We start from the raw sequence: 57,671 nt of genomic DNA on the forward strand, positions 1-57,671 counted from the left end.
CGCAAAGCAACGTAAATGAAAGGTGATGTGAGTGACAGAACGTATTAATACAATAGATGAGTTCGCAAAGCACGTAGACTATTCGCTGCTAGAAAGCTTAAATTGCGACCCTCAAGCAACCCAAGACGGTAACGACCACAACCCTCGTCAAGTTTTCTCTGGTCACTATGTGCCGGTTACTCCGACCCCATTAACTTCGCCCAAATATATTGCGCACAGCGAAACCCTGTTTGCCGAATTAGGGTTAGACGACAGTTTGGCAACATCTAAAGCGTTCACGCAGCTCTTTTCAGGGGATATTTCTGCAGTACCTGCACCTATGAAATCATTCGGCTGGGCAACCGGCTACGCACTGTCTATTTACGGTACTGAGTACACGCAGCAGTGCCCGTTTGGGACGGGTAATGGCTATGGTGACGGCCGAGCAATCTCTATCGTGGAAGGGGTCTTCAACGGCAAGCGTTGGGAGATGCAGTTAAAAGGTGCGGGACGCACGCCTTATTGTCGCGGCGCAGACGGTCGCGCCGTATTGCGCTCTAGCGTGCGTGAATTTTTAGTGCAAGAGCACATGCACGCCTTGGGAATCCCCACATCACGCTCGCTGAGCTTGTTTATGTCTGAATCAAACACGGTAGACCGCCCGTGGTATCGCGAAGGCTCTCACTCCTATGAACCGGAAGTAATGGTCGAAAATATCACAGCGATATCCACCCGCGTTGCACCGTCATTTTTACGCGTCGGGCAAATTGAGCTTTTTGCACGACGTGCTCGCTGTGATGAACATGAACATGCACGAGACGAATTAAAAACCATCGTGATGCACCTTATCGAGCGAGAGTACGCGAAAGAAATTGATACAACTGCTCCGCTAGAAGAGCAAGTGATTAGGCTTGCTGAGCTATTTCGAGACCGATTAACCAACCTTGTCTCACAGTGGGTGCGCGTGGGTTATTGCCAGGGCAATTTTAATAGCGATAACTGCGCAGCCGGAGGGTTTACGCTAGATTACGGGCCATTTGGTTTTTGTGAGTTTTTTGAAGCAGACTACCAACCTTGGACAGGCGGCGGCCGCCACTTCTCGTTTTTAAACCAGCCCATAGCGGCGCAAAAGAACTTTGATATGTTCTGTCGCTCACTAATGACGTTACTTGAAGGCAACGTTGAACAACTCGCTAAGCTTAACGATATTAACGACGGTTTTTCTGACGTTATGGAACGCGCTATGGAGAGCATGTGGGCAACAAAACTTGGCCTTGCGAGCTACGACCACGACTTGCTTATCAAGCTGCTGCAATTAATGTTGCGCACTGGCGTCGACTACACTCTGTTTTTTAGAGAGCTATCGTCGATACCTCGCGATATGTCAGGTTTAACCAAGAGCTTTTACTACCCGCCGAAAGCAGAGGTAATGACAGAATGGGAGGCCTGGCTACAAGCTTGGCGACAGCGCATTGAAAAGGAGGCTGAAGCACAAGATGATGTAGCAAACGCTATGGCTAATACTGCAGAAAACATGCGCAAAGCTAACCCTAAATTCACATGGCGAGAATGGCTTATTGTGCCTGCCTATAAAGCCGCAGAGAAAGATGACTTTACACAAATACACGAACTTCAGAACATCCTCACCGCGCCTTATGATGAGCAATCAGAAGAGGTAGAGAACAAGTATTACCAACTGCGCCCACTTGAATTTTTCAGTGCTGGCGGTGTTGCACACTACAGCTGCTCTTCGTAATAAAGAGCAGCTTTAATTTAGTTTACTTACAAAGAGTCGATAGATTCACTAGGCTCAGTAAACCATACTGGGCCCTCGTCGGTCATATAGAAGTGGTCTTCTAAGCGAATACCGAACTCGTTTGGCACCACTATCATAGGCTCGTTACTAAAACACATGCCAGGTGCTAACGGATGAGGATTGTCTTTAACCAAATACGGCCATTCGTGAATATCCATACCAATGCCATGCCCTGTTCGATGGGGCAAACCCGGTAAATTATAATCTGGCCCTAAGCCGTCTTTCGCTAAGCTATCTCGGGCGGCTTTATCCACGTCACCACAAGGTACACCGACCTTTGCAGCGTTAAATGCCGCAAGCTGAGCGCGCTTTTCGCTTTCCCATAGTGCACGCTGTTTATCTGTCGGCTCACCGAAACAATAGGTTCGAGTGATATCAGAGAGGTAGCCATGTACTTTACAGCCAGTATCAATCAATACTAAGTCGTTTTTCTTTAATACTTGCGGGTCTTTAACGCCGTGGGGAAACGAGGTTGCTTTACCAAACAGCACAATGCAAAAATAGTTACCGCTGGCCCCCACTTTCTTATGCGCATCGTTAATAAATGCTTCAACTTCTGTGGTGGTAATACCTTCATAAAGCATACTGGCAGTGGCTTTGTGCACAGCAAGGGTCATGTCCATGGCCCGCTGAATTAGCGCAAGCTCATTTTCTGACTTGTGCATGCGGCAATGCGCGGTAACCTCTGAACCATTCACAATTTGCCAAGGTTCATTCAGCACCTTGGTAAACCCATCAACAATAAAAAATTGGGTAGATTCATCAACGCCTAATTTTATGCCACCCGCCGTATTGACGGTATTCAGAATAGACATGGCAAGTGCGTAAGGGCTTTCGTGCTCTTGCCAACCGATAATATCCCCTTCCACTACTTTGCGTTCGTTCAAAGAGTCAATTTCAAACGCAGGAGCTAGGTAAACAACGTTCCCCTCTGCGGGTAGAAGCGCCCCCACTAAACGCTCACTGGCGTACCACTGCATGCCTGTAAAATACGCTAAGTTAGTGCCCGCGTTTAAGTAAAGCGCGCCTATGTCATGCTGTTGCATGTAATGCTGTGCTTTGGCAATTCGGGCCTGATACTCAGCAAGAGTGATGGGTGTTAGGTCGCCTGTCATGTCGACAAGACTATCTAGTGCTTGTTGTGCTGTCTTTGTGCCGATAACTGTGTTCATCAAAGCCCGCCTTAGGTCTGAAATTTTAAAACGGGCTCACTTTACAACACTCAAAAATAATGTCGAGATAGCAGTCGCTCCCCCGACAATTCGTTTAGTTCTTGCGTATTAATTAGATTACACGCCTCACAGCTTGAACTTTAAAGCGCGCCTTTCCATGCCTTTTCAGGCAGTAAATAAAGGCCCTTTTCACTCTTCGCACCTTTATTGACGATAAAGCCTATACCAGCAGCCATAACCGCTAACGTCACGTCAAACGCATTGATGCTGTCGCCATAGCCCGCGGTTAAGTTAAACATAGAACCATCAGCCAGCAAATAAAGCGTTTTATCACCCAGTTTATAAGCATTTACATAAGGCATTGGCTCGCTGTGGGACGCGTTGTTTTTAAGGTACGGCACATCGATTTCTTGCGCTACATGACCTACGTTTAAAATAAACGCCCCGTCTTTCATGCTGTCCAGGTGTTTCGAATTTACTACGCCGTAGGCACCTGTTGCTGTGGCAATAACATCAGCTTGGCTAGCAGCCTCGTCTAAACCAACCACTGGCCAACCGTCGTATTTCGCCTGAAGCGCTCTTGCAGGGTCAAGTTCCGCTACTTGAACCTGTGCCCCAAACGCTTTGGCCGATGCCGCCACGCCCTGCCCCACTAAACCATAACCAATTACGACAACCAGCTTTTCGTGCAGCGTTAAATGGGTGGTTTGGAAGAAGGTTTGCCATGCACTTAGGCCCACCATGTGCCTGTTGTGAAGGCCTTCTTTTACAGGCAAATCGTCCCAGTTAAAGATGGGGTAATTGGGCGCCATACCGTTTAGTCGGTTAATGCCTGATCCCGTTGCTTCTAACCCCGATATAATGCTAGGGACTGGCTTGTTTGCTTTTACGTTTTCATGCAGTCGGGTAGTGAGGTCCGCGCCCATTTCACATAAATGGGTAGGCTGCCACGCCAGTGCTTTATCGAATGATTCAGACCAGTCAGCGTCGCTCATATCACGCCATGCGTGGGCTGCTGCCCCTTTATCTACAAGGTAAGACACAACGTCATCTTGTACTGTAGTAGGGTTGCAGGTAGTAAGGAATATATCGCAGCCACGTGACAGCAGCCCTTCAACTAAAGGCGCCATCTTTAAGTCTAGGTGCATGTTACAAGCAAGTTTTACGTTAGACAGGTCAGGTAAAGAAGCGATAGCGTGGCGAGTACGCGGCATATGCAGGCTGGCCCACGCCAACTCTGCTTGAAAATCTTTGTACATGAGAGACTTACCTAGAAAAAAAGAAAACAGAATAATACGTGAGATTTCTGTTTTTATAAATCAGCGATTACTCTTTCCTCTCATTCCAAAGCACAACTTTATTTCGCCCTTGGGCTTTGGCTAAGTAGAGCGCTTGATCAGCCTCTTTTATCAAAACGTTTAGATCATCTTCTCCCGGGTACGAGCCAGAAACGCCAATACTCACTGTCACCCTAACCAACTTATTAATATCATGGCTAAATAGGTGTAGCCTTAAGTTCTCTGCAATTTGCTTGGCGTAATTAGCCCGGGTATTAGGTAAAAACACCAAAAATTCTTCACCGCCCCAGCGAAAGGTTATATCCGACCCTCTCACTTGGCCCTTTATTTCTTTAGCCACGTTTTGCAGCACTTTATCGCCCATATCGTGGCCAAATTTGTCGTTGATACGCTTAAACCAGTCTAAATCGATAAGTAAAACCGACATGTGTTTATTACTGCGTTTTCCTAATTCCCAAATGGGATAGACCAAATCTTCAAATGCCCGTCGGTTGTAAAGCGAGGTGAGCGGGTCTAATCGCGCATCTCGTTCGGCACTCAAGCGTGCCTGTTGTACTTGCTTGTAATTGAAGGCCAGAGAAATCGACAGCAAAGACATTTCTAAAACCATACCAATTTCGATACCGCGAAATGCCCATTTCGAATAGCTCACTAGTCCCCACGTAGCGAGACTTGATACCGTCGCGCCCCCAGTTCCACAGAGTACCGCAGCAGAAAAAACTTAGCCAGTGTATCGCCATTTCTGTAAGCAAAAATACCGATAGCTAACATCCAAAGTGAAATTGTAGTTAGCACGACAAGTTGTGACATAACAGCGAAAGAACGGCTACCGACTAAAATAATCAATACTGCCAGCGCCCCTAACCCTCCGTAAATGTACTTCCTGTTTCGGTAAAGCTTAGGTAAGTAAAGTTGAGTGTTGAGAAACTCAATGGTCAACCGTACGGCGCTAAAAAGGTAAAAGAACATTAGCGTGGGCATAAGCCCCTGCTGAAGGAATACAGAGTCAGACCATACCCACCAAAAACCGTGCCCCGTATAGGTGAAATTAAAAGCCAGAAAAGAAAGAAGGTACAAGGAATATAGTAAATACCTTCGCTCTTTTAGGTAGCTATATAAAACCAAGTTATAAACCAAAAGAATAACCAATGAACCGTAAAGCGCACCATAGAAATAGGCGTTTTCAGTAGACTTGTCGTTGGCGATGACAGGCTGGCCTAGATAAACCGGAATGGTCATGGGGTCTTGAGATGAGAATCTGAAAACAACGATAGTTTGTTGCTGGGTAAATCGATAAAAAACGGAAGGCATTCTAGCGCGCTCGGCCCGCGCGCTGTGCACTTGGTTATCGCCCAATGTAACGTGATGCTTTCTTTCGCCGTTTTCAAAGAAATACACGTCAATATCGTCCAACCAAGCGTTGTCTATTTCTATGACTAAAGGCAAGAAAGGAAAACTTTCTGATAGATTATGGGGATCGCTCGTTACGGGTTCACCGTAGGTATGGATATCAACAGGCAAAACACCCCATATAGTGTTGTTCGTAAACCCATAACTCACTTGCCCTGATGTGTTTTTAGTGAGCAACCGGCCTTCATATTTAGCCATAACCTCTTCGGCAGAGAGTGCACTGCCACTTTCCTGCAACATCCACAGCTTGTCATTAACTAGCTGCATCCCTCCTGAAGGGTCTATGCTTTTCGCATGCGCAAGTTTGCACAATAGGATGCTAAAAACAACAAAACCAGCGAAGAAAAGAAAAGCTCTCATATATCTATTCTTTCTAATGTCGGGGTAATCTGCGGGACGATTCTCAATAACAGCAAACCTAACTCTTAATAAATATTAACTTACGCTTATTAAACACGTTTGTGAATACTTATTAATCACAAGATGTGGGCCACTGCGCATTTTTCTTGTCGTATCTTGAAATTTCTCTTATGCATCAAAGAAGAACGTTGGCATACTGTGTTATCACGCGCTGCACTTCAGTTCAGCTCCAGATCATTCTCTTTGAAATCCAATAAAAGGCCTGGTTCTTTTTATGCTCAGCTTTGTCACCAGTACGCTTATTCCTGTTCTTATTTTACTGTTAATGGGGTGGCTTTTTTTTAGAATTAAATGGCTCAATGAAGGTTTTATTGAAGCAGGCTCAAAGCTTGTCTTTAACGTCGCTTTACCGGCCTTGCTATTTTTGTCTATCGCGAGGGCAGACTTTTCCAAGGCCGCCAACCCAACCCTTATTGGTGTAGGAGTAATAGGTACACTACTTGTGTTTATTGTCTTAATGATAACTTCCCATGTAGCGGTTCAGCCCTATAAAGCACGAGGCGTTGTGGTTCAGGGAGGCTTTAGGGCTAATATGGGCATTATAGGTCTTGCGTATTGCGCCAATACCTACGGACAAGAGGGCCTCGCTGTAGCCTCGGTCTATATGGGATGTATCACCATATTATTTAACGTATTGTCAGTCTTTGTCCTTAATTTTTACCAAGGTACGTCACGCTCATTGCTCGGACAAGTATCGGGTATGGCAAAGAACCCATTAATTATCTCCATTGCTGCTGCCCTGCCCTTTTCCTATTTTGAATGGCAGCTTCCCGAAATGATTGTTAAAACCGGTGAGTATTTTGCGCAGCTTACCCTGCCCCTTGCTCTCATTTGTACCGGCGCGTCATTGCAGTTTCGCTCATTTTCCAGTGACTGGTTTAATATTGTATTGAGCACCACGAGCAAATGCGTCATTTATCCTACGGTGTTAGTTTCTATTGCCTATGCTTTTGGTTTTAAAGGGATGGAGCTTGGCATTGTTCTTCTATTAGCCATCTCACCAACCGCTGCGGCAAGCTATGTCATGGTGAGGAACTTAGGGGGTGATTACCGCTTAGCGGCAAGTATTATCGCAGTCAGCACATTGGCGTCTTTACCGATTACCGCCCTCGCCTTTGGGGTACTGAGTAAATTACAGTTAGTTTAAAAAAGACGCATCTTCGCTAGACGTACTGCGGGGCTAAAAGGTTAACAAACAGCTGCGGTGAACCCGTTGCCACATAGCTTAGAAACGAAAAGCGCCGGGCAACTTGACGTTAACTCGGCGAAAAAGCGTAACAGACGCCGCCTTAATCTGCTTCTATCTCACCCTCTTCAATGGCCACAACACGGCGTGCTTCAACGTAGGTTTTAATAGCCCAAAGTGTCTCTTGATCTAAGATAGGATCGGTTTGACCTTCAGGAATACCGCCAAGTGCAGGCATGCCTTTCGCCGAACCGAAGCGCAAGCGCTCAACGAACCATTCGTCGTCTTCAAAGCTTTCAGGATCAAGTTCACGAAGGTCTGGGTTTATTCCGCCAGACTGCGCGTGCAAGCCGTGACAACCTGCACAGTTATTTGCATAAGCTGATTCACCAAATTTGATAACTTTCGTTTTGGTGTCGTCGTCTAGGCTTCGGTAGGGGTTTTCAAACACCCAGCCATTTTCAGACTCATCGCCATCGGTGATTGGCGGCATTTCTGAGCTATCTGCTCCTTGAGGGATAACATTTCCGTGTGCAAGCACGTGGCCAGACAAGCCCGTTACCACGAGTGCAGCAAACAACATCGATATTTTTGTTTTCATAATTCATACATCCTCAAAAGACTATGAATTAAGTATACGTACGAGGAAATAAGGGGTAACTCTACTTTGGTTTTGAAAGGCTCCTCCTTTGGTAGGAGGCCACAATGATAGCCCCTGGAAGCGCCTGGCTTACTCTTGCTGCTTCAACATTAATACTAAAGTTAGAGTCGAAATAACGCTCATAAAAATGATGAAGACTTACCTTGCCAACAGATGAATGAAAAGGTGATGAATAAAATGGCCAGCGCACGTTGGCGCTGGCCATGTATTAATCACTATATACTGCTCAGCTAAGATTAGTTTTTTGCCACCTGCTGATAGCGCTTGGGCAATTTAAACGTCCACACGGTGCCGCCTTGGTTGAAGTGCTTAACGCGTTTTGCAACTTCACCGCCCCATAATGGCACTGCGCCGCCCCATCCAGATAGTACAGAGATGTACTGCTCACCGTCCATATCCCATGTCACAGGAGAGCCAACGATACCTGAGCCAGTTTGGAACTTGTAAACCATTTCGCCGGTTTTGTCGTCAAAGGCCATAAGATAACCTTCAGGGTTACCGGTCCATACCAAACCACCACCTGTAGTTAACACACCGCCCCATAGTGGAGAGAAGTTGTTATAGCGCCACACCGTTTTACCTGTTTTAGGGTCAATCGCTTTAAGTACACCAATAAAATCTTCATCCACTGATTTAATGGTGAAACCCGCGCCTAGGTACGCTGCCCCTTTTTTGTAAGCGGTAGGCTCATTCCAAATATCCATCTCCCATTCATTTGAAGGCACATAAAACAGCTCTGTGTCCTTAGAGTAGGCCATTGGCATCCAGTTTTTTCCCCCTAAAAATGCAGGGCGCGCTACAACTTGCTCCCCCTGTTTGCCATCAGCAGATTGTGCAGGGCTTCCTGGGCGGTTAGCGTCAACGTAAATGGGTCGCCCTTTTTCATCGAGTCCCTTTGCCCAGTTTAGCTCGTCGACAAATGGAAAGCCGCGAATAAAATCACCGTTCTCGCGATTAAGAACGTAGAAAAAGCCGTTTCTATCGGCGGTTGCCGCCGCTTTCACTGTCTTGCCGTTTTCCTGGTAATCAAACGAGATAAGCTCGTTTACACCATCGAAGTCCCAGCCATCGTGTGGCGTAGTTTGGAAGTGCCACACAATCTTCCCTGTATTAGGGTCGATAGCTAAGCGTGACGACGAGAAGTAGTTATCGCCAGGGCGTAGGTGAGAGTTCCACGGTGCAGGGTTACCTGTTCCAAAGAAAAGTAAACCAGTGTCCGAGTCGTAAGTGCCGCCTAGCCACGTTGCTGCACCACCGGTTTTCCATAAATCAGCAGGCCATGTTTTACCTGGCGCGCCACCTGAAATACCATTCTCGGTTTTCTTACCGTCTTTCCATAGATAACCCATGTGCCCTTCAACGGTAGGTCTAACCCACAGCTGTTTGCCAGACTTCGCGTCGTAAGCATACACTTTACCGACGATACCGAACTCACCACCGGAGATGCCTGTAATGACTTTTCCGTCAACAACAATAGGCGCCGCAGTAATGGCGTAGCCCGCTCGGTAGTCTTCAACTTTTTTCTTCCAAACAGTTTTACCCGTGTCTTTATCAAGTGCTACTAACTTGGCATCCAAGGTGCCGAATATGACCAGATTATCGTAAAGCGCAACGCCACGGTTTATAACGTCACAGCAAGGCATAATGCCGTCTGGCAAACGCGCCTCATATTGCCATAGCTCTTCACCAGTTCTCGCATCGATGGCCCACACACGAGAGTAAGATCCGGTTACATACATCACGCCATCTTTGACCATGGGCTGGGACTCTTGCCCCCGCTGCTTCTCACCGCCTAACGAAAAGGCCCATACAGGACGCACCTCTTCTACGGTATCGCGGTTAATAGCGGTTAACGGGCTATAGCGCTGAGCTTTTAAGCCCATTCCATACGTCACTATATCGTCAGTAGTATTGTGGTCATTTTGAATATCTTTGTCGGTGACAACAGCATGGACAGGAGTTAACGCACTTGCACAAATCAACATTGATAGGGCAAGTTTTTTAATTGGCATATTATTATTCATAACGGTTCCTAGTTGCATGTAGGCCATAAATGGTCTGTTTCAGACTATTCGTTAGGATTAGCATAGCTAGGGGGGATGTCGATGCCTATGCAACAGCGGAGTGATTTGACTCCTCCTTTAGGAGGAGGAATGAAGGGCTATTTTCCCTTTCGTTTAACGCTTTTACGCTTTCACGTCTTTTTAAATAAAAGCGCTATTCCAATAATGATAGCAGTGATAAAGATATGAAGGCTGCCGGCAATAGAATTACTGCCTAAGTGCTACCGGTTAACATGCTAGTGTTCAAAAAGCTGTAATTCGAAGCCCGTTAATCATCGTGCTATTGTTTAAAGTGCTATTGTTCTGAGCGCTTTTGGTCAGATCCTTTTATACTGAATTATCTTATTCTGAACTTTCATTCCCTGAAAAATAAGGCGGCATCTCATAAACGGTGTTGTATTTTGCAAATAGGCGTTGCATATCGCCGTCTACCACCATTCGCGTAATTACATCACCAATTTCATAGCCTAGCGCGCGATAATTAGTATGAACAGCAAGTCCTATATCCCACTTTTGCTTTCCAATAAGCGGAAACGCGTTGCTTGCAAGGCGATATTGCTCGTTATCAACAAACTGACTGAGGTAGGATATTTGCGAGCGCAACCCCATTACCGCTTCGACGGTTCCCGCTTTCATCGCGTCAAACGCTTCTGCGTTTGAGCCATAGTGCGATGTTTTTTCTCGCAATCGGCCGCCAAACGCTGACGTTAGGTAAAAGTGGGGAATGCTGTCTATTTCCGCACCAATCGTGTGATACTGAAACATGCCCATGGTTTCCACTTCGGGCAAGGTTTGCGTGTTGTGAATGATTTGCCAGCTTTCACGCTGATAGGGGGCAAACATATGAACGAGCTCATTAACCAACAAGCCCACATCGTCACGTTTTTGAGAAAAACTGGGGTCGTAAGGCGCGCGCATCATCACATCAGCCTTAATGCGGTGGATAATATGGCCCTTCCATAGGTAATTTCTGAAATCGTCTTCTGTCGTTTCACCTGGTGTCATCCATATCAGTTCTAGCTCAACATCAAGGGCGCTCGCGATTTCACGGGCGATATCAATATCAATACCTGTGGGGCTATCGTTTTCAATAAATGAAAATGGAGGATAGTCGGTGTACACCGCAATTCTAATTAAACCGCTGTCTTTAATATCGTCTAACGATCTTGCTTCCCCGAAGGCAGAAAGCGCAGAACCCGTTATCAGGCAGAGTAAAATGAAAATAACTCGAAAAGGTTTAACTAACTGCACAGCTTACCCACTTATTCAATCGAACTTCTTAAGCATACTAAGGGGTTAGGGTGATTTTACTAATGCTACTTTAGCGCCATAGCATTCCTCCTTTAGGAGGATGTTCTTCGGGAAAATTGCCATATACCCTTATGTCAGACAAACAGATATCAGCAAAAGCATGCAGCTGAGCTCGGGGTGGTATATGGCAAAGGGTGTAAAAAGCACGGTTGAAAGACGATTAACCGGTAAGCGTTATCAAAAGTGTGTAGCGTCACTTTTTTGCTGCGTTCTGTTGTCGTTTTTAAACAGCGCGCTCGCATTTAATGAAGCGCAATCTTCTCAGGCCCAACAAACTGCACCACAGGCCTCTTTTGCCACTATTGTGGTCATTTACATAAAAGTTGCAGGCACATCTCCACCAGGCACACCAGACTATTTAAAGTCCCCCAGCAATGAGGGGACAGCTGGCGCAAGTGTGGCGATAGAGGATGCCAATATCACGGGGAAATTTCTTGGTTATCAGTTTGAGTTAACTGAAATCAATGTGCCTTCTATCGGCGAACTGCAAGCATCTTTAGCTAAAACACGCCAGCACTCTGGTTCAAGTGCTAACGCAAATCACAAAGAAATAAGCAGCAATCGGCAAGGCAACATTGCACCCGTTGTACTACTGGATATGCAAAGCAGTGATAAGGTAAAGACTGCCTCAATTGAGCAGTTGATTGCCACTATACAAAGCACGCTTCCTAATGCCGTATTTTTTAACGTAGCTAATAGCGATGATTTGCTGAGACAAAATTCATGTCGCCTGCCCTTGTTTCATACAATCCCCAGTTATCAGATGAAAGCCGACGCGCTAGCCCAGTGGTTTCGCACTAAGCGTATTGACGAGATATTTGCAGTTTACGGAAAAACCGCTGACGATGCTGCATACCTAGCCGCGTTTAAACGCAGCGCTAAAAAATTCAAGCTTTCACTGGTTGAAACTAAACAGTGGCAGGACAGTTTTGATTTACGCAGGGCTGCCTTTGCTGAAATTCCTCAATTTACGCGAACAACAGAAACCTATCAGGCTGTTTTTACCGCCGATAGCGCGGCGCAATTCGCGTATAGCCTACCCTTTAACACCTATTATCCCGTACCTGTGGTAGGTGCTGCCGGCCTGAAAGCGCTAGGTTGGCATTTTACCCACGAACAATGGGGCGCCCGTCAGCTTCAAAGCCGTTTTAACGACGGGTTTAACAGACACATGAATGAAGTCGACTTCGCCGCGTATCTTGCAGTAACTGCGGTGGCAAATGCTGCGCAGCAAGGAAGCGATTTAACGCAGCAGGGAATACTTAAAACCTTGCTTAGCGACCACTACACGCTGGGTGCCTATAAAGGTCGCCCCCTTTCTATTCGCTCCCACACCCACCAATTTCGTCAGCCTATTGCGCTGGCCCACGAAGACGCATTGGTGACTCATGCGCCCCTTGAAGGCTTTCTGCACCAAACCAACGAACTGGACACATTAGGCGCAACACACACTACCTGTAAGGACAAGTTATGAGCTATCGCTTTGCACTCTTGCTTGGCAATTTAATGGCAAGCTTTGCCTTTGCACTTCCTCAAGCGTATGTCACTAACGAAAAAGACAACACGCTATCTGTCATTGATATGACGACATTTGATGTGGTTGAAACTATCGAGGTTGGAGAGCGACCCCGAGGGTTTATTTTAAGTGCAGACCAGTCCCACGCGTATATCTGTGCCTCTGATGCTGATCGCATTCAAATTATGGATTTGTCTACCCATTCCATAGTGGGCGATCTTCCCTCAGGTGCAGATCCTGAAACCATAGCATTACATCCTAACGGCACCACTATTTACACAGCTAATGAAGACGATGCCCTTCTTACTGTTATCGACATTCCAACGGCGCAGGTTATTTCTCAGATAGATGTAGGCGTAGAGCCAGAGGGGCTGGCTGTGAGTCACGACGGCAGCATGATGGTCGTCACATCAGAAACCACTAACATGGTGCACTGGATAGATACCAAAACGCACGAAAATATTGCAAATAGCTTGGTTGACGCAAGACCCAGAGATGCCCACTTTACCAGAGATGACAAGTACCTTTGGGTAAGCTCGGAAATAGGTGGAACTGTCAGTATTTTCAATACTGCTACTAAGCAAAAAGTGAAGACCCTTTCCTTTGCCATTAAAGGCGTTTATCGCGACAAGGTTCAGCCAGTGGGTATTGTGCTTATGAAAGATAAGCCCTACGCCTTTGTGGCGCTTGGTCCAGCGAATCGCATAGCGGTCATCAATACCGATACCTTTGAAGTGGAAGACTACATTTTGGTTGGGCGACGAGTGTGGCAATTAGCGTTTAACCAAGATCAATCTTTATTGCTGACCACTAACGGTGTGAGCGGTGATGTTTCTGTCATCAATACCCACACGTTAAACGTAGAGCATACGGTAAAAGTGGGGCGATACCCTTGGGGCGTGGCGGTTAAATGGAAATAGCGGTTCAAGCGGTTTCACATCAGTACGGCAGCCACCACGCGCTGGACAATATAAGTCTTTGCCTAAAACCAGGCTTAACCATGCTGCTTGGGCCAAATGGCGCAGGCAAAAGCACCTTATTTGCGCTTATTACGGGCCTGCAAAAGCTCACGCAAGGTAGTATTACCTTTGATGGTGCTACCCTGTCTCAATCTCGCACAAGTATTATGGCGAAAATGGGCGTGGTATTTCAACAAAGCACCTTAGATATCGACTTATCAGTAAAACAAAATTTGTCCTACTTTGCTTCGCTCCACGGCATAAGTACCACTAGCGCGCTATCTCATATTCAAGGCCTGCTCGACGAGCTCGACCTTACGAGTAAGCTCAACACAAAAATTCGCAACTTAAATGGCGGGCACAGACGTCGGGTCGAGTTAGCTCGCTGCCTTATTCACAAGCCATCCTTACTCCTACTAGACGAGCCTACCGTTGGCCTAGACATAGAATCCCGTCATCTTATTTTGCGGGTAGTACAAGCACTCGCTCATTCCCAAAACGTAAGTGTACTGTGGGCCACGCATTTATTTGAGGAAGTGAAGCACAATAACAATCTGATAGTCTTATCAAAAGGGCGAGTGTTAGCCCATGACCAATGTGAAGCCTTGTTAGCCAAGTATCATCAACAGGATATTGAGCACCTTTGGCAGCATTTGATGCAGGAAGGCTCCTGATGTATTGGCGCTGTTTTGTGGGCGTACTTACCCGAGAGATGCTGAAGTTCTGGCAGCAACGTACACGCCTGTTAAGTGCATTGGTGCGCCCGCTGCTTTGGCTATTTGTTTTTGCCGCAGGGTTTCGTTCGGCCTTGGGTCTTTCAATGACCGAGCCTTACGAGAGTTATATTTTGTACGAAGAGTACATTGTACCTGGGCTTGCCGCCATGATAGTACTTTTTAATAGTATGCAAAGTTCACTGTCCATGGTGTACGACAGAGAAATGGGCAGCATGAAAGTTTTGCTGTTAAGCCCGGTTCCCCGCCCTTTTCTGCTAGGCAGTAAGCTGATAGCCAACACCTTGGTAAGCGCTATTCAGGTATATATCTTCTTTGCTTTTGCGCTATTGCTAGATGTACGCTTATCTGCGTTGGGGTACGTTTATGCGCTGCCTGTTATCGCACTACTATCATTGTTTTTAGGTTCGTTAGGCTTATTACTGGCAAACTATATTAAGCAGCTCGAAAACTTTGCAGGGGTAATGAATTTTGTCATTTTCCCATTGTTCTTTCTATCAAGCGCCTTATACCCGCTTTGGAAAATGCGTGAGGCCAGCGAATGGCTCTATCAAATTTGTGCCTTTAACCCCTTTAGTAGCGGCGTAGAATTATTGCGATTTGCGCTCTATGAAAAACTCGAACACAACGCGCTAGCTGTTGTACTTTGCCTTACAGCCATCACGTTTATTTTCGCTGTGAGAAGCTTTCGCCCCAAAGCCTCAAAAGGGCGCTTTTCGTGATAAAAGCAAACCTAATCTGGGCTAATGAAAGCAATAAATTTGAAACGTTAGACGATAGTGACTGCTTACTTATTTTAACTACACCCACGTTATTGGCGAGCCAACTCTTTCACTTTTCAACACCCGCTAAGGCATACATTGAGCAGGTTTTTGACGATGAAAACTTTGCAGGAAATAAAGGCCAATGTGTATTCGTACAAGGCCTTAAGGCGTTTAAAACAAATTACATCCCTGATACTGAAAACAGCGGACAAAACGAAATTAGACAACAATTAGCTGATATAAAACGGGTGCTGTTTTATGGTGTCGATTTTGCGGTTTTTGAAGCGTCAGATGCACCCAACGTCTCTAGCCGTGCCTCGACTTTATCTAAAACTAATGACCCCTCCATGGTTAACCGCTCAAGCTACGCTAGCGATTCAAATTCTGCGTTTAATTCAAAAAGCAGCAGTGACTTGAGCCAAAATGACGCGCCAGCATTTCGCTATGCAGAACAGCAGTTCGATGCATTGTTTAAAAAGCTCAAAAGCGTGTCGGTAACATTGGAAAAGCTGTCGTTAATGGCGCTTTCTACCACTGAAACAGTAAGCAGTGATCCAGTTAACATCATTGCGAGCCACTCACAGTTTCTGAGTGCGCTACTTAGAAGCTATTTCAAGCACGGCTATCACTTTAAGGGCTATAAGACGAATAAAATGTCGGAACTCGATAATCAAATTCGCGATGCAAATAGCGACGCGGTCAGTGCGCCCGGGAGTAGCACTGACAAAGAGAAAAATAATGTCGAGATTAGTGAGTACAATAATAACGGCACGCTGTCTCTTGCATTAGATGCCAAGCATTTTACTAACGCGCAAAAGCATCTCGTTTCACACACTATCCGCTATGAATCAGCCCTTAATGCCGCGATGACCTGGGCTAAAGATCTCGCCCACATGCCGGCCAACTTATGTACGCCGTATTATTTGGCCGAACAAGCTCAACACCTGGCACAAACCTTTAGCACGGTTTCCTGCGATATCCTTAACGAGAGTACGTTACAACAGTTAGGCATGAATGGTTATTTAGCGGTAAATGCAGGTTCACAGTTTGCTGCCACCATGCCTATTCTTCGCTATACAGCCAAAGGTTTAGAGGATGCACCGCCAGTAGTGTTAATTGGCAAGGGCGTCACATTTGACAGCGGCGGCATAACGTTAAAACGCAGCCCTGATATGCGCCATATGATTTACGACATGGCAGGCGCCGGCTGTGTATTGGGCGTAATTCAGGCGGTTGCCACGCTGGGGTTAAATATAAATATTATTGGAATTGTGGCGAGCGCCGATAATGCAATTGATGGCAAAGCCTATCGCCCGGGTGACATTATTACTATGCACTCAGGAAAAACCGTGGAAGTCATGAGTACCGATGCAGAGGGGCGTATGCTTATGGCCGATGCAATCAGCTACGCGAAACAGTTCTCCCCTTCGGTTATTATTGATGTTGCGACCCTAACCGGCGCGGCTATTAGCGCACTGGGGCACAAGGCCAGTGCGCTTTTTAGCAACTCTTCTGCGCTTGAAAGCGCATTAATTGAAGCTGGGGAACTGGCTAATGACAGGTGCTGGCCATTCCCACTTTGGCCAGAATATCAAGACGCCATTACCTCTCAGCACGCGGATATGATGAATACGGGCATAAACTCTCCCGGTGCTATTTCGGCAGGCTGCTTTCTCTCTCGTTTTGCTGACGGCACCCCGTGGGCTCACCTCGATGTGGCAGGAACCGCTTTTACCTACACCAAATCGTTATCGGCGACCGGCCGCCCTATCCCTTTGCTGTTATCTTACTTAAGCAGCTGCGCTATCAAAAATAATCAATAAATCATCAAAATTCATGACAGTTCTCCTCCCTTAGGAGGATATCTGTTAACACATATTCAACATATACTCAGTCATGCGTTTAATCATAAAGAAGAGGAACAACTATGTGGACTAAACCCCAATACACAGAAATGCGCCTTGGTTTTGAAGTAACTCTTTACATCAATAACCGCTAGGCAACGCCCTCTGGGATGATGAACAAAAAGGCTGCCGATGCAGCCTTTTTTTACTTGTAGTATGGAGTTGTTATGCACGTATTGATTCTTGGTGCTGCCGCTGGGGGTGGATTTCCGCAATGGAACTGTCACTGCCCAAATTGTAAGGGTTTACGCGAAGGTAAAATAAAGGCGAAAAGCAGAACACAGTCGAGTATTGCTGTCAGTAGTGACGGCAACAACTGGGTTCTCATTAATGCCTCCCCTGATTTACGGGAGCAGATAAATAGCCACCCGCAGCTGTGGCCCGAGGACCATGTGTCTCGCGGCACACGCATAAGCGCAATTGTGCTTACCGACAGTCAAATAGACCATACTACAGGCCTGCTAACATTGCGCGAAGGCTTACCCCTTCCCGTTTATTGTACCGATGTTGTGGCCGAAGACCTAACCACCAGCTTCCCGCTTTTTACCGTATTAAAACACTGGCGCGGCGGACTACAGCAGCATTCAATTAATACCGATTATCACCAACGCTTTGTACCAAAGGGGGCAGAAGGCCTGACTTTCCAACCCGTGGTATTAGAGTCTAATGCGCCCCCTTATTCGACGTATCGCGACAACATTGTGCCGGGCAACAATATCGGCCTGAAGATAACTGACGACACCACGGGCAACGTGCTTTTTTACGCGCCAGGATGTATGCAGGCAAACGACACAGTAAAACAAGTAATGCGCGAATCTCACTGCGTGCTATTTGACGGTACGCTGTGGGCCAATGAAGAAATGATAGCTCACGGCTTTAGCAACAAGCTGGGCACTGATATGGGACACATGCCGGTTAATGGAAAGGGCGGAGCCATTGCGCTGCTAAATGAATTTAACGTTGAGCGTAAAGTACTTATTCATATCAACAACACAAATCGCGTGCTTGACGAAGACTCCAATGCTTATCACAGCCTGTGTGAGCAAGGTATTGAATTGGCTTACGACGGCATGGAAATTGAGGTGTAGTAATGACAGAACACGCATGGTCTAGACAAGAATTCGAACAAAAACTGAGAGAAAAAGGCGCTTACTACCATATTCATCACCCGTTTCATAAACGTATGAATGAAGGACACTGCAGCGTTGATGAGATTCAGGGCTGGGTGGCCAACCGACTGTATTATCAAATGGCGATACCGGTTAAAGACGCGGCAATTTTAGCAAATTGCGAAGATCAATCGGTACGCAGAACTTGGATCCAACGAATAATCGATCATGATGGACGGGAAGGTGAAGACGGACTGGGCGGCATAGAAGCCTGGTTACGATTGGGCGAAGCGGTAGGCTTAAACCGCAGCGAGATGCTTGATGAAACACACCTGTTGCCAGCGGTTAAGTTTGCAGTGAATGCCTATGTGAATTTTGCCCGCCGTGCGTCGTGGGAAGAGGCTGCCTGCTCATCGTTAACTGAAATGTTTGCCCCTGAAATACATCAAAGCCGATTAGATACCTGGCCTGAGCACTATACATGGATTGATAGTGAAGGCTTTACCTACTTTCAAATGCGGTTAAGTCAGGCGCGCCGTGATGTAGAGCATGGCCTGCAGATTACCCTTGACCACTTTGTTACCCGACAACAGCAAGAACATGCGCTCAATATACTGCAGTTCAAAATTGATATTTTGTGGAGCATTGCTGATGCCATTTGCTTTGCCTATGAATATAAGAGAAAGCCGTTCGATGGTATTGCCGACCAGCGGGTGTGCCATAAAGGGAGGTTTTAATGATGTCGAATTTACAATCACAAACCCAACACCACTTAGATGCTGATAGCGTCGGTGATGATGACATTGGTTCAAATACCCCGGAAGACAACATTGAAAATAGCAGCAGTCACAACAACGAGGGCTGCGGCACAAGAGACAAAACAGCTTCTTTAAATCCGCTTTTTCGCATGCAGTACGAGAAAGCTCAGGGTTGTTATGTTTTGTTGTTCCCCGAAGGAATGATCAAACTTAACCCTTCTGCAGCAGAAATTCTTAAGCGTGTAGATGGCAACAATACGGAAAATGCCATTTGTGCTGAACTTCGCCAGGCATTCCCTGATGCACCTGATGACTTAGAAGAAGATGTTCATGTATTTCTGGTTCATGCCGAGCAAAAGAAGTGGATCCGCTATGACGAATGATACAGACGTTGATTTACAAACCGACGAACCAAATAGCATAACGCCACCGCTGTGGCTCCTAGCCGAAATTACCTATCAGTGCCCATTGCATTGCCCGTATTGCTCCAACCCAGTAAACATGGAAGAAACATTCAATGAGCTCTCTACAGAGCACTGGGAGCGTGTGCTGCGTGAAGCGCGGGAAATGGGCGCCGTGCAATTGGGCTTTTCTGGCGGAGAGCCATTGCTTCGAAAAGACTTGGAGCACTTAGTCGCTTATGCGCGGGCTTTGGGTTTTTACACCAACTTGATCACCTCTGGCATTGGCATGACAGAGAAACGTATTGCCAAACTCAAAGAAGCCGGGCTCGACCATATTCAACTGAGCTTTCAGGCAGCCAATGCCGAAGTAAACGACTTAATAGGCAATAAGCGCCACTCATTTGAACAAAAACTTAAAATTGCGAAGCTGGTAAAACAATACGACTACCCTATGGTGCTTAACTTCTGTATTACCGCGCAGAACATTCACGAAATAGAAGACGTGATGGCGTTAAGCGAGCAGCTAAATGCTGATTTTGTCGAGCTGGCTACCGTACAGTATTACGGCTGGGCCTATGAAAACAGAGACCATTTGCTGCCTACGTCACAGCAGCTACAGGACGCTGAGGCCGCAGTGAACCGCTATCGAGCGCAGCAAAACGGTAAAGGGCCTACCTTCATATTTGTATCGCCCGACTATTACGAATCTCGCCCTAAGGCTTGCATGAATGGCTGGGGCACTACGTTTTTAACCGTAACGCCAGATGGCAGTGCCCTTCCGTGTCACAGCGCGAAGATATTACCTCTGTCTTTTCCCAACGTGAAAGAACGTTCATTGCACGATATTTGGCATCAAGACTTTAGCTTTAATCATTTCCGTGGCGATAGTTGGATGCCGTCGCCCTGTAGGGACTGCGATGAAAAAGACAAAGATTTTGGCGGATGTCGATGTCAGGCCTACCTGCTAACAGGTGATATGTATAAGACGGATCCGGTTTGCAGTAAGTCGCCCGATCACCATTTAATGAAAGGCATTACCGATAAAGCAGGTACTGCACCGTCTAAGGCTCTAGCGTATCGGAAGGTGGAAAAATCGATTCCCATCTTAGAAGTAAGTGCTACGAGGTAAGCGCTAGGAGATAAATGCGCTGCGATAAGTACGAGAAGGTAAATGCGCTGCAATAAGTACGAAACAAAAAGAGATACCGTTAACCCGTAATGATAAAAGTGTATGTCTGAATTTCATTTCATTGATGCCGGCTCTGGGTCAAAAGCGCATAGCGTTGTTTTTGCGCTTAAAACCCCTGCGGCAGGCCACACTGGGCTGTCTCATTTAGCTGAGCACATGAGCTTTCGACGCTCTCATCAATACCCTGCTGCTCACGAGCTTTTTACGGCCAATACACTTCTTCCGGTCACTATCAACGCAACCACACTCGCGGAATACACCTTCTTTTTTGCCACCTCTGAAAAAGCGAATGTACTGCTTGATGCTGTAAATTACCTGTACTGTGGCCTGCTTAACCGAGATTACAGTAGCGATGAGATTACCTTAGAGCGTGACGGAGTTATTTTTAACGAGCTCGCCATGCTAGAGGCAAACAGCGACTATGCATTAAACGCCGCTATTCGATTAGCCGATACCGATAAAAATGCCTATCAACACGCAGGTGGTTTTACACAAACCATAGGCAGCAATAGCATTCAAGCGCTTCAAGACTACAAACGCCTGTGGTATCAGCCAAGCAATATCACCACGCTGGTTTACAGTAATTCAATCCAACTTTTTGAGCAGTGCAAAGAGGTTGTGACAGCCCTGAGCTCAATGACAGCCCTGAGCGCTGAAAAAACCTTGAGCGAGAAAGCGGCTTTGAACGAAGAATCCACCCTGAACAGAAACGCCCCTCTGAATCAGCACCCACCTCAATGCGAACACTCACATTCAGACAAAGAAGCCTCTCTTGATGCGCAAACGACAAAAGGCGAAAACGAATCAATAAGACATGTATTAACTTGGTGGTTTCCCCAATGTTTTCTTAAAGGCTTACAACAGCAAGAAGCAACGCTTAACACTGCAGCAGGGCCTGAAAACACCTTATTTATAGACCCCGAAAACAATCGACAAGGTAAATTCGCAATTCGCCTCGTTACAAAAGATGCGTTCAAAGATAAAGCAAGCGATTTTTCGAGGGAAGCTGTAACAAGGCTTTCAAAGAAACTGACACACAAGCTAGTAGAGGGTGATAACAATAAAAGGCTTGAACGTCTAAAACATGTGGTATCCGCGTGTCTCGCCTCATTTGATATTAGGCCTTCAAAGCCGATGCCAGACACTGATAAACACGCAGAAGGTGTGGGGGCGGCTATTCGCTATTTTGCGCAATTAACGGATGCGTTGTCTTCGAACGAGTCTGCCGCCAAAGACTGTGCCACCAAAAACGTTTATTTAGCGAGTGTTAATAAGGTATCGCACTCCTACCTAGGGGCTCTATCTTCACCTGAAAAGTCAATCGCTCGCGAGCGGATTAAAAAGGCACGTAAGGGCATTGCCGCGCAGGCCAGCGCTTACAATAATGACCAGTCACTTTTAATGCCGCGTCTTGCTTTTGAATATCGACATTTTGTTACGTTAGAGCACTTACCTGCACTTCCGCGTTTATTGCGGCCTCTCGCCAACAATACCACCAATTTAAAACGCTTTAACGCTGAAAAAGTTGCCTCGCACTTCACGCCGCTTTCCATCACATCACCCTCAATAGCTGTAGAGTCAGCTTCTCCAAATTCAACTAGTTATTTGGCCTCGCACTGGGTGTACCGTATTGCTTTCTATCAACAGGCAAGACTACAAGAGGTATTGTCAGACCAGCTTTTTTGGCAACCAAGAACCTCGGGTGAATGCTATGCACTGGGCGCTGCAACCTATGAAAATAACCTTTTTCTATTTGGTGCCAGCGATACAAATATCACAGAGCGTGAAAACTGGTGCCATAAGGTTTTATCGATTCTCTCGTAGGGAATTCGGGAAAAAACACTGCTACCAATTTATGATACTTCCTCCCACTTAAGGAGGATATTTTTAGGGAATGGTTAAGGCAATACTGAAAGCATAAATAATAACGAAGCAGTCAAGACCATGCCTACGCGAATTTCTACTAAAAACTCGAGCCAAAACGTTACACATTTCCCATCACACCAACTTGCCCGTTCACCATTTGCTCTTGCGATTATTGCAAGCGCAGTAACCTATGCGTTTAGCCCTGCTGCAGAAGCTAACGATGCAATGGACCGCTACGAGGTAATAGAGGTGCAGGGAGCGACGCCGCTTAGCGCCAACAGCAATAACTCTGCTGTATTTGGCAACGTTCAGACACTCACTCAAGATGACATTGAAGGGAGCGTCAACCGTTCACTACCGGAGCTACTCAAAACTCAGCTTGCGAGCGTGAACCTAAACGATGTTCAGAACAATCCGTTCCAACCCGACCTTCAATACCGCGGGTTTACTGCCTCTCCGCTGCTTGGCCTACCTCAGGGCATTTCGGTGTACCTAAACGGCGGTCGGGTTAACGAAGCGTTTGGCGATACTGTGCATTGGGACCTAATGCCTTTAGATGCTATAGATACCGTTTCTTTATACTCTGGTTCAAACCCTCTGTTTGGCCAGAACACGTTAGGCGGCGCCCTTGCGCTAACAACGAAAACAGGGTTTAGCTTCAACGCCAATGAAATAGATTTACAGGCTGGACAATTCGGCCAGAAAGCCGCGTCTGTGGAATCGGGTGGTAATAACGATCACTGGGCGTATTACGTGAACCTGAATCACTATGAGGAAGATGGCTGGCGCGACTATTCGCCATCTGAAGTGCAGCAATTATTTACTTCCCTTGCTTATAAAAGTGACAAGATGCATCTCGACATGAACCTGTTTATGGCCGATAACGAATTACTTGGCAACGGTGCATCACCTATTGAACTGCTGGATATTGAAGGCAGAGAAGCGGTCTACACCCACCCCGATCAGACTAACAACGAACTTACGCACGTTAATATAACCGGTGATTTCGTTTTAACTAACACCTTATCATTAACCGCCAATATGTTTTATCGCGACACACAAACTCAATCAATCAACGGCGATGACAGTGATTTTGGTGCCTGCCAGTTCGCTGATGGACGCGTAACACTGTGTGAATTTGAAGATGATGACGATGACGACGATGATCCGCTTGATAGTGATGGCGACGACGATGATGACGATGACTTGCCTGTTGTAGGAGAAGGCGACGATATAGAAGCGGTTGAATTTATTGGCTTTGATGACGACACCGCGCTTGCCGAAATATCAAATGTGGACGCAGATGAACTTGATGGTACATACAATACGGGCCGCACAGACGCCAAAGCTACTGGGTTATCTTTTCAGCTAGCAAAACAATATGCCTTAAGCGGCTTCAGTTCAGAGTTAATTGTTGGTGCCAGCTACACCAAAGGAGATGTTAACTACGCCGCTGATACTACATTTGGTATTTTGGAAAACGAATCTGCACAAGACTCACGCACCGTTTTACCCATCGACGGGCTCATGGCACAAGAAGCCAGGGTTAGATTAGATGTAGACACCACCGCATGGTCGCTATTTTTCATGAATAGTACACAGCTCTCTTCAGCCGTATCACTCAATCTTGGTGGACGTTTTAACCGAGACCATATTGTTATGGAAGACCTGATTGATGACGGTGAAGGTTCATTAGACGGCGATCACCGTTTTACCCAATTTAACCCTGCGGTAGGTGTAGACTTTACTATTGATGAACAAAGCCATTTGAATCTTGCAATCAGCCAGTCTTCAAGAACGCCAAGCCCCGCAGAGTTAAGCTGTGCAGATGAAGACGACCCGTGTCGGTTACCGAATGGATTTGTGGCCGATCCTCCTCTTGATCAGGTGGTCACCCAAACGATTGAAGCGAACTACACCACGCGCATAGATAACGTCGACCTTATGCTAAATGTTTTTCACAGTAGAAGTAAGGACGACATAATATTTCAACAGGCTGGCTCTGTTGCCTCTCGCGGATACTTTATTAATGTTGATGAAACCCAGCGTCAGGGCGTTGAGTTCAGCGTAGGCTCAACGTGGGAAAAACTAACCTACCGATTAAACTACAACTACCTTAACGCAACCTATGAATCGACATTCACGTCATTTAGCCCTTTTAACCCTCAGGGTCCGGACCGAGTCGTAACGCCAGGTGACAAAATTCCAGGCCAGCCAGAGCATTTAGTCAAGCTCTACGCAGATTACGCCTTATCGGATAAAGCGCGTTTAGGGGCAGAAGTTATTTCAGCATCGAATCAGTACTTTAGGGGCGATGAGGCTAACGAAAATGAAAAGATAGACGGATACGTTATTGCAAACGTTTATGCATCGTACCGTTTCAACGACACATTTACCGCATCGCTACGTGTGAACAATGTGTTCGACAAAGACTATGAAACCTTTGGCACGTATGGCGAGGCCGATGAGGTGTTAGAAGACATTTACCCCGACGTAGAAGGTGCACAGTTCGTGGGCCCCGCACAACCGCGAATGGTCAGTGTGAATCTAAAAGCAAGATTCTAATAAGATAGCAGTTGTTACCACACGCGTTTTTATCGACATAAAAGCTGAGACAAAAATCAAAAAACGCGACTTACTTTCTCACAGTGGTCGCGTTTTTCATGCTTTATACATTTAATTTTCCCGCTACTAAAGAAGGAGATTAACACGCCTTACGGCCGATGGTTCAAAATTCAATAAAACCTATTATCAATTTACTGGACACCGAAAGCATTAAAACCAGTCGAAAATAAAAATAAAAAACCACTGTAATTAATCAACACTTCCAATATTGGGACAGTAAAATGAAAAAGAATACATTTACAAAAACCTGTTTATCTATTGCCATTCTAAGCACGGTCAGTAGCCATAGCTTTGCCCAAGACGAGCCCTATTCATGGAATATCTCTGGATGGATAAATGAAGGCTTAACCTATTATGACGACGGTGTGGGTAGTGATGTGGCACAACTATCAGACAATGGTACAACGCTAGGCAGCCGTATTACGCTTTCAGGGAATTATAAACTGGAAGAACAAGGCATGGACGTGGGCTTTGAGGTCATTATTGAACCTCTTTCAGGCGCACCGAACTACGCCGGTGGTGGCCATCAAACCCCGCTTTTGTTTGCCAATCAGGATAACTTAGACACCTTCAATGGCGGCGACATAGGCCTGTTGGGCAGTAGCCTCTACTTTGGTGGCGACTGGGGTAAAATCACCATTGGTTTACAAAGCCTTCCCACCGATAACATTGCCGTTCTAGCCGATCCTTCTGGCACAATCTGGTCGGGAATTTCTCCATTATTTAGAGCAAATGGCTTCTTTATTCGAGGCGTAGAAGAAGGTTCAACCAATGTCGCGTGGGGTCAATTTGCTCAGTGCTTAGCTACGCCTGGCTTGGGTATTGGTATTGACTGTAACGGCATATATCGCAACGGCGTGCGCTACGATCTTCCTCAAATGGGAAACGTGAGTATTGCGGTCGGTTATGCAAACGACGAAATTTACGATATTGCGGTTAAGTATGCGGCTGAGCACGAAGGCTTCAAAACTAACCTTCACGCAGGTTACTCAGTGAATAAAGATGGCGGTAGCAATGTTGGCGGCAACAGTTCAACTACGCTGCAACTGCAAGCTGGCGTCATGCATCTTGAATCAGGAGTATTTGGGGTAGCCACTTATCAGATGGAAGAAGCTGACGACGCAATTGTTGGCTCGGGTGACGATACGGATGCCTATTACTTTAAAGCAGGCATTAGAAAACAGTTTAATCGCTTTGGTGATTCTGCTTTCTATGCTGAATATGCCAGTTATAACGACCAATACGGCATGGCTCATTTAGATGGCGTTACCGGCTCAGAGCTTAGTCAGTGGGGCGTTGCAGCAGAACAATATTTTGGATCGCGCTTCTTGGTGTACGCGAAATACGAAAACCTAAGTTTAGATATTGATGGTTCAGAATCTGCGCAAGGAATTTATAACAGCGCAGAAGACTTAACCCTAATTCAACTAGGTGGCACTGTGTTCTTTTAATTGAGAATTAAAAATCAGTCATATTTTAACATTGAACTTATATCTAATTACTCTGAAATTTAAAAATTACTCGATTCATTTAATTAATGATAAAAAACTGATTAATTTTGCACTTAAATAAGAAATTAAAATTAAGCTAAAAGATATGACATAAAAAAGCGAGATTCACTCTCGCTTTTCCTATTGAAAAAGGAAAGATCATGAAAAATATATCTCTATTTTCATTACGTTCAGCTCAACCCATTCTGTTAGCCCTACTCTTCATAACGACAGTACATATCGCAGACGCACAGGTCATATTTCAGGAGGACAAAAACAATTTTATTCGCCTTGTTGAAAAGCCGAGCAAAGTAGACAGCGGCATGCGTGCCAACCAACACCCCTTTACGCTACACGAGCAGGATGTATCCGCCATACTTAGCGCTATTCAGGTGGTTAAAAACAAAAATACGTCGACGCCGCTTTTTTCCAACGAACAAGTTGCGTTACTTGCCGCCTATTTACCTGAGGCACTGCGAATAGCGACTGCTCAGCAAGACGTAATTTTTGCCCTTAGTAAAGAGAAGCGTTATTTGGCAGGCCTTAAAACCCAAACGTATTACGTTGCGGGCAGTATTTTCATCGCAGACGACCAGCTCAATATTCTTATTGGGGAGTTCGACAAAGTAGCCAATAAAGCCTACGAAATGGCTTATGATCCTACTTCTCAGGGCTTGTTAAAATACGACTTTGACTTTGGTAATCGGAAACAAGCAAAGTTTTCATTTGATTCCCCACTCTCTTTTTCCGCACCTGGCATAGAATTAAAAACTAAAAATCGCTTCGACTGGGTGGTCGCACCGACTCAACTGGCATTTGAAGCATCGGTAGAAAAGGAAACACTTTCCCCATCGAATAGGGAAAACACGCCCAGCCAGAGAGACATATCCGGGTCGGCCCCCTTATCAGTAGAAAACGATATCGTTAGCCGTTTTAAACGGTTAGACGCACTCAAAAAGGCGAACCTAATTAGCGAAACAGAATACGCCGAAAAAAGAAGGCAGTTACTTGACGAGTTATAGAACGAAAGTCCCGTCAGCACTGGTCCTACGTGCTTTTTTATTATAAGCCATTAGTCTTATTAGGCCTGACTTAATGTTATATTAATGTTAACATTGTAAACATGTGAAGTGACTGTTTAGCTTTTAATACTCCAGGAAATTTGGTCACTTTGCAGCGTTTCATTTACGTCATAAGTTTGTCTTACTAAACAAGCTTATCTGCAAATAAAACGCCAGCCCAAACATGTCACAAGGCCAGCGGCAAATGTCGCTTTTTTAGCTTAGGGAAAGACCATGCACCGTATCCTGATAATTGACGATCACCCTATTTTTCGTCACGCAATGATTACCATTTTAGGGAAAAAGTTTCCCGACTCAGAAACCCTCGAAGCGAATTCAATTTCTGAAGCGTTAACGTTACTTGAGCAAGACGCGAAGTTCGACTTAATCATGCTTGATTTAAATATGCCGGAAACCTGTGGCCTAAACGGACTTTTAGAAATTCGAAACCAACACCCTAACGTCCCTGTAGTGATTATTTCCGCTGAAACGGAAAAGCAAAATATACTGCAAACCATTTCTTATGGTGCCGTTGGCTTTATTTCAAAAAGCAGCAAGATTGAAGAAATAGCCACATCTATCGAGAGTATTTTTGAAGGTAACGTGTGTTTACCATCAGAGATATTGAGAACGCCGTCTACCAGAACACGCATGACCAATGACAACGGTATTTCGCCAGAGCAAATTCGCTCATTAACACGAAAAGAACTGACTGTATTAAAATACCTAACTCAAGGGTTAGCCAATAAAGTGATTGCTTACGAGCTTAATATTTCTGAAACCACGGTTAAGTCTCATGTCTCGTCTATTCTTAAAAAGTTGGGCGCGAGCAACCGAGTAAAGGTAGTGGCCAGTGCCGCGAATATCGACTTTAACCAATACGTATTTAATTAAGGCCTGTTTACTTTTAGCCTTTCAAGCTCGAGACTAATGCCGCCTTAAGCACCGAAGAGTTAACAGGTTTGTGCAGCAACTGAATATCGGTGCCGTCCAATTCATTCGCCAACGCTTTTGAGTGATTAGCGGTGCAGATCATAATGGGCATTGAGGGCGCAAGTTTTTTTACGCGTTTCGCAATGTCTAAACCGGTTTCTTCTTCGTCTAAGTGGTAATCGACGATAAGCATATCGCACTCATCGAAGCTGCCATTGTTTACAGCACTGCACTGATCGATACCAGAAAAAGTGTCTACCTCCATATCCCAATTGGCGAACAAGGTTTGCATGGCTATACGCATATTGGCATCGTTATCAATATGCCAAATGTGTTTATTTAATATATAGTCAGGTAACGATGGCTCCACGTGGTAAAGGTAATCTTGCTCTTGGTTCGTATCACACGCATCGGTAATAGGAATAGACACCCTAAAGCACGCTCCCACGCCTTCTTTCGAGCAAACCCGAATATCGTGCTCTAGCAGCTTACTCATTTTATCAACAATGTATAAGCCCAGCCCCAAACTGTAAGAATAGTTAAAATCGTTTTCTAACCTGGAAAACTCTTTAAAAATAACTTTCTGATCGTCTTCGCTTATACCCAAACCTTGATCATAGATGCTGATTTCCAAGTTCTCATTCACCTTTCTTGCCGCCAGTAGCACCTTGCCGTTCGCGCCGTATTTCATTGCATTTATTAATAAATTTCGCAATATTCGAGAAAGTAAGTTCACGTCTGTCACCACGAAAGCTTCCTTCAAACGGTAGCGAAAATCAACGTTATAGTCTTTGCTGATATGTGTAAATTCCTCAGCAAGCTGCATAAGTAAAGGCAATATATTTTCTTGCTGTTTGTCAGGCTGTAACACCCCAGCGTCTAGTTTGGACGTTTCAATTAGCGTGCGAATAAGACCATGTAAATCAGACAGAGAATTATCGAGGGCGGCAACAATAGGGCTGGATGAACTATCCACCTGATCTTTCAAGGTTTCATTGAACAAGATAGCAGCGCTAAGGGGCTGCATAAGATCGTGACTAATAGCAGCCAAAAATTTGCTTTTTGAATCGATGGCTTCTTGAAGGGCAATGTTAGCATGGTTGAGTTCACGAGTACGCTTTTCAACATTCGATTCTAACTGGTCTTTCGCCGCTTTAAGCTGAAGCTGGCTTTCTACCTGTTGCGACACGTCTGTGGCCAACACAAAATGCCCTGCAATATCGCCAGACTCATTAAAATGAGGCAAATAAACTTTTTGTAAAAAGCCAACGTCGCCATGAGCATTTTTTTCTTTGCTTTGAAAGCTCACCACTTCGCCTTGGTTAACACGGCGCAAGTACTGAATAAGATTGGAGTAAACCTCTTTCAGGTGGCTGCGATCCATTGGCATATCGTTGATGTCTTGCTCACTGATGCCGTACCAATCGCGATAGCCTTTGTTGGTGTATTGAAATTTTTTATCGGTACCAATGTAAGCAATAAGCGCCGGTACATTATCGGTTATCATGCGTATCCAGCTTTCGTTTTGCTTCAGCGTTTCCGCGTAGTGATGCTGCGACGTAACATTGGTAAACGTGCACAGCGTATTGCCATCGGGCAGTGTAGTGATGTTGCGTTCAACGACCAGTTGCTCGTGGATAATCTGTGTACTTGGCCCAACCGGGTTTAAGTTGAGCCCGCTCCAGTGACGGCTATTTTGAAGGGCATAAATATTCTTACTGTTGACCAGTACGTGCTGAGGCACATTTGATTGGGTCAAAAACGTGTTATTCCAAAACGCAATGCCACCTTCTCTATCAATGAGCAGTATACCCACGTCGATACTGTCTATTAGGCTTTGCAGTAATTTATTTTTCTCTTTAATGACTTGCTCGTAGCGATTCGACTCAAGTAGCTTTACTTCAGTGATATCGTTAAACAGAATAACGTTCCCGCCTTCTTGAGTCGGTCGGTTTGTCAGCTGATACCAGCGTTTGTTCGACAACTGGTAAATCATCCTACCTTCCACGTCGGCAGGCAGTGCACGGCGAATAACCCCAGAATGTTTGGCAGCTTGGGTAATATCGTAATAGTTATCACCAATTTTAGGGGTAATGGAAAGGTCGTCCCAAACGGTTTCAAAGTGGCGGTTAAAGAAAATGATCCCGCCGAGCTTATCAAGCAACACCATCGCCTGATTGGTACTTTCAATGGCATCGTGCAAACGCTGCTTAACCTGATGTGTTTCTTCGTGCGCGCGCACCAGCTCTGCATTTGACTGCTCGAGCTTTTGCAGTACAGATTGAAGCTCCTCTGTTTTCTGGCTCACTTTTTCAGAAAGTTGAACCGAGTGCTCGAATGCACGGTAACTATGATGATTAAAACCGCCCTCTTCCATCCGATACATCAGCGCGGCATTTATCTTTTCCAACTTTTCGTTTTCGCGCCTTTGTTCGTGAAGTGCTTTTTGAAGCGCTTCAACGTCGGTTAGGTGATTATTGGTCTGCAAAATACACCCCCGTAAACGTTTGATTCAGATGCACCGAATGAATATGCTCTCCGTAGGCATTGAAGCCTGCAACCTTGTATTTTTGCTGTAAGCGCTTTATCTCATGATCGTTTTTACCTTGTTGAATTTCCAATCTTCGAAGGAAACAGTCACAGGCATAGACAAACGCGGGTTCGCCCAATTGCGTGCGTAGCTCATCTAATTTACCCTCTAACGCTTCAATACAATCACCTAATTGAACAAAGGTAAGAATAATCCCGATATCGACAGCGCAATAAAACGTTATGCCATTAGTGGAAAGGTCTACTTTTTGTATAGAGCGAATAAAGTATTTTCCGCCAACCAACACAGCAAGAGGAAACATTGAAAATACATCGGGCGTTAAGTCTTCCGCTTTCATCCCCAACAAGCTAGCGTAATACTGCGCTGCAGGTTCACCATTTATTTCATATACGGTTCTCGATTCAGGATCGGCGTGGGTTACTACAAGCTTCGATACGGGAGAGTTAATATGATCAATTGAAAAAACAGTAAAAGGCTTTCCCGTGCCAACAAGCAGCAATGCTGCTGCGTCTCGATGAAATGCACCGTTGTAAAACACATAGGTGGCTTCAAGTTTTAAATCGTCGCCGGCGCTACCGCCTAAGTGTGGAATGTTGCCAAATGCGGTCGCAAAGGTCTCCAAAAAGTGCTCTTCATGGCGGGTAAGTCCATCTAGCACAGAAATAACAAAGTGCTGCTCGGTATCGTAGCGACGTTCCCTCCCCTGTAAGGTTCGGCGCAAACCGCTGGCAATATCGTGGGCTTCATCAAAGTTTACTTCGCCTAAATTAGGCACCAATGCTGTGGCAATAGAAAATTCGTTTTTCAAAAACGCGACGGCCAAAAGCTTTTCTGTTCCGTAGCCATTTTTGTTGAATTCTCCAGCACTGGTGCAGCCAACAATGTTCACATGCGGAAAGCGTGCGGTGATTTCTTTTGCTACGGCATCTAAGTCAAACAGCGTGCTGGTATGAAAGAGTAATAGCTCTATTTCATCGCACTTAACGTTAGCTAAAATCTCATTGGCCACATCGCGACAGGCTTCTTTAGCACCGTATAAGCTAGCTTGGTTGTCATTGTTAACCTGGCTATTAGCAGGTTGACTAAGTGCGGACAGGATTGAGGTTTTTGACACGCGTTGGCACCTTTTTCTTTTTATATTTATCAATTTTGCACAAGTCAGGGTTATCTAATGTAACCACACACTCAAGGCACTGAATACATTCAGCATAATCAATGCTGCCGTCTTGCTCTATAGCATCAATCCCACATTTTTTCTGCTTACACAGCTGACATGGATTGCCACAAGCGTCTTTACGGGTAAGTAGCTTAACTAAAGGAAAGTGACCTAATATAGCAAGCCCCGCACCGAGCGGACACAAATAACGGCAGTACACTTTATGAATTTTTAAGCTAAGTAGCAGCAATAAAACCGAATACAGCACAAAGGGCCAGTATCGAACAAAGTGTAAGGTTATGGACGTTTTAAAAGGCTCTATCTCAGCCAGCTTCTCCGCAAGGTTTAGCGAGTAGAATGAGCACGCAACGAGACCTATAAGCAACACATATTTAATTTTTTGCGCCCGTTTGTGGTGCTGAGGCTTAATTCTGATTTGTTTTATCCTGAGCTTTTCAGCCAGTATTCCCATCATTTCCTGGAGTGCGCCGAAGGGGCAAAGCCAGCCACAAAATAGTCCCCGCCCTACGATAAACAACGAGACAAATACAAAGCTCCACAAAATAAAAATGACCGGGTCGAGAAGATATACCTCTAAGGAAAATCCATCGACAATATCCAGTAGAAGCGTGTATATGTTGACAACCGACAGTTGCCCTTGGGCGTAAAAGCCAATAAAAAACAGCACGAACGCAAGGGAAAATGCCCGCACTGTATGCACAAACTTGGTGTAAGGCGTTAGCCTCTGCTGGAATGCAAAAAACAACGACAGCGCTACAAGATAAACAACAGTGATGCTTATCGTTAAGGTTCTGTCCCTCCAAATTTTCTGCCACAACGGAATGGGCTTCGCTAACTGAGCCTCAGGATTTTCCATAAACAGTTCACTAGGCAGCGTCACTTTCAAAGGGAACAGGTGCTCATCTTGCTCGAAGAAACTTGGCTTAAACGGCACACTGATTGCGAGTTCCATTTCTTGGTCAAGTGACAGCCCACCTTTCGATTTTACTCTAAGTACTTTGACCTCGTTGTAGTCGGGCAATGCTTGTGAAAATGCGGGGTCATAGAAGCTATAAAAATCGATATCGCGGATAGCTGTGGGAAAGCCGCCTTGAGACACCCGTAAATGCTCAGGTGTGGTTTGGGGAATAAACTCATCGCTGATAAAACTGAAACCTTTCGTATTCAGCACCATCAGTGCCATTTCACCCGGATTTAGATTTTCCTGTAACCGAGCAAATTCCTCTTCATCTAGCAGGTTTTTCCCCACAATAGGAAGACTTAAAAACGCATAGTAGTGCTCGGCAATGATGTCACCATCAAGAGCAAACTCGCTTTGGATATCGTCAACCGCCCGAACCACTTCTCTCGAAAGGCCTTCGGTATTTTGCTGAGTAATCTGGTGCTTTTGAATGTAGCCCTTGTCCACCAATTCGCTAAAAGTAAGAGGTTCGTAAAAGTCTGGATTAATAATATTATTACTAGGCGCAACAAAGCCATCGAGCTTAGCTCTGGCGACGGCTAATGCAGATGTCACGATGGTATCGTTGATAACCAGCACCGATACGGTGGCTTTCGTAACCCCATCAAAATAGGTAGCGTCTTTGCCTACATTGCTTTTCCCACCAATGATAAAACGCTCTTTGACACTGTGCCCTTGATATTGAGCAACGAAATCAAACATGGATTTCTCGCCAAGCCCATGCAAAAAAATCGGCTCGCTGTGCTGTTTGACGAAAAGATCAATAAAGTTACCTTGGGGGTCTAACCCTATCACTACGTTAACAGGTTTACCTGAAAAGCCAATGAAGTCGACAAAGTCATTCGACTCAAAAACGTATCCGAGTAGCTGTTGAAGCTGATAGACCGGGGTTACCTTGATGTCGGTGTGCATTTCCCCCACGCGTGTAGCGTTGGGAAATATTTTGTTAATGTCTGCTGGAATGTCTGTGGCGTCAGATTGCGCCAACACATTGGTACTGAGAAACAGCAAGAAAATGATTGAGATAAATGCGATGCGCATAAAAGTAGCGGGCGGCAGTAATCGCCGCCCTATCTCTACTTAGAAGAAACCAAGTGGGTTGATGTCGTAGCTTACCAATAGATTTTTTGTCTGCTGGTAGTGATCTAGCATCATCTTGTGGGTTTCGCGGCCAATGCCCGATTTTTTGTAGCCGCCAAATGCAGCGTGAGCTGGATACAAGTGATAACAGTTCGTCCATACGCGACCTGCTTCAATCGCTCGACCTACGCGGAATGCTACATTCGCATCGCGGCTCCATACGCCTGCGCCTAAGCCAAAGCTCGTGTTGTTGGCAATTTCAATGGCCTCTTCTTCCGTTTTAAAGGTTTGCACCGCGATAACAGGGCCAAAAATCTCTTCTTGGAAAACACGCATGTGGTTTTCACCCTTCAAGATAGTCGGCTGAATGTAGTAGCCATCATCGAAACCCGGTAATTGCTCTTTCTCACCACCGGTGACAACTTGCGCGCCTTCAGACTTACCAATATCAATATACTTAAGGATTTTTTCAAACTGCTCGTTAGATGCCTGCGCCCCCACCATGGTTTCTGTGTCTAGTGGGTTACCGCGTTTGATCTTCTGAATTTTTTCCAATACTTTTTCCATGAAGGCATCATAAATGTCTTCTTGGATAATCGCGCGTGAGGGGCATGTACATACTTCACCTTGGTTGAAGTAGCCAAGCACTAAACCTTCGGCACACTTATCGATAAACTCAGGCTCATGGTCCATGATATCTGCGAAGAACAGGTTCGGCGACTTACCGCCAAGCTCTACCGTAGATGGAATAAGGTTTTCAGCGGCACAGCGAAGGATATGTCCGCCAACGGGTGTAGAACCCGTAAACGCAATTTTTGCAATTCGAGTGCTGGTAGCAAGGGCTTGCCCCGCTTCTGCGCCGAACCCGTTAACAATGTTAAGTACGCCCGGTGGCAATAAATCCTGAATGAGCTCTGCAAACAATAAAATAGATACCGGCGTTTGTTCCGCAGGCTTTAAAACCACTACGTTACCGGTAACAAGCGCTGGCGCAAGTTTCCATGCCGCCATAAGTAGCGGGAAGTTCCAAGGGATGATTTGCCCAACTACGCCATAAGGTTCGTGGAAGTGATACGCCACCGTGTTTTTATCAATTTCGCCGATGGTACCTTCTTGGCTGCGAATACAGCCTGCGTAATAACGGAAGTGGTCTGCGCACAGCGGGATGTCTGCATTAAGCGTTTCACGAACGGCCTTACCGTTATCCCATGTCTCAGCTACGGCCAGAAGCTCAAGGTTTTCTTCAATGCGGTCAGCAATTTTGAGTAAGACATTTGAACGTTCGGCAACAGATTTTTCTGCCCATCCTTTTTTCGCAGCATGGGCAGCATCGAGTGCCAGCTCGACATCTTCTGATGTCGAGCGCGGAACCTGTGCGATATCACTGCCATCTACTGGAGATGTTGCAGTGAAGTACTCACCTTTAACCGGTGCGACCCACTCGCCATTGATAAAATTACCGTAGCTTTCTTTAAAGCTTACTACTGAACCTTCACTACCTGGCTTTGCATAAATCATAAGAAATACCTTTTGATATCGTTGCGCGTACCCCGCGCAGTAACTTGGTTTGTTGTGTAGTTTGATAATGGTACTTTTAGGCCGCGCTCACCATGATGCAATAGGCCGATTTGACTCCTACTTTAGGAGGGGAAACCTATGACGACTTCTCACTATTTTTAACAAATGACACAGATGCTGACGCAGAAAGTTCCGTATCTCCGATATAACCGTGCTTGGCGGCAATGGCAGAAAACTGAGAGGGCACCGCATTGAGTTTACGCTTAATCACCGTCAGTCCATTTGACACGGTTTTGGCAGACAGGCCTAGCTCGTTAGCAATATCGAAGCGGGATTTATTCATCGCTATCGCTATAAATATCTCGAACTCTCGTTTTGTTAGTTTATCGGCAATATCCACACTGGTATCGAGAAGCTGGTTGGCTAAATTTACCGCCAGCCCGCGCTCAATATACTTTTGCCCTTTTGCAACAACCTTAATAGCTGAGATAAGAATTTCTGGGGAACTACTTTTACTGATGTAACCCATGGCCCCCGTTTGCATGGCGCGGTGAAGGATGACACTGTCTTCGAACATGCTAAAAAAAATGATTTTTAACTCCGGGTGCCGTTTTAAAAATATCTTGGCCAGAACAAGGCCGCTTTCATTGGAAAGGTTGATATCGAGAATTAGGATCTCAATGTCACTGTGTGCCAATAAGCGATGAGTTTGTGCACCGTTTTCAGCATCAAAAATACGACAATCAGGCATCATGGCGTTAAGCAATGCTTTGTAGCCCTCTCTTACCACGGCGTGGTCGTCTACAATGAGGATATTCATGCGACATTTGCGCCTAACATAGGCGGCTCTTTTCTAAGTGTTAGAGAGAGCGACACGGCAACTCCGCCTTCATCGGGCGATGCGACGCTACAATTTGCGCCAATACAGCGTGCCCGACTTCGCATTGACGACATTCCAATATTTTCTACTATATGATTTCCAAGGCCTCGACCATTGTCTTTAACTGTCACAGTGACGCTATGCGTATCGCCAAAAATTTGAATGCTAACCTTTGTGGCTTTAGCGTGTTTAATTACGTTGTTAATGGCTTCTTGAACAAAACGATAAAGATGGATGTCGCGCTCGGTATCCTCCTGATACCGCTTCAGGTTAATTGATACGTCCCATTGAGTGCCAGGTTGCGCTACTTCTTGTTCATATACTAAGCGCTCAAGCGATGCCTGTAGCGATACTCTATCTAGTACAAGAGGGTGAAGGTGAGCCGTGAGTTTTCTTATAGCGTCACTTATTTGGTGTGACATCACCTGCACTTTCTGAGCCGAAAGCTCTACCACCGAACGCTCTTTAGTGTTGACTAGAATATACGCATGAGCTTTTATCGTAGTCAGCAATTGCCCCACGTTGTCGTGAAGCTCCCTGGCTAAATAGTTCCGCTCTTGCTCTTGAAGTAGCGCCAATTGTTTGTCGATTTTAATCAGCTGCTTTTCTTTGGCATCTAGCGCGCTTTTTAGCTGCTGGAATTGGTTAATTACCCTGTTCATTTCAGCAATATCTGAGTGAGGAAGCGGCTGTGTGGCTTTACCTTCTCGTAACTTCGAAAGCGCGTCGCCAAGCTGTTTTAATGGCACAAGCCGCTGCCTGACGGCAATGCTTAATGTAAACAGTAGTAAAACAAATGTTGCAAAGAAAAGGCCTGCCACTAAAGCAAAAAACGTAAGGTTTTGGGTTAACTCCGTATTCTCGAAAGGAGTGACAATAAGGTACTGATTCTCTTTTATGGGGATAATAACGGGCACTAATACATTTTGCTGGTTAACGATGTTTACTTGAGTTTGGTCTGTGCTCAAGCGCCCTGAAAAGTATTTGGCAGATAAATGAGGACTTGGCTTAACAATAGCCTCAATGTCAGAAACAGGTACATTGCGTCTGACCATTTCCCGCACTTGGTTAAGTGCGCCTGTCATTTCTTCTTCAATATTGTTTTGTATATGAAAATAAACAAGACAGGTAAAGAGTAAAAAACAGCTAATGAAAACGGCCACTATCGCTGTAGATATTTTTGTAAAACCCGACATAACTGCCTCTGCAACCCCTTTAATACAGAGTCATGCTATACAGGCCGCGGTGAAAAGCACATCCTGCAATAGGGGCGAATTCATCCTACCAAGGTAGGATAAATGCCCCTTTAAATAGTGGAACGTAGAGCTTAGTCAGTTCGCTTAATCAATAAATCGCGATTGGTAACGCTCAACCTTTTCTTGAAGCCAATGCGTAAAAACTTGGAAACGGGCTTGAGAGTGAGTTTCCTTATGCGTTGCCAACCAAAATGTGCGCTTAATGTGAATGTCGTTTTCGATTAGCCTAACTAAACCTGGCTGAGTTTCAGCCATAAATTTAGGCAAAATGCCTACGCCAGCGCCATTAATAAGCATTTGATACTGCGCGTTAATACTGGTGCTGCGAAGCGCACTTAACTGTGACAAAGCGGTCTCTTCAATGAACTTTAATTGCGGCGCGTATACCAAATCGGGCACATAGCTGACGAGATTATACGATGTTAAGTCCTGCAAAGTTTCAGGCTTTCGTTTTTTGATAAGTGACTGGTGAGTGTAAAGGTAAAGATTGTAATCGGTAAGCTTTTGAGTCACCAACAAGCCTCTACTGGGCTTTTCCAACAGGATAGCCATATCGGCTTCCCGCTTATTCAGGTTTAAAAAACCACTGGTTGCTACAAGCTCAATACTTATGCCCGGATACCGCTTTTTAAAATCTGGTAGTAAAGGCGCTAAAAACCAGCTACCAAACCCTTCTGAAACGCTCACTCGAATAGTACCGGCTAAGTGTGAACGCTCATCGTCCAGTTCATTTTGCGCTTCTAAAAAATAATGCTCGGCTTTCTCAATATACGTGACCAACTCTGTGCCATGAGTGGTAAGTACATAGCCTTTTTTGGTTAGCTCGAATAATTTACAGTTTAAAGAGTCTTCCAGCTTTTTTACACGACGAATGAGCGTTGTAGGATCTACCTTCATCCCCTTAGCTGCAATAGCTACCCGCCCATTTCTTGCCAAACCAAGAAATAACCGCATGTCATCCCAATTCACTTTAGCACCTGCATTTTTACAGCATAATACTGCAAGTATATGTATTGCTACTGCAAACACAAGGTTTCAATATTGTTAAAAATTACAGGAGCCAGATCATGAGAAAGATTGTTCACTTTATTGCAGGTAAAGACTTTGAAGATAGCAGTGAAAATACCGCATCGGTATTTGCGCCTAATACCGGTGAAGTTCAGGCAGAAGTAAGTCTAGCAAATGCTTCAACGCTAAGCCACGCTATAGAAACAGCTCAAGCTGCGCAAGTTGAATGGGCGGCCACTAACCCTCAGCGACGGGCTCGTGTCATGTTTAAATTTAAAGAGCTCGTTGAAGCCAATCGCGACCGTCTAGCGGCGCTGTTATCAAGTGAGCACGGCAAAGTGTTGGTTGATGCGCAGGGTGATATTCAGCGTGGCCTTGAAGTTATCGAGTTTGCTTGCGGCATTCCTCATGCGCAAAAGGGTGAATACACGGAAGGCGCAGGTCCGGGCATAGACGTATACTCAATGCGCCAAGCGTTAGGCGTTGTTGCCGGTATCACCCCGTTTAATTTCCCTGCCATGATCCCTATGTGGATGTTCGGCGTGGCCATTGCCTGCGGTAATGCCTTTATATTAAAGCCATCAGAGCGCGATCCTTCTGTTCCTATTGAATTAGCGAAACTTATGATAGAAGCGGGCCTTCCTGCAGGCGTGCTTAACGTTGTTCACGGTAACAAAGAAGTGGTAGACAGAATTTTAGATGATCAAACCATTAAAGCAGTAAGCTTCGTGGGTTCTTCTGATATTGCTAACTACGTGTATGAGCGCGGCGCTCGTGCAGGAAAGCGGGTTCAAGCAATGGGCGGCGCGAAAAACCACGGTATCGTAATGCCTGATGCCGATCTTGATCAGGTGGTAACGGACTTGGTAGGTGCTGCCTATGGTAGCGCCGGTGAACGCTGTATGGCACTACCGGTTGTGGTTCCTGTCGGCGATGAAACCGCCGAAAAACTCAAAGCTAAACTTATTCCGGCTATCAAAAACATCATGGTAAGCCATAGCGAAGATCCTAACGCCCACTATGGCCCTGTCGTTACCGCCGCCCACAAAGAGCGCGTTGAAAGCTATATCGACCTTGCTATAGAAGAAGGCGCAGAGCTTGTTTACGACGGCAGAACAAGTCAAATCCCAAGTGACAGCCACGGCTATTTCATCGGGCCGACGTTCTTTGATCACGTAACCAAAAACATGCGCTCATACCAAGAAGAGATTTTTGGCCCCGTGCTGCAAATGGTTCGCGCCAAAGATTTCAATGAAGCCGTTAATTTAGCAAGTGACCATCAATACGGTAACGGCGTTGCTATGTACACCCGAAACGGTCATGCAGCACGTGAATTTGCACAGCGCGTTAACGTGGGAATGGTAGGTATCAACGTACCAATTCCAGTGCCGGTTGCCTACCATACATTTGGCGGCTGGAAACGCTCAGCCTTTGGCGATACTAATCAACACGGTATGGAAGGTGTGAAGTTCTGGACCAAGGTGAAAACCATTACACAACGCTGGCCAGACGGTTCAGATACTAATGACAATGCTTTTGTTATTCCAACCATGGGCTAAGCGAGGAGACTATCATGATCACTGTTGCATTTATTGGCCTAGGTAACATGGGCTCAGGCATGGCAGACAACCTTGTTAAACACAATTTCAAGGTAATGGCCTTTGATTTAAGCGAAGCGGCACTGGCAAAAGCCAAAGATGCAGGCTGTATTATTGCACAAAGTACCGAGCAAGCTGTATCTGAAGCTGACATCGTCATCACCATGCTGCCTGCGGGTAAACATGTTAAGGATATCTATTCAAATCAGATCCTCGATAACGTGCGTGACGGCACCTTATTAATTGACTGTTCGACCATCGATGTAGAAACGGCCAAGAGCGTATCAGAGCTCGCTGAGAAAAAAGGCCTTAAGATGCTTGATGCCCCTGTATCAGGTGGTGTTGCCGCTGCTGCGAGCGGCACACTTACCTTTATGGTGGGAGGAGATGCTGACGCGTTCGATAAAGCCCAAGGCGCACTTGGCGCCATGGGTAAAAAGATTGTTCACGCAGGCGGCCACGGCGCAGGGCAAGCTGCGAAGATTTGTAACAACATGTTACTTGGCGCGACCATGATTGCGACGTGTGAAAGCTTCCAGCTCGCCCAGAAACTCGGGTTAGACGCGCAGGTATTTTTCGATATTGCATCTAATGCGTCGGGCCAAACGTGGTCAATGACCACCTATTGCCCTGTTAAAGGTGTAGGGCCACAAACCCCTGCTGATAACGATTTTGCCGGCGGTTTCGCTTCTGCACTTATGCTTAAAGATTTAGGTCTTGCCATGCAGGGCGCGAAGGGCGTAAATGCCCAAGTACCTATGGGTGAGCTTGCTGCAAAGTGGTTTGAAATGCATTGCGATGAAGGCAATGCAGGGATGGATTTCTCATCGATAATTAATCGACTGGCATAGTATATAAGCTTTTATGTTTCATTACGATGAGCGTAATAACGGGAAAAAAGCGCTGAGGTCAACACCCAGGTACTAGGGGATAATAAGGGAAAGCAAGTTTGCTTTCCCTTTATTTTACAAGGTGTAAAAACGGCTTTGCTACCTTTCCGGTTTTTGCAGCATATCGTCGTAAGCATCCATTTCCCAAGGAAGTTCCCCTGGACTGGTATCAAGGAAATGCAAGTAGCTTTCAAACTGATCCAAGATATCCTTAGCTATACTCTCCTTTTCATAGCCATAAATATCGTAGGCTTGACCGCCGCGACGCAAGAACACTTCAGCGCGATAGTATTTCTCTGACTCATCATCTTCTGAGCGCACTTCAGCATAGCTGAAACCTGGGACTAAATACTCGGTTATGCGGATATCATAGATGAAGTCCATATGCTCATGTCGTTCCACAGTGAAGGTCGCCCTTACCATGTCTTCATCAAATTCAACGTGCGCTTTCCACTCCCGTGCCTTAAGCGCAGACTGTACGTCTCTCATCGCTTCAGTCACCGTATTTTTAATGAAGTCATGAACCACGTCACGACTAGGGTATTCGACCATCGCCGCCAGTCGCCCTTTGAGGTTTGCCGCTCGACCGCGGTTTCTGTTCAATGTATTAGCTTGCAAGCTGCTATTTCTATAGCCTTCGATGACGAGCGCGCGCCAAAGACCGGCGGCAGCGATAAGCATGATAAAAGCAAATGGCAAAGCACTGGCTATAGTCATGGTTTGAAGGGCGTTGAGCCCACCCGCTAAAAGCAGTACCGCTGCGACCGTACCTTCTAAAAACGCCCAAAATATACGTTGCCATACAGGGCTTTCTTCTAGACCGCCAGATGCAAGAGAGTCAATAACTAACGATCCCGAATCTGATGACGTCACAAAAAAGGTGATGATAAGTAGTACCGTCAGCCCCGACATAATTGACGCACCAGGGAGCAGGTCGTAAAGCTTGAATAAGGCAACGGCTTCGTTTTCTTGGACGTCGCTAATAAGTGTTGTCACGCCTTGATTCATTATTGCATTAAGGGCTGTATCACCAAACACTGAAAACCAAAGGAAGGTAAAAATAGTGGGCACCAGCATGACACCGAAAACAAACTGACGAATGGTTCGACCGCGACTAATTTTGGCGATGAACATTCCCACAAATGGTGCCCAGGCAATAGTCCAACCGAAAATAAACAGCGTCCAGTTACCAATCCAGTCGCTGCGACTGTAGGCCTGCAGATTAAAAGTACGCTCGACAATCCCGCTGATATAGCTTCCAGTGTTCTGAAGGAAGGTTTCCAGAATATGAATGGTTTCACCCATAATAAACACAGTACTCATAAGAGAAACTGCCAGTAGCATATTAATAATTGATAGCCGTTTTATGCCCTTATCCATCCCGGCAATAACCGATATAGTGGCTGCGATAGTCACAATAGCGATAGTGCCTACCTGCACCATGATATCGATTGGGATATCGCCAGAGAGATAATTGAGCCCTGCATTTATCTGCGTAACAGATAGCCCCAGCGTGGTAGCAATACCAAACAGGGTACCGAGAATAGCGAATACATCTACCGCGTGCCCAATAGGACCATAAATTTTATCACCTATTAGCGGATATAGCGCAGAGCGAATGGAAAGCGGGAGCCCGTGACGAAAGGCAAAGTACGCAAGAACGAGGCCCACAAGCCCGTAAATCGCCCATATATGAAACCCCCAGTGGAAAAACGCGATTTGCATTGCCTGTTTTGCTGCATCAACCGTTTCAGCGGCACCGGCTGGCGGTGATGAGTAGTGTAGTACTGGCTCTGCCACGCCAAAGTAAAGCAGCGCCACACCGTACCCTGCCGAAAATAACATTGAAAACCATTCTGGAAAACTGTATTGCGCTTCAGCGTGGTCGGGACCTAACTTGATATTTCCCCATCCCGACGCTGCAACCGAGACAATAAACACAAGGAAAATTGCCACTGATAACATATAAAACCAGCCAAAGGTCTGAGTTATCCAGGCTAACGTACTGCTGAAAGCTTCGCCGGCAAGCTCAGGGTCACTGATTGTTCCAATAACCAGAAGTAAAATGATCGCGACCGCGGGGATAAATACAGGAAGCAGAATGGTAGAGCTTTGTACTTTGCCTTTCATATCAAGTCCTTTTTAATTGACAGGAAAATCAAACCCTGCAACTACATAATAAACTTCTTTTTTCTACTGAAAGGTGGTTAGTTTGGTTCAGATTGGTTTACGTGATGGGTTGATAGAACATGAGGCGGCTGACCTTTGTTTAACACAAAAATCAGCAGCCTTGTCGTATTTAACGCTTAAGTTAAGCCTAATGGTTTCCGCCGCAGCATCCGCCGCTCTGCTCGGCCCAATTTTTACGCTTGGTGGTTTTACCTATGCCCGGGTTGAAGCTGTTGGTAGGGTCTAACTCTCGGTAGAAGTTTTTAAGCGCGTCTTTCGCAAAATATTCGTGCCCCACGTTATGTTCTGCTGGGTATTCCGCGTTTCTCGCGTCAAAGGTTTCTAAAATTTTGCCTTTCAGCAGTTTGGCATCGGCCCCTTTTTTCAATACGTAGTTTTGGTGCATAACATGGCAAAACAAGTGACCATAATAAAGCTTAGTGTCAATCTGGTCGTCTATTTCTTTAGGCAAAACTTCAAACCAATCTGGGTCATTACGGCGAAGCGCGACGTCGATGGTCATCATGGCGCCCACTTCTTTACTGTGCATCACGTGGTAGCGACCAATCGCGCCACCGGCAACAAAGCGGTGTAAAATTGCTTTATCCGCTTCTTCTTGCGTACACTCGAAATAGCTACCTTCATTCGTTTTGAAGAATTCATCAAGGTAGGCTTTAGCTTCTTCTACCCCGTCGTTACTCATTTCCAAAATCCAATGATGTTGATACTTGTCTCTGTACTCTTCCATGCGCTTAGGCAAATGACTTGGGAACAAGTAGCTCATATATTGCATAACACGGTCTGACATTTTGTTGGGTAGAAAACCAAGTTTGTCGGTAAATGCGTCGAACTTGCGTTTAAAAGCAAATAGCTTCGGAATAAATTTCGCGCCAAGTTTACTGATAACGATAAACATATCTTTGCCATACTTTTTAGATACGTCATAGCAGTCGCGGTGCAGATATTCGCCTGAATCAGGTAAGTTTTTAAATGTAGAAAGTATGTCGCGACGCACTTTAGTGAAAACCGCAGCATCGTTAGACCCTACATAAAACACCTGTTTCTTTTCAGGTATAGGGAAAGTGTCTAGTCTCACGGCAAACACCGCGAGTTTACCTGCGCAGCCTGAGGCTTCGTGAAGCCTTCTACCGTCGTTGTTAAAGCGCGACGGTGTGTCAGAGTCTACGTCGCGCACACGTTCATCATATTCATTATCTGATGCGCGGGCATCCGGATGCTGAACGTCAGCATCGCTGTAGCGCTTATTCTCAAGGTTATTCAATATCTCTTCCGGTTCACTCCCTAAGTTAATACCTAGGTTGTTAACCAGAGATAAATCGCCGTTGGCGTCAATTTGCGCGAAAAGCGCAAGTTCGGTGTACGCTGGACCCCGTTTAACCAATGCGCCGCCAGAGTTATTACAAATACCGCCCACAATAGATGCGCCAATGCATGATGAGCCAATCACCGAGTGTGGCTCGCGCCCGTAAGGCGCTAGCGTTTCTTCCAATCCAAAAAGGGTACTGCCCGCTAACCCTACGATTTGCTTACCGCTATCCACTAACTGTATGTCGTCAATACGCATGGTGCTGATAATAACCAGCGGTCTGTCATAGTCTTTACCATCTGGCGTAGAGCCACCGGTTAGGCCAGTATTAGCTGCCTGCATGATAACTGCAACGTCGGCCTCGACACATAATTTGAGCACTCGCCAAATTTCGACAAGCGTACCGGGTCGCACCACCGCAAGCGCCTCGCCTGCACCAAAGCGAAACCCTTTGGTGTACGGTTGCTTTTTCGCTTGATCAGTTAACAAATAGGCTTGCCCTACTACATCTCGCATAGATGCAATCAAAGACTGAGTGTCAACATTTACGGTCATGGCTCTCTCTATGTTTCAAATGGGAAGAAATAATGTGGTGATGAACTATACACTAACGCCAATTTTAACAAAGGGGGCGAGCGCTTTTTCTAGAGATAATTTACTTATATTTAATGCACTGTGCTGACCTCTCTACTGCTATTACGCCGGTTAACTTCTATGGCATTTTTCGGCTACTTTATTTATTTCAAACGCTTAACTATTTTGGTATTGATAAAGTCGATAGGCACTAGGTATGGTAGGTGATTTAAAGCGTTAAGCCGTGAGGCTTTTAAGCCAAGCCTACAGGTCTTTTTCACTGTAACATTTTGTTACGCTTTGGTCGGTCAAGTAAGGCTAATGGAGTATTGTAAAGACCTTGTATAGTTCGTAAGGTTGATAATCACGAAAAGGAGCTTTCATGTCACATCACGCGTTCGTACTAACAAGAAATAGTTACGGCGAAAATACAAGAAGGGACGAAGCTTATGAACGATTCCTTAGTATTTTACCGTCGTGTGGATTCAGCGTTACCAGTGGTGCTATACACCCACCACGTAGCGTTTTAAACAATACCTATACCTTCTTTATAGATGCCCAGTATTGCGACTCAGTCGCCATGCTCAACTTGCCCGTTGTTAATGATTATCCCGATTTGAACAAAGTTATTTTCAATGTTCCACAAGCCGACATCGATTTTCATTACGCGGCACTTCAGCACGGCATCAATGGGGTTTTTCATATCGAAGATAGTTTAGAGTTGTTAGTTAGAGGTGTTCAGCAGGTTCAGGCAGGTAACAAATGGTTTAGTCGCGAAATTATGAGCCGCTATATTGATGCCAATCTTGTGCCAAAAACTAAGCCGGTTGCTGCGCTTCAATCGTCAACTACAGTCCTAACCAAACGAGAACTAGCCATTACGCGCAAAATTGCAGATGGCGCGCAAAATCAAGAGATTGCGGATTGTTTACACATCAGCGTCAATACGGTGAAAACTCATGTGTACAGTATTTTCAGGAAAACTGACTGCCGCAACCGCGTAGAGCTCATTAAGTGGTTCGATCATCAGTTTAGTCAGCCACAGCAAGTAAGTTATTAAGTACTCTCCTTACGTGCGTGTGGCGCCTACGCTTTAGCGCGCCATACGCCCTTTTCCATGCCCTGCAGTACCAATTCGGTCACCGCTTTTTCTATACTTTGCTTAACGCACTCGAACATAGGTTCATTGGTGGTATACCCTGTCTCAGCTTCAAGCAGGCGCTTTAGCGATACGTACCTAAAGAGCCCAGCTCTTACTTCTTGGCTCAATACTTTTTTAGAGGTAGAAACCGACACTAGTACTTGCCCTGTTCTTACATCAACCGCCCGCATATAAATGGAGATCTGATCTTCCCGGAATAGTTCACTTGCGCCAATGCCAAAATATTCCACGCCAGCGCCCCCTGTACGAATGTTCGTATCGTAGCTGATTATACCGCCTTCAATAATGATTCTAGCCGTGGTAAGCGGGGGCAATTCACTACCATTGCTTTCATCTGCACGGATAATTTTTCGCTCGGTAAGAATGTTTTGTAAACCTTCACGTTCTACAGGTAAGAACCACGATGTTTCACTCAAGGTTTGAACAAGAATCGACGTAGCACCTTGCGTCACTGCGGTAGAAAAAGAACTGGCCCCCGTACTGGGTTTGTACTGGCCTGTCTGGTCTCTGAACGCATAAACGGAAACGGGAATTTGCCCCATAGGTGCGGGTAAGCTTTTTACTTCCGAAAGGGTTTCGCTGTCTTTAATGATCCCTGCCGCAGTCGTATCTGGCGGCAGCGTGTTGGTAATTGATTGGCAGCCAGAAAGTGCTATAGCCAATAATAAAAATACGGTACTTCTCATGTGTTTCCCTACCCAAACCGTGGAATTTCGACAACCGTAACTTCACCTGTTAGCAGGTTAGTAATATTCACTACAATGCTATCAGGGTTACTGGTAATCAGCTCTACCTGAAAATCACCACTGACGAATATGCTGTCTTGGTTAAATATGCTATCTATGGGATTTCCATCTTCGTCATATTCCTGCTCGCCAAAGGCGATGTCAGTAATTTCGCGAACAATACGATTAATGTACGCACGCTCAAGAGACTCTTGTAGGCGTTCATCATAAGAGCGCTCACTTAGCGGTGCGCTATGCGCATTCTGTGAATTAGCTTTGCTAAGTAAAAATGACCCATTAAGTGGGTTGCCACCAAACGATGGGTTAATAGGCTCATAGACCAACTCTGTCGCAAAGGCACTGAACTGAAATACAGCCCCCAAGGTTATTAATGCGGTGATTAACGTCCTTTTCTTCATTACCATTCATCCCCTGCTAAATCTGGGCTTCTACTATCTATACTTGCGTTCGCGACAGCGTCTAATACTAAAACGATAGCCTGCTGAACTTTCTCATCTAACGGTACTTGGCGTCGCCCCATGTATGTCTGGTAAACCACTTTATTGTCGTATACCACAGAGAGTAATGTTCCTGCTTGCGGTACAATAATTTCTTTAACGACTAGGTTTTTACCCGAGCTATCAGGAACTTCGCGCCAATATTGGCTAATTTTAGAGGCAAATTCATGGCCTTGGCGGCTAATGCTGTTATCTAACAACAGTCCACCCAGCCGAATTTCTTCTGCATGAATCGGAGAAAAGAGCACACTAAAAAACAGCGTGAAAAGAGAGAAACGGTACAAGTACTTCATTATTTTGAAAATAGGCCGGGCTTGTGCCCGGCTACTCACGCTTACATTTGAACAACTGTAGCTACGTTGTAATCACCCACTTGCGTAACACTTACTGTGCCGCCGTTGCCAGTTATACTACCTGTTACTAGGTTGTCGTTACCCATTTGCGTTACTTCAAACGTGTTCATATCACCTGAAATAACAAACTGACCACCCATATCATCCGTTACCCAGTTACCTGCGCCTTCTTGCATAACGCTGATGACATTGTCGTTACCATTAACCAGTAAATCCAACAAGTTTAGTTCACCCGTTTGGGCAACCATAATCTCGTTGCCACTTGATGTGATATCACGCGCTAACTCAACTGACGCTATATTCTCATTACCTTCTTGAGACATTTCAATTAAGTTGGCATCTGCGATATACGCTGCATCACCAATACCGGCTTGCGCCAGCGCTAAGTTAGCATCACCGTCTTGCTCTATTTCAACGGTATTAAACCAACCATCAAAGTTCACTGTACTTATTTCGTTGGCATCACCTACCTGCGTTAGGTCAAACTCATTGAACAAGCCAATAACGCCTGCGTAGGCTACATTTCCTTCACCCACTTGATTAATTTCAAACGTATTAACTCCCCCGCCAATCGTTTCAACCGTAGCAAGGTTAACATCGCCAATTTGGTCGATATTCACTTCATTATCTGAGCCTTCGAACACACCTGTGGTAATCTCATTACCGTCACCGTCTTGTTCAAATTCAAGTACGTTGCCGTCGCCAACCATGTTCCAAGTAATAAGATTTTCATCACCGTCTTGATCAACTTCAACCTCGTTATCAGAACCTACCACCGTTAAATCAGAAATGTTATAAAACCCGTCTTGGATGACATCAATAAGGTTGGCGTCGCCACTTAGTTCACGAACGTAAGACTCATGCCAGTCGCCACTTTGATCTACAAAGACAGTGTTATCATTTCCTGCAATCGCATTGTTAGCCCAGTTACCACCATCACCTTGATACACAGATAACGTGTTGCCGCTACCCGCTATGCTGTTTATAGAGCGGTTGAAGATAAAGCCAATGGGGCCGCCATCGCCTAATTGAACAAGTGAAACTAGGTTATCATCGCCCTCGACAACGAACTCTGCCGTGCTGTCTAAACTGTCTTGCTCAGACACCAAGAAGTTTCCGTTACCAGTAACGCTTGCAAAAAAGGTGTTACCCGATTGCATTTGCGATGCAAGCACTTCGTTGGCATCACCGATTACCTCAACCACAATAGCGTTAAGGTCACCTTCTTGGCTTAGAACTGATTCATTACCTACTTCGTTCCCTTCTGGCGCCGTTTGGGTTAGCGTAATCTCATTACCTTCTGCTGCAGCAATGAAATCCGCTGAAGCATTAAAGTCGACTGATTTGCTCGCTGGAATCTCTTGAGCTGACGCCCACCCTGTCGCTGCTACTAAAAGCAATGCACTCGCTATTTTTGTTTTTTTCATTTTCACGTTCGTCTCCCTATGGCAATTGCATCATTCTTTGTATTGCGTGATGTTAATTACCATTTCGTTCCCTATCTGATAAACAGTAAAAGACTGCTCACCCAGTTGATTAACATTGGCAACATTGTCAAACCCATCTTGGATAATCTCGAAGTAATTGTTGTTGTTTTGCTGCAATAAATTCACGACATTTCCCTCACCAAGCTGGGTGATTATCGCTTCATTATTACTGCCATTTTGAACAACATTTGATAGGTTTGCGCCGTTACCGCTTTGAATGATGTTAGTTATGTTATTTAACCCAAACTGGCTGACAGAGATGAAGACCGTTTCATCATCTATCGTAATAGCTTGGGCATTCAGACTCATTGAAAGAGAAGATTCCACCATGTCGGAGCTTGTTGATAAATCGGACTGTTGAGCATAAGCAGGAAGGTTTACGGTTAGAAGACTGCACCCCGTAATGGCTGCCAACGCAACGGCTCTACATGCCTTAGCGTTATTAGCAAGTTGGCGCTTTTTAACCTCTAACTTCTTGTCCATGAGAACGACTACTTCCTTGATTAACAACAAAGGTGACCCCTCTATAACACTCCTTAAAACAGCTAGAATCTATCACCAATAAGTTGTATTTATTACAGGTACAAAACACGTCCTACTCGCCGAATCAGCGTCTTAACGATTAAAGGTCATACCATAGTACTAGTTTCACACTGAGGCGATGTGCAATCTTCGCCATTGGTAAGACCAGAGAATTATCTTTGTGTTGTTGAAAAAATGTACTCGAGTTTTTCACTCGAAAGAAACACATAAAAGAGTGACGCGGAGTTAATAGTTAAGTACTAGTTTTCATCTTTTCCACCGTGTTTACCTAGTGGTTAAGTTGTATTTTTATACAATTTTTTACGATAAAGGTGGCAGCTTCGTGAATTTGCGTTATATGTTTTAACCGTTAGTTATATCAGACCGAGCGAGAAGATTTCGTGATAACAGCACTATTGCTAATTATGGAATCTAATTATGAAAACAAAGCCTTTTAAAACAGGCCTTTCAGCATTGTCATTAGCCCTACTTCCGCTAATGGCGTCTAGTCATGCACATGCCGCAACAGCCGAAATCTTCGATGACAGCGTCATCGTGGTTTACAAAGAGAATGTAAGCAAAGCGGAAAAAATGCGTGCCCGTTCATCGGTGGGTGCTCGAATTAGCGACGCCAATAGAGATGAAATTGACGATCGCTTTTCGAACCTTCTAAATGGTCGTATCGCTAAGCTCCAGCTTCGCGGTAAATCAGTTAAAGATGCTATTGAAACACTAAAGAAAAACCCTGCCGTTAAAATTGCAGAGCCAAATTACCTGTACCGTAAAGCGCTTGTGCCGAACGACCCGTCTTACGGTGACTTGTGGGGGTTAAACAATACAGGCCAAGCCGGCGGTACTGACGACGTGGATATTGATGCGCCAGAAGCGTGGGATATCACCACCGGTGACAGTGACGTGGTGATCGGCGTAATAGATACCGGTGTTGATTACACCCATGAAGATATCGCTGATAATGCATGGATGAACCCAGGCGAAATACCAGGAAACGGCATTGATGACGACGGTAACGGATATATCGACGATGTATATGGTATCGATACTGCAAACGGAGATACCGATCCGATTGATGACGACTCTCACGGTACACACGTCGCAGGTACCATTGGTGCTGTAGGCGGTAACGGTATCGGCGTGGTGGGCGTAAACCATGACGTATCAATTGCTGCGTGTAAATTCTTAGGCGCCGATGGCACAGGCTCTACAGCAGGGGCTATAGAGTGTATTGATTACTTTACCGACTTAAAAGAAAACCGCGGCATAAACATTAAAGCGACCAATAATAGCTGGGGTGGCGGCGGCTATAGTGAAGCGCTAGAAACTGCCATTGAAGTCTCTGGGCAGGCAGGCATACTGTTCGTTGCTGCAGCGGGTAACGCAGGGTCAAACAACGACAACGTCGATAACTACCCGTCTAATTATGTGACGACGACTAACAGCTTGATGGCTGTTGCCAGTATCACGCGTAACGATAGCGATAGTGGCTATTCATACGGCATTGAAACCGTAGATATTGCCGCGCCGGGTTCGGCAATTTTATCAACAATTCCAGGCGATAGTTATGCGGCTTACTCAGGTACGTCGATGGCAACGCCTCACGTTGCTGGTGCCGCTGCGTTAGTATGGTCGCTAAACCCAGAGCTTACGCCTTCAGAAATGAAAGAGTTATTGATGGCAACCGGTGAAACCAGCCTATGGGCTGACGGGCGCACAGTGTCGGGCAACCGGTTGAATGTGCTAAATGCCCTTGAAGAAGCAGATCCTACGCCAGGCTTTAAGCTCGGTATTACGCCGGGCTCTGCTGAGATTGAAGCAGGCGAAGCTTATACCTTCACCATCGAAGTCGGTTCTATTGCTGGCTACGAGGAAGAAGTTCAGCTATCTCTTGCTGAAGAGAGCGACATTGCTTCCCTAAGTGCTAACACTGCGATGCCTGGCGATACTGTATTACTTATGGTTGAAACCGCTGAAGACACGCCGTGGGGACAGTACAGCTTTACCGTTAACGGCGTGAGTGGCGAGATTGAAAAGTCCAAATCGGCAAACTTGTATGTTTACCCTCAGGGTCTCAATGACTTCCCTTATGATTACTCGGGCGACCCCGTTCCAACCCTTCCTAACGAAGAAGATCCGGATGATGTGGGCGTAGACCTTGTTATTAACATACCAGATGATTTAACCGTATTCGGTATGCAGGCTTCGGTAAATATTACTCATACCTATAGCGGTGACTTGGTGCTTTCGCTTACTTCTCCTCAAGGTACAACTACCGTTCTGCGCCAAAACCAAGGCGGCGGCACTGACGACATTGTTGAAAGCTACGATACCGACGCATTTAACGGCGAAGTTGCTACAGGCGATTGGACACTGAACGTACTTGATACCTTTAATGGCGATAACGGAACAGTAAACGATTGGAGCCTAGTCGTTACTGGTATTGGAGAAGTGGGGCCAACACCGCCAAACGCAGCATTTACTTACGATGCTTCTGGCTTATCGGTCAGCTTTACTAACAACAGCAGTGACGTTAACGACGATATTGTTAGCTATAGCTGGGACTTTGGTGACGGCGCCACATCAACAGAAGAAAGCCCTACCCACGTATATGCGGGGACTGGTGCTTACGATGTCACGCTAACGGTAACTGATTCAGAGGGGCAGACAGATGTCGCTACTGAAACTGTAGCCGTTTCTGATAGCAACATTGTTGCAGAAATTGACCGCGCTATGCTGTCTCGTTTCGGTTCACTAAGAGTTGACTTATCTTACAGCGGCTCGATGGCAGATACTGTTATGATTTATCGCAACGGTGAATTGCTTGAGGAAGTGAGCAACACTGGTCGCTATCGCGACAGAAGTCGAGGTGTTCAACCTGGTGAATATACTTATATGGTATGTGACGAAACATCAGCATGCTCTGCGCCAGTAACGGTAAACCTTTAAGGTTTTCTGTTTTAGCAAGATATGCCAACTATTGGTTAATCAAAACATAGGTTAAAACACCGTAATTAAGCAACTGCCGGCCCATGGAAGGGCCGGCTTTTTTGTGCGCTTACTTAATTAAAAGGCAAACGCGCCTAAGCCATCGGCTTATTCACTATAAGCCAAATTCAACGTAAACTAGATGCATTAAGTATCAGCAAGAATTTTTCATGAATATACTGATCATTGACGATCATGAGATAGTACGGGACGGAATCAAAGCGCTCATTGAACAAGAGTATGGCTGGCACGTTGTTTATGCGGTAGATTCGATAGGGGCGCTTCCCTCCTACGCATCGTTTGATGAAGTCGATGTCGCCATTTTAGATATCTCACTGGTAAATGAAAGTGGCTTCGACACCCTGGTAAAGATTAAGCAGCAAGCGCCTTTTGTAAAATGCTTAATGCTTAGCATGTACGAACATGTCGGCTATATCAGCAAAGCGCTCGAACTTGGAGCCGACGGCTACGTAACGAAAAACGCAGCGACGAAAGAGTTAATGAACTCATTAGAGTCGCTGGAAAGAGATGAAAACTACTTAAGCTCTGATATTAGCAAGAAATTAGCATTCGGAGACAAGTGTTTAACCTCGCTCCTCACCGATAGAGAAAAAGAAATTTTTCTACTTTTGGCAAAAGGGTTTCAGCCCAAACAAATTGCCTACCACATCGATACCGCCCCCAAAACGGTCATGGTTCACAGAACGAATATTTATAAAAAATTAAACGTAACCTCTCAGTTCGGATTGCTAAGAATTGCATTGGAAATAGGTTACCTTGATGTTTACGATGTCATTAATGACGATGCATTAGTCAAAACCATTTGATGAGTTTGAAACCGTACATAAACACTTCGTTTTTGTTCATGGGGTTGATGTACACCGCCCTATTTCACAGCGTATGGCTAATCAGCACCCAGTTCGAAATAATTGCCAGTACGGTAAGCTGGTATTTGCCCGCAGGCGTCCGCTTTGCTGCGTTTATGCTACTTCCCTTACGAAGCTGGCCTATGCTGCTTTTTTCAGAAAAACTCACTCACTTTGTTTTATTTCACCCTGGTGGAATACTCGATAACACCGCATTTTTAAGCGGTAGCTTAGGGTGGTATCTTGTTCATTTACTCCTATCACCCGCTTTACTTTGTACTAGCGTTTATATCTTCAGACGCTGTTTTAAAGCACCTTATATCAGCAACATAAACAGCACGCTTGCCACACTCGGGGTCGGTTTAATTATTAGTGTTGTACTTGGGGCCGTCTTTATTGGAAGAAGGGCAATAGAGCTTCAAACTGATATCACGGTGTTTTTTCCCATACTTTTTGATTTCTCATTAGGTGACTTTGTCGGCCTCATCGTACTGTGCCCTCTTCTCTTTGTATTATACGATCGTGAGCACTTACACCGGGTCAACACCACCCTGTATTGGATAATTGGCGCTTGGCTATTCTTGCTGTTACTAAGTAGCTATGCCTATAGCCACGGGACGAATATTAGCTACCAAGTAAAATACCTTGCTGTATTCCCCGCGTTGTTCCTATCCTATCGCTATGCAGTTACGGGCAGCGCTTTATCCTGCTTATTAGTGGGGGTAACCGCCTTTGTTGTGGCAAGTCAAAGCGATTTGTCTCCGCTTGAACATCAATTTTATATCATCGCGCTGTGTGTAAGCTGCCTTATTCTAGGCGCTTCGGTGAATCACGCTGAGCAGATGAATAAAGCGCTTAGAGATAAAAATGAAGCCCTTGAAGTGGCGGTAAATAGTGCTCAGGCATTGTCTTCGAAGTTAGTTAGTCTTCAAGAAGATGAAAGAAAAAGACTGTCTCGCGATCTGCACGATGACTTTGGCCATCGCATTGTCGATTTGAAGCTTCAGCTGTCGCTTAATGCGAGTAACATTAATCAAGACAGCTTACTCAATAAGATCGACGCATTGTACGAAGCTATGAAAAAAAGCTTAGGCAGCCTTCGCCCGTCGGGCATAGATACACTACCTATTGAAGCAGTAATTCAGGGCTCCACAATCTTATCTACCTTAAAAAATTCGCATATAGATTATGGATTTGAAGTAACGGGCTTACCCTATTCGTTTACATCACAGCAGAAAATCCACATATACCGGATAATTCAAGAAGCGGTTACCAATAGCATTAAGTACGCTGACGCGACGCGCCTAACCATTGAAATTAACTATGCAGGGAGCACGAGCACCTTTTGTGTGGTCGATAATGGAAAAGGCATACCTGCACAATTCAGCGGATCATCTTCAGAACACTCATCTAGCACAAACCATCATACTTCTCATACACCAACACTTCATACACCAACACTGGGCTTATTGTCGATGAAAGAGCGTGCAAAGCTCATCGAGGGGTCTATCCATATTTATACAAGTGCAACTTCGGGCACAAGCGTGTGCTTAACGGTACCAACACCTTAAATTGGACTTACCAATAAAAATTCACTGCCTCTTGCTCGCCGTTTAAACAATGCGAATAAAATCGCAGCTTACAACCTCTAAAAAAACCAAATATCTATTTAAAATCATCACTATACTAGGCATTTTTTGTCCAATGACTTTTTAACAAAGCTTCTCTTTTTTCAACTTTTTTACAAAATAAACCAAAACAGGTAGACCAATTATAATTATCACCCTAACATTGGCTTTACGCAATGTAATACAGCATAGAGAGTTTTTGTTATGACGAAGAAAGTATCACTGGTGACTGGGGCAACGGGCGGCATTGGATTTGAAGTTGCAAAAAGGCTTGGCCTAGACGGTTTCACTGTTGTATTAAATGGTATAGAAGACAACAAAGGCGCTGAGCGTATTAAAGCGCTTGGCGACTTAGGCATCGAAGCAGAGTACTACGGTTTTGACGTTACTGATGATGCGGCTGTTGATAAAAACGTTAAGGCCATTGGCGAGAAGTACGGTCACATTGACGCGGTTATTAACAACGCTGGTGGTTTGGGTGGACGTAACCCAATGGAAGAAATGACCACCGAGTTTTATCGCTTTGTAATGGCACTGAACCTTGATAGCGCGTTCTTCGTTTCACGAGCAGCGATTCCTTTTCTAAAGAAATCAAAAAGCGGCTCTATTATAAACTACACCTCTAACGCGGGGTGGAATGCGGGTGGTCCTGGCGCAGGTATATACGGTGTGTCTAAAGGTGCAGTACATACGTTAACGCGTGCGCTAGCTAAGGAACTTGCGCCAGCGGGTATTCGCGTAAACGCTGTATCACCCGGTACTATCGATACGCCTTTCCACGCTCAGATTAAAGCGACAAAGCCAGAAGTATTCGCGTCATGGAAAGATAACATCATGTTAGGTCGCCTTGGGCAACCAGAAGAAGTGGCGTCTGTTGTATCATTTCTGGTAAGCGAAGATGCTTCTTTTATCACCGCTGAAACTGTTCAGATTGGTGGCGGACAGGCACTTGGGATTTAATCGTCGCCATGTTTCCCGAAAAACCACTAACAGAAGACGCCCTTAAAACGTTATCAACTACGCTGGTTAATGCACGCAAGCAAGCCGGTGTCTTAAAGACGTTCCCAGGCGATGTTCCAACCACCCTGGACGCGGCTTACCGCGTTCAGGACATGTCATTAATGCAATGGAACGACGAAATTACCGGCTGGAAAGTAGGTATGGTTGTGCCTGAACTCCGTGAGCAAATGGGTGGCGAGCGATTAATGGGCCCTGTTTTTAAGAAGGTCACTCATTTCATTGGGCGCCCTCATAACGATGATGAGTTCGTTGAACTAGAAGTATACGCGGGCGGCATGGTTGCTGTTGAAGCTGAGCTAGTATTCGAATTAGGAAAAGAAGTTACTCCAGGTTCAATTGATACTAAGGGGCCACTTAAACACCTAATTAACGCAGTCTATGCCGGCGTTGAAATAGCCTCAAGCCCGGTAATAGACTTAAATAGCTATGGACCTACTGCGATCATCAGCGATTTTGGGGTTAACCAAGGGATGGTCGTTGGCGCACCTATCGAGCAATGGGATTCAGTGATTGAGAACATACAGACCTCTGTATTTATCAACAATGAACATATTAACTCTGCCCCTTCTAACAACGTATTGCGTGGCCCTATGGCTGCCGTGGCATATTTAATTGATCAAGCTGCGGCACGCAACATTACGCTACCTAAAGGCTGTATGATTTGTTCTGGTGCTATCACCGGTGTTCACAACACCGTTGTCGGGGCTAGCGCTACGGTAAGCTTTGAGGGCATTGGCAACATCAACATGAAGTTAATTCCTGTCACGCCATAGC

46 protein-coding genes are annotated in these 57,671 nt (G+C 45.5%); 25 read left to right on the forward strand and 21 right to left on the reverse strand.

Annotation, left to right across the window (positions count from 1 at the left end):
* The first annotated feature begins 31 nt into the window (after positions 1–31).
* Positions 32–1,735 (forward strand): protein adenylyltransferase SelO family protein, encoded by a 1,704-nt coding sequence (locus ACTRWF_RS11505; protein ID WP_462835581.1) that lies wholly within the window; start codon positions 32–34, stop codon positions 1,733–1,735.
* Between the two features lie 26 nt (positions 1,736–1,761).
* Here ACTRWF_RS11505 and ACTRWF_RS11510 read toward each other — a convergent pair whose 3' ends face one another.
* The 4 genes from ACTRWF_RS11510 to ACTRWF_RS11525 form a co-directional block, all read right to left on the reverse strand.
* The gene (locus ACTRWF_RS11510) at positions 1,762–2,967 is read right to left on the reverse strand and encodes a M24 family metallopeptidase (RefSeq protein ID WP_462835582.1); all 1,206 of its coding nucleotides are present in this window, start codon (positions 2,965–2,967) and stop codon (positions 1,762–1,764) included.
* Between the two features lie 140 nt (positions 2,968–3,107).
* Complete coding sequence (locus tag ACTRWF_RS11515) at positions 3,108–4,226, reverse strand: adenosylhomocysteinase (protein ID WP_015067997.1); 1,119 nt, start codon at positions 4,224–4,226, stop codon at positions 3,108–3,110.
* 67 nt (positions 4,227–4,293) lie between these two features.
* Complete coding sequence (locus tag ACTRWF_RS11520; RefSeq protein ID WP_232362980.1) at positions 4,294–4,917, reverse strand: GGDEF domain-containing protein; 624 nt, start codon at positions 4,915–4,917, stop codon at positions 4,294–4,296.
* The gene (locus ACTRWF_RS11525) at positions 4,917–6,035 is read right to left on the reverse strand and encodes a 7TMR-DISM family protein (RefSeq protein WP_232362981.1); all 1,119 of its coding nucleotides are present in this window, start codon (positions 6,033–6,035) and stop codon (positions 4,917–4,919) included. The genes ACTRWF_RS11520 and ACTRWF_RS11525 overlap by 1 nt, the downstream gene beginning before the upstream one ends.
* Positions 6,036–6,309: 274 nt before the next feature.
* Here ACTRWF_RS11525 and ACTRWF_RS11530 point away from each other — a divergent pair, with 274 nt between their 5' ends.
* On the forward strand, positions 6,310–7,242 hold the full coding sequence (locus ACTRWF_RS11530; RefSeq protein ID WP_462835583.1) for an AEC family transporter: 933 nt from the start codon (positions 6,310–6,312) through the stop codon (positions 7,240–7,242).
* Positions 7,243–7,384: 142 nt separating this feature from the next.
* On the opposite strand, the gene pedF is transcribed toward ACTRWF_RS11530, so the two are convergent.
* The 3 genes from pedF to ACTRWF_RS11545 form a co-directional block, all read right to left on the reverse strand.
* Positions 7,385–7,882 carry a cytochrome c-550 PedF gene (gene pedF / locus ACTRWF_RS11535; RefSeq protein ID WP_015067999.1) on the reverse strand — a complete coding sequence of 166 codons (498 nt, stop codon included), beginning with the start codon at positions 7,880–7,882 and terminating at the stop codon, positions 7,385–7,387.
* Positions 7,883–8,178: 296 nt separating this feature from the next.
* Complete coding sequence (locus tag ACTRWF_RS11540; protein WP_024016903.1) at positions 8,179–9,966, reverse strand: PQQ-dependent methanol/ethanol family dehydrogenase; 1,788 nt, start codon at positions 9,964–9,966, stop codon at positions 8,179–8,181.
* A 381-nt stretch (positions 9,967–10,347) separates the two neighbouring features.
* Positions 10,348–11,256, reverse strand: coding sequence for a substrate-binding periplasmic protein (locus ACTRWF_RS11545; RefSeq protein ID WP_020744227.1), 909 nt, complete (start codon positions 11,254–11,256; stop codon positions 10,348–10,350).
* Between the two features lie 184 nt (positions 11,257–11,440).
* Between ACTRWF_RS11545 and ACTRWF_RS11550 the strand changes: the two genes are divergently transcribed.
* From ACTRWF_RS11550 to ACTRWF_RS11620, 15 genes are all read left to right on the forward strand, one after another.
* Positions 11,441–12,790, forward strand: coding sequence for a type 1 periplasmic-binding domain-containing protein (locus tag ACTRWF_RS11550; protein WP_462835584.1), 1,350 nt, complete (start codon positions 11,441–11,443; stop codon positions 12,788–12,790).
* Positions 12,787–13,752, forward strand: coding sequence for a PQQ-dependent catabolism-associated beta-propeller protein (locus ACTRWF_RS11555; RefSeq protein ID WP_462835585.1), 966 nt, complete (start codon positions 12,787–12,789; stop codon positions 13,750–13,752). Before ACTRWF_RS11550 ends, ACTRWF_RS11555 begins: the two co-directional genes overlap by 4 nt.
* Positions 13,743–14,465, forward strand: a complete 723-nt coding sequence (locus ACTRWF_RS11560) for an ATP-binding cassette domain-containing protein (protein WP_278384172.1) — start codon at positions 13,743–13,745, stop codon at positions 14,463–14,465. The genes ACTRWF_RS11555 and ACTRWF_RS11560 overlap by 10 nt, the downstream gene beginning before the upstream one ends.
* Positions 14,465–15,247: an ABC transporter permease gene (locus tag ACTRWF_RS11565; RefSeq protein ID WP_015068005.1), complete on the forward strand. Its 783-nt coding sequence runs from the start codon at positions 14,465–14,467 to the stop codon at positions 15,245–15,247. Before ACTRWF_RS11560 ends, ACTRWF_RS11565 begins: the two co-directional genes overlap by 1 nt.
* Positions 15,244–17,112 (forward strand): leucyl aminopeptidase, encoded by a 1,869-nt coding sequence (locus ACTRWF_RS11570; protein WP_202941941.1) that lies wholly within the window; start codon positions 15,244–15,246, stop codon positions 17,110–17,112. The genes ACTRWF_RS11565 and ACTRWF_RS11570 overlap by 4 nt, the downstream gene beginning before the upstream one ends.
* A gap of 104 nt (positions 17,113–17,216) precedes the next feature.
* The gene (gene pqqA, locus ACTRWF_RS11575) at positions 17,217–17,288 is read left to right on the forward strand and encodes a pyrroloquinoline quinone precursor peptide PqqA (protein WP_071953288.1); all 72 of its coding nucleotides are present in this window, start codon (positions 17,217–17,219) and stop codon (positions 17,286–17,288) included.
* A 72-nt stretch (positions 17,289–17,360) separates the two neighbouring features.
* Positions 17,361–18,281, forward strand: coding sequence for a pyrroloquinoline quinone biosynthesis protein PqqB (gene pqqB / locus ACTRWF_RS11580; protein ID WP_015068007.1), 921 nt, complete (start codon positions 17,361–17,363; stop codon positions 18,279–18,281).
* A gap of 2 nt (positions 18,282–18,283) precedes the next feature.
* The gene (gene pqqC / locus ACTRWF_RS11585) at positions 18,284–19,039 is read left to right on the forward strand and encodes a pyrroloquinoline-quinone synthase PqqC (RefSeq protein ID WP_015068008.1); all 756 of its coding nucleotides are present in this window, start codon (positions 18,284–18,286) and stop codon (positions 19,037–19,039) included.
* Positions 19,039–19,443 carry a pyrroloquinoline quinone biosynthesis peptide chaperone PqqD gene (pqqD, locus tag ACTRWF_RS11590; protein ID WP_015068009.1) on the forward strand — a complete coding sequence of 135 codons (405 nt, stop codon included), beginning with the start codon at positions 19,039–19,041 and terminating at the stop codon, positions 19,441–19,443. Before pqqC ends, pqqD begins: the two co-directional genes overlap by 1 nt.
* The gene (gene pqqE / locus ACTRWF_RS11595) at positions 19,433–20,593 is read left to right on the forward strand and encodes a pyrroloquinoline quinone biosynthesis protein PqqE (protein ID WP_015068010.1); all 1,161 of its coding nucleotides are present in this window, start codon (positions 19,433–19,435) and stop codon (positions 20,591–20,593) included. The genes pqqD and pqqE overlap by 11 nt, the downstream gene beginning before the upstream one ends.
* 102 nt (positions 20,594–20,695) lie before the next feature.
* Positions 20,696–22,477, forward strand: coding sequence for an insulinase family protein (locus ACTRWF_RS11600; RefSeq protein ID WP_462835586.1), 1,782 nt, complete (start codon positions 20,696–20,698; stop codon positions 22,475–22,477).
* A gap of 120 nt (positions 22,478–22,597) precedes the next feature.
* A complete protein-coding gene (locus ACTRWF_RS11605; RefSeq protein WP_462835587.1) occupies positions 22,598–25,084 on the forward strand; it encodes a TonB-dependent receptor domain-containing protein in 2,487 nt (828 codons plus the stop codon).
* Between the two features lie 281 nt (positions 25,085–25,365).
* Entirely contained in the window at positions 25,366–26,595 is a 1,230-nt protein-coding gene (locus ACTRWF_RS11610; RefSeq protein WP_278344428.1) for a porin family protein, read from the forward strand.
* A 200-nt stretch (positions 26,596–26,795) separates the two neighbouring features.
* A complete protein-coding gene (locus ACTRWF_RS11615) occupies positions 26,796–27,656 on the forward strand; it encodes a hypothetical protein (RefSeq protein ID WP_462835588.1) in 861 nt (286 codons plus the stop codon).
* A 273-nt stretch (positions 27,657–27,929) separates the two neighbouring features.
* Positions 27,930–28,589 (forward strand): response regulator, encoded by a 660-nt coding sequence (locus tag ACTRWF_RS11620; protein WP_014950680.1) that lies wholly within the window; start codon positions 27,930–27,932, stop codon positions 28,587–28,589.
* Positions 28,590–28,602: 13 nt separating this feature from the next.
* Here the strand turns inward: ACTRWF_RS11620 and ACTRWF_RS11625 are convergent, their stop codons facing one another.
* From ACTRWF_RS11625 to ACTRWF_RS11655, 7 genes are all read right to left on the reverse strand, one after another.
* Positions 28,603–31,116, reverse strand: a complete 2,514-nt coding sequence (locus ACTRWF_RS11625) for an ATP-binding protein (protein WP_462835589.1) — start codon at positions 31,114–31,116, stop codon at positions 28,603–28,605.
* Positions 31,103–32,293 (reverse strand): nitric oxide-sensing protein NosP, encoded by a 1,191-nt coding sequence (nosP, locus tag ACTRWF_RS11630; protein WP_462835590.1) that lies wholly within the window; start codon positions 32,291–32,293, stop codon positions 31,103–31,105. The genes ACTRWF_RS11625 and nosP overlap by 14 nt, the downstream gene beginning before the upstream one ends.
* Complete coding sequence (locus ACTRWF_RS11635) at positions 32,262–34,358, reverse strand: 4Fe-4S binding protein (protein WP_462835591.1); 2,097 nt, start codon at positions 34,356–34,358, stop codon at positions 32,262–32,264. Before ACTRWF_RS11635 ends, nosP begins: the two co-directional genes overlap by 32 nt.
* A 39-nt stretch (positions 34,359–34,397) precedes the next feature.
* Positions 34,398–35,915: an acetaldehyde dehydrogenase ExaC gene (gene exaC, locus ACTRWF_RS11640; RefSeq protein WP_020746578.1), complete on the reverse strand. Its 1,518-nt coding sequence runs from the start codon at positions 35,913–35,915 to the stop codon at positions 34,398–34,400.
* Positions 35,916–36,051: 136 nt separating this feature from the next.
* Entirely contained in the window at positions 36,052–36,735 is a 684-nt protein-coding gene (locus tag ACTRWF_RS11645) for a response regulator transcription factor (protein ID WP_071969687.1), read from the reverse strand.
* Positions 36,732–37,991 (reverse strand): sensor histidine kinase, encoded by a 1,260-nt coding sequence (locus ACTRWF_RS11650; RefSeq protein WP_024016922.1) that lies wholly within the window; start codon positions 37,989–37,991, stop codon positions 36,732–36,734. The genes ACTRWF_RS11645 and ACTRWF_RS11650 overlap by 4 nt, the downstream gene beginning before the upstream one ends.
* 144 nt (positions 37,992–38,135) lie before the next feature.
* A complete protein-coding gene (locus ACTRWF_RS11655; RefSeq protein WP_043960530.1) occupies positions 38,136–39,020 on the reverse strand; it encodes a LysR family transcriptional regulator in 885 nt (294 codons plus the stop codon).
* A 98-nt stretch (positions 39,021–39,118) separates the two neighbouring features.
* Between ACTRWF_RS11655 and ACTRWF_RS11660 the strand changes: the two genes are divergently transcribed.
* Positions 39,119–40,618 carry a CoA-acylating methylmalonate-semialdehyde dehydrogenase gene (locus ACTRWF_RS11660; protein ID WP_012519689.1) on the forward strand — a complete coding sequence of 500 codons (1,500 nt, stop codon included), beginning with the start codon at positions 39,119–39,121 and terminating at the stop codon, positions 40,616–40,618.
* Positions 40,619–40,632: 14 nt separating this feature from the next.
* Complete coding sequence (mmsB, locus tag ACTRWF_RS11665) at positions 40,633–41,508, forward strand: 3-hydroxyisobutyrate dehydrogenase (RefSeq protein ID WP_012519690.1); 876 nt, start codon at positions 40,633–40,635, stop codon at positions 41,506–41,508.
* Between the two features lie 138 nt (positions 41,509–41,646).
* Here the strand turns inward: mmsB and ACTRWF_RS11670 are convergent, their stop codons facing one another.
* Positions 41,647–43,677: a BCCT family transporter gene (locus ACTRWF_RS11670; RefSeq protein WP_462835592.1), complete on the reverse strand. Its 2,031-nt coding sequence runs from the start codon at positions 43,675–43,677 to the stop codon at positions 41,647–41,649.
* Positions 43,678–43,864: 187 nt separating this feature from the next.
* Positions 43,865–45,598 (reverse strand): D-lactate dehydrogenase, encoded by a 1,734-nt coding sequence (gene dld / locus ACTRWF_RS11675; RefSeq protein WP_462835593.1) that lies wholly within the window; start codon positions 45,596–45,598, stop codon positions 43,865–43,867.
* A gap of 400 nt (positions 45,599–45,998) precedes the next feature.
* Between dld and ACTRWF_RS11680 the strand changes: the two genes are divergently transcribed.
* Positions 45,999–46,676 carry a LuxR C-terminal-related transcriptional regulator gene (locus ACTRWF_RS11680; protein WP_462835594.1) on the forward strand — a complete coding sequence of 226 codons (678 nt, stop codon included), beginning with the start codon at positions 45,999–46,001 and terminating at the stop codon, positions 46,674–46,676.
* A 26-nt stretch (positions 46,677–46,702) separates the two neighbouring features.
* On the opposite strand, the gene ACTRWF_RS11685 is transcribed toward ACTRWF_RS11680, so the two are convergent.
* The 5 genes from ACTRWF_RS11685 to ACTRWF_RS11705 are packed head-to-tail and all read right to left on the reverse strand — an operon-like array spanning position 46,703 to position 50,344.
* Positions 46,703–47,464 carry a CsgG/HfaB family protein gene (locus ACTRWF_RS11685; protein WP_020746584.1) on the reverse strand — a complete coding sequence of 254 codons (762 nt, stop codon included), beginning with the start codon at positions 47,462–47,464 and terminating at the stop codon, positions 46,703–46,705.
* An 8-nt stretch (positions 47,465–47,472) separates the two neighbouring features.
* Entirely contained in the window at positions 47,473–47,928 is a 456-nt protein-coding gene (locus ACTRWF_RS11690) for a curli assembly protein CsgF (protein WP_023559884.1), read from the reverse strand.
* On the reverse strand, positions 47,922–48,353 hold the full coding sequence (locus tag ACTRWF_RS11695; RefSeq protein ID WP_232363680.1) for a CsgE family curli-type amyloid fiber assembly protein: 432 nt from the start codon (positions 48,351–48,353) through the stop codon (positions 47,922–47,924). Before ACTRWF_RS11695 ends, ACTRWF_RS11690 begins: the two co-directional genes overlap by 7 nt.
* A 2-nt stretch (positions 48,354–48,355) precedes the next feature.
* On the reverse strand, positions 48,356–49,801 hold the full coding sequence (locus tag ACTRWF_RS11700; protein WP_462835595.1) for an autotransporter outer membrane beta-barrel domain-containing protein: 1,446 nt from the start codon (positions 49,799–49,801) through the stop codon (positions 48,356–48,358).
* Between the two features lie 30 nt (positions 49,802–49,831).
* The gene (locus ACTRWF_RS11705; RefSeq protein WP_462835596.1) at positions 49,832–50,344 is read right to left on the reverse strand and encodes a curlin subunit CsgB; all 513 of its coding nucleotides are present in this window, start codon (positions 50,342–50,344) and stop codon (positions 49,832–49,834) included.
* A gap of 477 nt (positions 50,345–50,821) precedes the next feature.
* Between ACTRWF_RS11705 and ACTRWF_RS11710 the strand changes: the two genes are divergently transcribed.
* The 5 genes from ACTRWF_RS11710 (at position 50,822) to ACTRWF_RS11730 (ending at position 57,670) form a co-directional block, all read left to right on the forward strand.
* Complete coding sequence (locus ACTRWF_RS11710; RefSeq protein ID WP_462835597.1) at positions 50,822–53,344, forward strand: S8 family serine peptidase; 2,523 nt, start codon at positions 50,822–50,824, stop codon at positions 53,342–53,344.
* Between the two features lie 209 nt (positions 53,345–53,553).
* Entirely contained in the window at positions 53,554–54,210 is a 657-nt protein-coding gene (locus ACTRWF_RS11715; protein WP_012519700.1) for a response regulator, read from the forward strand.
* A 47-nt stretch (positions 54,211–54,257) separates the two neighbouring features.
* Complete coding sequence (locus ACTRWF_RS11720) at positions 54,258–55,820, forward strand: ATP-binding protein (RefSeq protein WP_462835598.1); 1,563 nt, start codon at positions 54,258–54,260, stop codon at positions 55,818–55,820.
* 261 nt (positions 55,821–56,081) lie between these two features.
* Positions 56,082–56,837 carry an SDR family oxidoreductase gene (locus ACTRWF_RS11725; RefSeq protein WP_462835599.1) on the forward strand — a complete coding sequence of 252 codons (756 nt, stop codon included), beginning with the start codon at positions 56,082–56,084 and terminating at the stop codon, positions 56,835–56,837.
* 8 nt (positions 56,838–56,845) lie between these two features.
* Positions 56,846–57,670, forward strand: a complete 825-nt coding sequence (locus ACTRWF_RS11730; RefSeq protein ID WP_462835600.1) for a 2-keto-4-pentenoate hydratase — start codon at positions 56,846–56,848, stop codon at positions 57,668–57,670.
* Position 57,671: the final 1 nt, after the last annotated feature.

Source organism: Alteromonas sp. G5_S2_22_S1, from assembly GCF_054968525.1.

Coding starts and splice junctions, on each gene's coding strand:
- ACTRWF_RS11650 (WP_024016922.1), bottom strand. CDS start 37,991: ATGTCGGGTTTTACAAAAATATCTACAGCGATAGTGGCCGTTTTCATT.
- ACTRWF_RS11725 (WP_462835599.1), top strand. CDS start 56,082: ATGACGAAGAAAGTATCACTGGTGACTGGGGCAACGGGCGGCATTGGA.
- ACTRWF_RS11555 (WP_462835585.1), top strand. CDS start 12,787: ATGAGCTATCGCTTTGCACTCTTGCTTGGCAATTTAATGGCAAGCTTT.
- ACTRWF_RS11730 (WP_462835600.1), top strand. CDS start 56,846: ATGTTTCCCGAAAAACCACTAACAGAAGACGCCCTTAAAACGTTATCA.
- ACTRWF_RS11645 (WP_071969687.1), bottom strand. CDS start 36,735: ATGAATATCCTCATTGTAGACGACCACGCCGTGGTAAGAGAGGGCTAC.
- ACTRWF_RS11560 (WP_278384172.1), top strand. CDS start 13,743: ATGGAAATAGCGGTTCAAGCGGTTTCACATCAGTACGGCAGCCACCAC.
- ACTRWF_RS11525 (WP_232362981.1), bottom strand. CDS start 6,035: ATGAGAGCTTTTCTTTTCTTCGCTGGTTTTGTTGTTTTTAGCATCCTA.
- ACTRWF_RS11515 (WP_015067997.1), bottom strand. CDS start 4,226: ATGTACAAAGATTTTCAAGCAGAGTTGGCGTGGGCCAGCCTGCATATG.
- ACTRWF_RS11690 (WP_023559884.1), bottom strand. CDS start 47,928: ATGGTAATGAAGAAAAGGACGTTAATCACCGCATTAATAACCTTGGGG.
- dld (WP_462835593.1), bottom strand. CDS start 45,598: ATGACCGTAAATGTTGACACTCAGTCTTTGATTGCATCTATGCGAGAT.
- ACTRWF_RS11610 (WP_278344428.1), top strand. CDS start 25,366: ATGAAAAAGAATACATTTACAAAAACCTGTTTATCTATTGCCATTCTA.
- ACTRWF_RS11565 (WP_015068005.1), top strand. CDS start 14,465: ATGTATTGGCGCTGTTTTGTGGGCGTACTTACCCGAGAGATGCTGAAG.
- ACTRWF_RS11700 (WP_462835595.1), bottom strand. CDS start 49,801: ATGAAAAAAACAAAAATAGCGAGTGCATTGCTTTTAGTAGCAGCGACA.
- ACTRWF_RS11680 (WP_462835594.1), top strand. CDS start 45,999: ATGTCACATCACGCGTTCGTACTAACAAGAAATAGTTACGGCGAAAAT.
- ACTRWF_RS11620 (WP_014950680.1), top strand. CDS start 27,930: ATGCACCGTATCCTGATAATTGACGATCACCCTATTTTTCGTCACGCA.
- exaC (WP_020746578.1), bottom strand. CDS start 35,915: ATGATTTATGCAAAGCCAGGTAGTGAAGGTTCAGTAGTAAGCTTTAAA.
- mmsB (WP_012519690.1), top strand. CDS start 40,633: ATGATCACTGTTGCATTTATTGGCCTAGGTAACATGGGCTCAGGCATG.
- pedF (WP_015067999.1), bottom strand. CDS start 7,882: ATGAAAACAAAAATATCGATGTTGTTTGCTGCACTCGTGGTAACGGGC.
- ACTRWF_RS11550 (WP_462835584.1), top strand. CDS start 11,441: ATGGCAAAGGGTGTAAAAAGCACGGTTGAAAGACGATTAACCGGTAAG.
- ACTRWF_RS11670 (WP_462835592.1), bottom strand. CDS start 43,677: ATGAAAGGCAAAGTACAAAGCTCTACCATTCTGCTTCCTGTATTTATC.
- ACTRWF_RS11635 (WP_462835591.1), bottom strand. CDS start 34,358: ATGCGCATCGCATTTATCTCAATCATTTTCTTGCTGTTTCTCAGTACC.
- ACTRWF_RS11510 (WP_462835582.1), bottom strand. CDS start 2,967: ATGAACACAGTTATCGGCACAAAGACAGCACAACAAGCACTAGATAGT.
- ACTRWF_RS11660 (WP_012519689.1), top strand. CDS start 39,119: ATGAGAAAGATTGTTCACTTTATTGCAGGTAAAGACTTTGAAGATAGC.
- ACTRWF_RS11715 (WP_012519700.1), top strand. CDS start 53,554: ATGAATATACTGATCATTGACGATCATGAGATAGTACGGGACGGAATC.
- ACTRWF_RS11685 (WP_020746584.1), bottom strand. CDS start 47,464: ATGAGAAGTACCGTATTTTTATTATTGGCTATAGCACTTTCTGGCTGC.
- pqqC (WP_015068008.1), top strand. CDS start 18,284: ATGACAGAACACGCATGGTCTAGACAAGAATTCGAACAAAAACTGAGA.
- ACTRWF_RS11605 (WP_462835587.1), top strand. CDS start 22,598: ATGCCTACGCGAATTTCTACTAAAAACTCGAGCCAAAACGTTACACAT.
- pqqB (WP_015068007.1), top strand. CDS start 17,361: ATGCACGTATTGATTCTTGGTGCTGCCGCTGGGGGTGGATTTCCGCAA.
- ACTRWF_RS11720 (WP_462835598.1), top strand. CDS start 54,258: ATGTACACCGCCCTATTTCACAGCGTATGGCTAATCAGCACCCAGTTC.
- ACTRWF_RS11705 (WP_462835596.1), bottom strand. CDS start 50,344: ATGGACAAGAAGTTAGAGGTTAAAAAGCGCCAACTTGCTAATAACGCT.
- ACTRWF_RS11710 (WP_462835597.1), top strand. CDS start 50,822: ATGAAAACAAAGCCTTTTAAAACAGGCCTTTCAGCATTGTCATTAGCC.
- ACTRWF_RS11540 (WP_024016903.1), bottom strand. CDS start 9,966: ATGAATAATAATATGCCAATTAAAAAACTTGCCCTATCAATGTTGATT.
- pqqD (WP_015068009.1), top strand. CDS start 19,039: ATGATGTCGAATTTACAATCACAAACCCAACACCACTTAGATGCTGAT.
- ACTRWF_RS11530 (WP_462835583.1), top strand. CDS start 6,310: ATGCTCAGCTTTGTCACCAGTACGCTTATTCCTGTTCTTATTTTACTG.
- ACTRWF_RS11600 (WP_462835586.1), top strand. CDS start 20,696: ATGTCTGAATTTCATTTCATTGATGCCGGCTCTGGGTCAAAAGCGCAT.
- ACTRWF_RS11615 (WP_462835588.1), top strand. CDS start 26,796: ATGAAAAATATATCTCTATTTTCATTACGTTCAGCTCAACCCATTCTG.
- pqqE (WP_015068010.1), top strand. CDS start 19,433: ATGACGAATGATACAGACGTTGATTTACAAACCGACGAACCAAATAGC.